The organism is Billgrantia ethanolica (assembly GCF_021404305.1).
Taxonomy (GTDB): Bacteria; Pseudomonadota; Gammaproteobacteria; order Pseudomonadales; family Halomonadaceae; genus Halomonas; species Halomonas ethanolica.
In genome coordinates this window covers 847923-903060 of record NZ_JABFTX010000002.1, presented here as the reverse complement: position 1 = coordinate 903060, position 55138 = coordinate 847923, and the positions used below count along the sequence as shown (strand labels likewise).

56 protein-coding genes (2 of these 56 only partly in view) are annotated in these 55138 nt (G+C 64.8%); 23 read left to right on the top strand and 33 right to left on the bottom strand.

What is annotated here, in order from left to right; genetic code table 11:
• The 5 genes from prpF to HOP53_RS12945 form a co-directional block, all read right to left on the bottom strand.
• Nucleotides 1-180: the 5' end (the start) of a 2-methylaconitate cis-trans isomerase PrpF gene (prpF, locus tag HOP53_RS12965; RefSeq protein WP_234270413.1), read on the bottom strand. The gene continues 999 nt to the left of window position 1, outside the view; the window shows 180 of its 1179 coding nt (coding positions 1-180); its start codon is at nt 178-180; its stop codon lies beyond the left edge, outside the window.
• Nucleotides 181-248: 68 nt separating this feature from the next.
• A complete protein-coding gene (gene acnD, locus HOP53_RS12960) occupies nt 249-2858 on the bottom strand; it encodes a Fe/S-dependent 2-methylisocitrate dehydratase AcnD (RefSeq protein WP_234270412.1) in 2610 nt (869 codons plus the stop codon).
• Nucleotides 2859-2936: 78 nt separating this feature from the next.
• Entirely contained in the window at nt 2937-4064 is a 1128-nt protein-coding gene (gene prpC, locus HOP53_RS12955) for a bifunctional 2-methylcitrate synthase/citrate synthase (RefSeq protein WP_234270411.1), read from the bottom strand.
• Nucleotides 4065-4112: 48 nt separating this feature from the next.
• On the bottom strand, nt 4113-5003 hold the full coding sequence (gene prpB, locus HOP53_RS12950; protein WP_234270410.1) for a methylisocitrate lyase: 891 nt from the start codon (nt 5001-5003) through the stop codon (nt 4113-4115).
• 32 nt (nt 5004-5035) lie between these two features.
• A complete protein-coding gene (locus HOP53_RS12945) occupies nt 5036-5749 on the bottom strand; it encodes a GntR family transcriptional regulator (protein WP_234270409.1) in 714 nt (237 codons plus the stop codon).
• Nucleotides 5750-5983: 234 nt separating this feature from the next.
• Between HOP53_RS12945 and pabB the strand changes: the two genes are divergently transcribed.
• Entirely contained in the window at nt 5984-7363 is a 1380-nt protein-coding gene (pabB, locus tag HOP53_RS12940) for an aminodeoxychorismate synthase component I (protein WP_234270408.1), read from the top strand.
• Nucleotides 7364-7478: 115 nt separating this feature from the next.
• A complete protein-coding gene (locus HOP53_RS12935; RefSeq protein WP_267955324.1) occupies nt 7479-8096 on the top strand; it encodes a phosphoadenosine phosphosulfate reductase domain-containing protein in 618 nt (205 codons plus the stop codon).
• Nucleotides 8097-8151: 55 nt separating this feature from the next.
• Here the strand turns inward: HOP53_RS12935 and cysB are convergent, their stop codons facing one another.
• The 3 genes from cysB to HOP53_RS12920 all read right to left on the bottom strand — a co-directional run bounded on the left by cysB (nt 8152) and on the right by HOP53_RS12920 (nt 10216).
• Nucleotides 8152-9120: an HTH-type transcriptional regulator CysB gene (gene cysB, locus HOP53_RS12930; RefSeq protein WP_234270407.1), complete on the bottom strand. Its 969-nt coding sequence runs from the start codon at nt 9118-9120 to the stop codon at nt 8152-8154.
• 127 nt (nt 9121-9247) lie between these two features.
• A complete protein-coding gene (locus HOP53_RS12925) occupies nt 9248-9724 on the bottom strand; it encodes a helical membrane plugin domain-containing protein (protein WP_234270406.1) in 477 nt (158 codons plus the stop codon).
• A 39-nt stretch (nt 9725-9763) separates the two neighbouring features.
• Nucleotides 9764-10216, bottom strand: coding sequence for a 2Fe-2S iron-sulfur cluster-binding protein (locus HOP53_RS12920; protein ID WP_234270405.1), 453 nt, complete (start codon nt 10214-10216; stop codon nt 9764-9766).
• 447 nt (nt 10217-10663) lie between these two features.
• On the opposite strand from HOP53_RS12920, the gene trxA reads away from it, so the two are divergent.
• Complete coding sequence (trxA, locus tag HOP53_RS12915) at nt 10664-10987, top strand: thioredoxin (protein WP_010627408.1); 324 nt, start codon at nt 10664-10666, stop codon at nt 10985-10987.
• Between the two features lie 26 nt (nt 10988-11013).
• Here the strand turns inward: trxA and HOP53_RS12910 are convergent, their stop codons facing one another.
• The gene (locus HOP53_RS12910; RefSeq protein ID WP_234270404.1) at nt 11014-12180 is read right to left on the bottom strand and encodes an AI-2E family transporter; all 1167 of its coding nucleotides are present in this window, start codon (nt 12178-12180) and stop codon (nt 11014-11016) included.
• A 136-nt stretch (nt 12181-12316) separates the two neighbouring features.
• Between HOP53_RS12910 and HOP53_RS12905 the strand changes: the two genes are divergently transcribed.
• Entirely contained in the window at nt 12317-13081 is a 765-nt protein-coding gene (locus HOP53_RS12905) for an SIMPL domain-containing protein (protein WP_234270403.1), read from the top strand.
• Here HOP53_RS12905 and serS read toward each other — a convergent pair.
• Nucleotides 13059-14348 carry a serine--tRNA ligase gene (serS, locus tag HOP53_RS12900; protein ID WP_234270402.1) on the bottom strand — a complete coding sequence of 430 codons (1290 nt, stop codon included), beginning with the start codon at nt 14346-14348 and terminating at the stop codon, nt 13059-13061. The genes HOP53_RS12905 and serS overlap by 23 nt on opposite strands.
• A gap of 181 nt (nt 14349-14529) precedes the next feature.
• Between serS and HOP53_RS12895 the strand changes: the two genes are divergently transcribed.
• From HOP53_RS12895 to HOP53_RS12875, 5 genes are all read left to right on the top strand, one after another.
• Nucleotides 14530-17775, top strand: coding sequence for an FAD-binding and (Fe-S)-binding domain-containing protein (locus HOP53_RS12895; RefSeq protein ID WP_234270401.1), 3246 nt, complete (start codon nt 14530-14532; stop codon nt 17773-17775).
• Between the two features lie 54 nt (nt 17776-17829).
• Nucleotides 17830-18402 carry a phosphoribosyl-AMP cyclohydrolase gene (locus tag HOP53_RS12890; RefSeq protein ID WP_234270400.1) on the top strand — a complete coding sequence of 191 codons (573 nt, stop codon included), beginning with the start codon at nt 17830-17832 and terminating at the stop codon, nt 18400-18402.
• Between the two features lie 72 nt (nt 18403-18474).
• Nucleotides 18475-18675 (top strand): DUF2905 domain-containing protein, encoded by a 201-nt coding sequence (locus HOP53_RS12885; RefSeq protein ID WP_234270399.1) that lies wholly within the window; start codon nt 18475-18477, stop codon nt 18673-18675.
• A 94-nt stretch (nt 18676-18769) separates the two neighbouring features.
• The gene (locus HOP53_RS12880; RefSeq protein ID WP_234270398.1) at nt 18770-20017 is read left to right on the top strand and encodes a PQQ-dependent sugar dehydrogenase; all 1248 of its coding nucleotides are present in this window, start codon (nt 18770-18772) and stop codon (nt 20015-20017) included.
• A gap of 4 nt (nt 20018-20021) precedes the next feature.
• Nucleotides 20022-20648 carry a c-type cytochrome gene (locus tag HOP53_RS12875; protein WP_234270397.1) on the top strand — a complete coding sequence of 209 codons (627 nt, stop codon included), beginning with the start codon at nt 20022-20024 and terminating at the stop codon, nt 20646-20648.
• 167 nt (nt 20649-20815) lie between these two features.
• On the opposite strand, the gene HOP53_RS12870 is transcribed toward HOP53_RS12875, so the two are convergent.
• From HOP53_RS12870 to trpC, 4 genes are all read right to left on the bottom strand, one after another.
• Nucleotides 20816-21571, bottom strand: coding sequence for a class I SAM-dependent methyltransferase (locus HOP53_RS12870; protein WP_234270396.1), 756 nt, complete (start codon nt 21569-21571; stop codon nt 20816-20818).
• 51 nt (nt 21572-21622) lie between these two features.
• Entirely contained in the window at nt 21623-22033 is a 411-nt protein-coding gene (locus HOP53_RS12865; protein ID WP_234270395.1) for a hypothetical protein, read from the bottom strand.
• Nucleotides 22034-22224: 191 nt separating this feature from the next.
• Nucleotides 22225-23613, bottom strand: coding sequence for a group II intron reverse transcriptase/maturase (ltrA, locus tag HOP53_RS12860; protein ID WP_234270394.1), 1389 nt, complete (start codon nt 23611-23613; stop codon nt 22225-22227).
• A 516-nt stretch (nt 23614-24129) separates the two neighbouring features.
• Complete coding sequence (gene trpC, locus HOP53_RS12855) at nt 24130-24936, bottom strand: indole-3-glycerol phosphate synthase TrpC (protein ID WP_234270393.1); 807 nt, start codon at nt 24934-24936, stop codon at nt 24130-24132.
• Nucleotides 24937-25117: 181 nt separating this feature from the next.
• Between trpC and HOP53_RS12850 the strand changes: the two genes are divergently transcribed.
• Nucleotides 25118-25879, top strand: coding sequence for a 4'-phosphopantetheinyl transferase family protein (locus tag HOP53_RS12850; RefSeq protein WP_234270392.1), 762 nt, complete (start codon nt 25118-25120; stop codon nt 25877-25879).
• A gap of 3 nt (nt 25880-25882) precedes the next feature.
• Here the strand turns inward: HOP53_RS12850 and trpD are convergent, their stop codons facing one another.
• Nucleotides 25883-26905: an anthranilate phosphoribosyltransferase gene (gene trpD, locus HOP53_RS12845; protein WP_234270391.1), complete on the bottom strand. Its 1023-nt coding sequence runs from the start codon at nt 26903-26905 to the stop codon at nt 25883-25885.
• Between the two features lie 26 nt (nt 26906-26931).
• The gene (locus tag HOP53_RS12840; RefSeq protein ID WP_086511633.1) at nt 26932-27516 is read right to left on the bottom strand and encodes an anthranilate synthase component II; all 585 of its coding nucleotides are present in this window, start codon (nt 27514-27516) and stop codon (nt 26932-26934) included.
• Nucleotides 27517-27851: 335 nt separating this feature from the next.
• On the opposite strand from HOP53_RS12840, the gene HOP53_RS12835 reads away from it, so the two are divergent.
• On the top strand, nt 27852-28871 hold the full coding sequence (locus HOP53_RS12835) for a metal ABC transporter solute-binding protein, Zn/Mn family (protein ID WP_234270390.1): 1020 nt from the start codon (nt 27852-27854) through the stop codon (nt 28869-28871).
• 106 nt (nt 28872-28977) lie between these two features.
• On the opposite strand, the gene trpE is transcribed toward HOP53_RS12835, so the two are convergent.
• From trpE to rpe, 4 genes are all read right to left on the bottom strand, one after another.
• Nucleotides 28978-30462, bottom strand: a complete 1485-nt coding sequence (gene trpE / locus HOP53_RS12830; protein ID WP_234270440.1) for an anthranilate synthase component I — start codon at nt 30460-30462, stop codon at nt 28978-28980.
• Nucleotides 30463-30703: 241 nt separating this feature from the next.
• Complete coding sequence (locus HOP53_RS12825) at nt 30704-31369, bottom strand: phosphoglycolate phosphatase (protein ID WP_234270389.1); 666 nt, start codon at nt 31367-31369, stop codon at nt 30704-30706.
• Nucleotides 31339-31626: a GIY-YIG nuclease family protein gene (locus tag HOP53_RS12820; RefSeq protein WP_234270388.1), complete on the bottom strand. Its 288-nt coding sequence runs from the start codon at nt 31624-31626 to the stop codon at nt 31339-31341. Before HOP53_RS12820 ends, HOP53_RS12825 begins: the two co-directional genes overlap by 31 nt.
• 47 nt (nt 31627-31673) lie before the next feature.
• Entirely contained in the window at nt 31674-32372 is a 699-nt protein-coding gene (gene rpe, locus HOP53_RS12815) for a ribulose-phosphate 3-epimerase (protein WP_234270387.1), read from the bottom strand.
• Nucleotides 32373-32550: 178 nt separating this feature from the next.
• On the opposite strand from rpe, the gene cysP reads away from it, so the two are divergent.
• The 4 genes from cysP to HOP53_RS12795 are packed head-to-tail and all read left to right on the top strand — an operon-like array spanning nt 32551 to nt 36386.
• Nucleotides 32551-33561: a thiosulfate ABC transporter substrate-binding protein CysP gene (gene cysP, locus HOP53_RS12810; protein ID WP_234253899.1), complete on the top strand. Its 1011-nt coding sequence runs from the start codon at nt 32551-32553 to the stop codon at nt 33559-33561.
• A 40-nt stretch (nt 33562-33601) separates the two neighbouring features.
• Nucleotides 33602-34465 carry a sulfate ABC transporter permease subunit CysT gene (cysT, locus tag HOP53_RS12805; RefSeq protein ID WP_234253898.1) on the top strand — a complete coding sequence of 288 codons (864 nt, stop codon included), beginning with the start codon at nt 33602-33604 and terminating at the stop codon, nt 34463-34465.
• Nucleotides 34465-35292 (top strand): sulfate ABC transporter permease subunit CysW, encoded by an 828-nt coding sequence (gene cysW / locus HOP53_RS12800; protein WP_234253897.1) that lies wholly within the window; start codon nt 34465-34467, stop codon nt 35290-35292. The genes cysT and cysW overlap by 1 nt, the downstream gene beginning before the upstream one ends.
• Nucleotides 35289-36386, top strand: a complete 1098-nt coding sequence (locus HOP53_RS12795; RefSeq protein WP_234270386.1) for a sulfate/molybdate ABC transporter ATP-binding protein — start codon at nt 35289-35291, stop codon at nt 36384-36386. Before cysW ends, HOP53_RS12795 begins: the two co-directional genes overlap by 4 nt.
• An 11-nt stretch (nt 36387-36397) precedes the next feature.
• Here the strand turns inward: HOP53_RS12795 and HOP53_RS12790 are convergent, their stop codons facing one another.
• On the bottom strand, nt 36398-36841 hold the full coding sequence (locus tag HOP53_RS12790) for a GNAT family N-acetyltransferase (RefSeq protein WP_234270385.1): 444 nt from the start codon (nt 36839-36841) through the stop codon (nt 36398-36400).
• 214 nt (nt 36842-37055) lie between these two features.
• Here HOP53_RS12790 and HOP53_RS12785 point away from each other — a divergent pair, with 214 nt between their 5' ends.
• Nucleotides 37056-37646, top strand: coding sequence for a YajG family lipoprotein (locus HOP53_RS12785; protein ID WP_234270384.1), 591 nt, complete (start codon nt 37056-37058; stop codon nt 37644-37646).
• A 106-nt stretch (nt 37647-37752) separates the two neighbouring features.
• Here the strand turns inward: HOP53_RS12785 and HOP53_RS12780 are convergent, their stop codons facing one another.
• From HOP53_RS12780 to HOP53_RS12770, 3 genes are all read right to left on the bottom strand, one after another.
• A complete protein-coding gene (locus HOP53_RS12780) occupies nt 37753-38394 on the bottom strand; it encodes a thiopurine S-methyltransferase (RefSeq protein ID WP_234270383.1) in 642 nt (213 codons plus the stop codon).
• A gap of 16 nt (nt 38395-38410) precedes the next feature.
• Nucleotides 38411-39037, bottom strand: coding sequence for a TIGR04211 family SH3 domain-containing protein (locus HOP53_RS12775; protein ID WP_234270382.1), 627 nt, complete (start codon nt 39035-39037; stop codon nt 38411-38413).
• A 209-nt stretch (nt 39038-39246) separates the two neighbouring features.
• On the bottom strand, nt 39247-39576 hold the full coding sequence (locus tag HOP53_RS12770) for a DUF1820 family protein (protein WP_010627368.1): 330 nt from the start codon (nt 39574-39576) through the stop codon (nt 39247-39249).
• A gap of 223 nt (nt 39577-39799) precedes the next feature.
• On the opposite strand from HOP53_RS12770, the gene miaB reads away from it, so the two are divergent.
• The 5 genes from miaB (at nt 39800) to lnt (ending at nt 45226) form a co-directional block, all read left to right on the top strand.
• Nucleotides 39800-41143: a tRNA (N6-isopentenyl adenosine(37)-C2)-methylthiotransferase MiaB gene (gene miaB / locus HOP53_RS12765; RefSeq protein ID WP_234270381.1), complete on the top strand. Its 1344-nt coding sequence runs from the start codon at nt 39800-39802 to the stop codon at nt 41141-41143.
• Between the two features lie 119 nt (nt 41144-41262).
• Nucleotides 41263-42339 (top strand): PhoH family protein, encoded by a 1077-nt coding sequence (locus HOP53_RS12760; RefSeq protein ID WP_234270380.1) that lies wholly within the window; start codon nt 41263-41265, stop codon nt 42337-42339.
• The gene (gene ybeY, locus HOP53_RS12755; protein WP_234270379.1) at nt 42336-42842 is read left to right on the top strand and encodes an rRNA maturation RNase YbeY; all 507 of its coding nucleotides are present in this window, start codon (nt 42336-42338) and stop codon (nt 42840-42842) included. Before HOP53_RS12760 ends, ybeY begins: the two co-directional genes overlap by 4 nt.
• 2 nt (nt 42843-42844) lie before the next feature.
• Nucleotides 42845-43720, top strand: a complete 876-nt coding sequence (locus HOP53_RS12750; protein ID WP_035590543.1) for an HlyC/CorC family transporter — start codon at nt 42845-42847, stop codon at nt 43718-43720.
• A gap of 27 nt (nt 43721-43747) precedes the next feature.
• Nucleotides 43748-45226 carry an apolipoprotein N-acyltransferase gene (gene lnt, locus HOP53_RS12745; RefSeq protein WP_234270378.1) on the top strand — a complete coding sequence of 493 codons (1479 nt, stop codon included), beginning with the start codon at nt 43748-43750 and terminating at the stop codon, nt 45224-45226.
• 70 nt (nt 45227-45296) lie between these two features.
• Here lnt and phaC read toward each other — a convergent pair whose 3' ends face one another.
• The 5 genes from phaC to prmB form a co-directional block, all read right to left on the bottom strand.
• A complete protein-coding gene (gene phaC / locus HOP53_RS12740; RefSeq protein ID WP_234270377.1) occupies nt 45297-47135 on the bottom strand; it encodes a class I poly(R)-hydroxyalkanoic acid synthase in 1839 nt (612 codons plus the stop codon).
• 129 nt (nt 47136-47264) lie between these two features.
• Nucleotides 47265-47693, bottom strand: coding sequence for a phasin family protein (locus HOP53_RS12735; RefSeq protein WP_234270376.1), 429 nt, complete (start codon nt 47691-47693; stop codon nt 47265-47267).
• 202 nt (nt 47694-47895) lie between these two features.
• Nucleotides 47896-48279: a DUF6489 family protein gene (locus HOP53_RS12730; protein ID WP_234270375.1), complete on the bottom strand. Its 384-nt coding sequence runs from the start codon at nt 48277-48279 to the stop codon at nt 47896-47898.
• Nucleotides 48280-48354: 75 nt separating this feature from the next.
• Nucleotides 48355-49440: a chorismate synthase gene (gene aroC, locus HOP53_RS12725; protein ID WP_234270374.1), complete on the bottom strand. Its 1086-nt coding sequence runs from the start codon at nt 49438-49440 to the stop codon at nt 48355-48357.
• Nucleotides 49441-49470: 30 nt separating this feature from the next.
• A complete protein-coding gene (gene prmB, locus HOP53_RS12720; protein ID WP_234270373.1) occupies nt 49471-50421 on the bottom strand; it encodes a 50S ribosomal protein L3 N(5)-glutamine methyltransferase in 951 nt (316 codons plus the stop codon).
• 118 nt (nt 50422-50539) lie between these two features.
• On the opposite strand from prmB, the gene HOP53_RS12715 reads away from it, so the two are divergent.
• Nucleotides 50540-51118: a Smr/MutS family protein gene (locus tag HOP53_RS12715; protein ID WP_234270372.1), complete on the top strand. Its 579-nt coding sequence runs from the start codon at nt 50540-50542 to the stop codon at nt 51116-51118.
• 9 nt (nt 51119-51127) lie between these two features.
• On the opposite strand, the gene HOP53_RS12710 is transcribed toward HOP53_RS12715, so the two are convergent.
• Genes HOP53_RS12710 through HOP53_RS12700 form a run of 3 tightly spaced genes read right to left on the bottom strand, consistent with a single transcriptional unit; the run spans nt 51128 to nt 53876 of the window.
• Complete coding sequence (locus HOP53_RS12710; RefSeq protein ID WP_234270371.1) at nt 51128-52180, bottom strand: patatin-like phospholipase family protein; 1053 nt, start codon at nt 52178-52180, stop codon at nt 51128-51130.
• A gap of 17 nt (nt 52181-52197) precedes the next feature.
• Nucleotides 52198-53064: an alpha/beta fold hydrolase gene (locus HOP53_RS12705; protein WP_234270370.1), complete on the bottom strand. Its 867-nt coding sequence runs from the start codon at nt 53062-53064 to the stop codon at nt 52198-52200.
• Nucleotides 53061-53876 carry an alpha/beta fold hydrolase gene (locus HOP53_RS12700; protein ID WP_234270369.1) on the bottom strand — a complete coding sequence of 272 codons (816 nt, stop codon included), beginning with the start codon at nt 53874-53876 and terminating at the stop codon, nt 53061-53063. Before HOP53_RS12700 ends, HOP53_RS12705 begins: the two co-directional genes overlap by 4 nt.
• A gap of 213 nt (nt 53877-54089) precedes the next feature.
• Here HOP53_RS12700 and HOP53_RS12695 point away from each other — a divergent pair, with 213 nt between their 5' ends.
• On the top strand, nt 54090-55037 hold the full coding sequence (locus HOP53_RS12695) for an AEC family transporter (protein WP_086511608.1): 948 nt from the start codon (nt 54090-54092) through the stop codon (nt 55035-55037).
• Nucleotides 55038-55059: 22 nt separating this feature from the next.
• Here HOP53_RS12695 and sixA read toward each other — a convergent pair whose 3' ends face one another.
• Nucleotides 55060-55138: the final stretch of a phosphohistidine phosphatase SixA gene (sixA, locus tag HOP53_RS12690; RefSeq protein ID WP_234270368.1), read on the bottom strand. 395 nt of this gene lie beyond the right edge of the window; the window shows 79 of its 474 coding nt (coding positions 396-474); the start codon falls outside the window, past its right edge — the gene reads right to left on this strand; its stop codon occupies nt 55060-55062.

Here is a 55138-nt window from a genome sequence, read left to right as displayed (position 1 = left end):
GCCGTCGATCTGCTTCTGGTACGGGTCGGGGCTGCCGATGACGCGCAGCAGCAAGGCATCACGGGCCGGGCCGGGTCGGCGTGCCGCCTCGGGCAGATCCTCCAGACGAAAGAAGACGCCCTTGCTGGTACCGCCACGCATGTAGGTGGCGGGAATCTTGATTTGAGGAACGTGGGCCATGGCACTCGCTTCCTGAAATGACGGAGAGCCCCGGCGATGGCCGCCGGGGCGTTCACGCGATGTGTGGATCAAGCCACCGCTTCGGACTCGAGGAAGTCCTGGGCGAAGCGCTGTAGCACACCACCGGCGGAGTAGACCGTGACCTCTTCCGCAGTATCCAGGCGGCAGATCACCGGCACCCGCTCGACTTCACCAGACGTGCGGTGAATGACCAGCTCGAGCGTTGCTCGGGGAGCCGGCTTGCCTTCCACGTCGTAGGTCTCGGTGCCGTCGAGCTGCAGGGTGTGGCGCGTGGTGCCCTCCTCGAACTGCAGCGGCATCACGCCCATGCCTACCAGGTTGGTACGATGAATGCGCTCGAAGCCCTCGGCGACGATCGCCTCGACGCCCGCCAGTGCCACGCCCTTGGCTGCCCAGTCGCGTGAGCTGCCCTGGCCGTAGTCGGCCCCGGCAATGACGATCAGCGGCTGGCCGCGCTCCATGTAGGTCTCGATGGCTTCCCACATGCGCGTCACCTTGCCTTCCGGCTCGATGCGCGCCAGCGAACCCTGAATCACTTCGCCCTTGTCGTCCCGCACCATCTCGTTGAACAGCTTGGGGTTGGCCAGGGTCGCCCGCTGGGCGGTGAGGTGGTCGCCGCGGTGGGTGGCGTAAGAGTTGAAGTCCTCCTCCGGCAGCCCCATCTTGGCCAGGTACTCACCCGCCGCGCTGTCCAGCAGGATGGCGTTGGAGGGCGACAGGTGGTCGGTGGTGATGTTGTCCGGCAGGATCGCCAGCGGACGCATGCCCTTCAGGCCGCGCTCACGCGCCATGTTGCCCTCCCAGTAGGGCGGACGGCGAATGTAGGTGCTCTGTGGGCGCCAGTCGTAGAGCGGGCTCTTGGCCTGCTCCACTTCGTCCAGATTGAACATCGGGATGTAGACCTGCTTGAACTGCTCGGGCTTGACGTGCTCGCCGACGATGGCGTCGATCTCCTCGTCGCTGGGCCACAGGTCCTTGAGCGTGACCGGCTTGCCGTCCTTGTCGTAGCCTAGCGCGTCCTTCTCGATATCGAAGCGTACGGTGCCGGCAATGGCGTAGGCCACCACCAGCGGCGGCGAGGCCAGGAAGGCCTGCTTGGCATAGGGGTGGATGCGCCCGTCGAAGTTGCGGTTGCCGGACAGCACCGCGGTGGCATACAGATCGCGGTCAATGATCTCCTGCTGGATCTCCGGACGCAGCGCACCGGACATGCCGTTACAGGTGGTGCAGGCGTAGGCAACGATGCCGAAGCCGAGCTTTTCGAGTTCCGGCAGCAGGCCGGCCTCTTCCAGATAGAGCCGCGCGACCTTGGACCCCGGGGCGAAGGACGATTTCACCCACGGCTTGCGTACGAGCCCCAGCTCATTGGCCTTCTTGGCCAGCAGCCCCGCGGCCACGACGTTGCGCGGGTTGGAGGTGTTGGTACAGCTGGTGATGGCGGCGATGATCACAGCGCCGTCCGGCATCCGGCCTGCCTTCTCCTCGGCCAGCGCCTGCTCCAGGTTCACGGCGATGCCGCGCTCGGCCAGGGCCGAAGTCGGCAGGCGACGATGGGGGTTGGAAGGCCCAGCCAGGTTGCGCTCGACGCTGGAGAGGTCGAAGGTGAGCACGCGCTCGTACTCGGCATTCTTCAGACTGTCGCCCCACAGCCCCACGGTCTTGGCGTAGTTCTCGACCAGCGCCACCTGCTCCGGCTCGCGGCCGGTGATGGTCAGATAATCGAGGGTCTGCTGGTCGATGTAGAACATCGCCGCGGTGGCGCCGTACTCCGGCGTCATGTTGGAGATGGTGGCGCGGTCGCCGATGGTCAGGCTGTCTGCGCCTTCACCGAAGAACTCCAGGTAGGCACCCACCACCCGCTCCTGACGCAGGAACTCGGTGATCGCCAGCACGATGTCGGTGGCGGTGATGCCGGGCCGGCGCTTGCCGGTCAGCTCCACGCCGACGATGTCGGGCAGGCGCATCATCGAGGGGCGACCGAGCATCACGGTTTCGGCCTCCAGGCCGCCCACGCCGATGGCGATGACGCCCAGGCAGTCGATGTGCGGGGTATGGCTGTCGGTGCCCACACAAGTGTCGGGGTAGGCGACACCATCGCGAGCCTGGATCACCGGCGACATCTTCTCCAGGTTGATCTGGTGCATGATGCCGTTGCCGGCAGGGATCACGTCGACGTTCTTGAACGCAGTGCGCGTCCAGTCGATGAAGTGGAAGCGGTCCTCGTTGCGGCGATCCTCGATGGCGCGGTTCTTGTCGAAGGCATCGGGATCGTCGCCGCCGCACTCCACGGCCAGGGAGTGGTCGACGATCAGCTGAGTCGGTACCACCGGATTGACCTTGGCCGGGTCGCCGCCCTTCTCGGCGATGGCATCGCGCAGGCCGGCCAGGTCGACTAGCGCCGTCTGGCCGAGGATGTCATGGCACACTACTCGCGCCGGATACCAGGGGAAGTCCAGGTCGCGCTTGCGTTCGATCAGCTGCTTGAGCGCGTCGGTTAGCAGCTCCGGCTCGCAGCGGCGCACCAGTTGCTCGGCCAGTACGCGAGAAGTATAAGGAAGGGTGTCATAGGCACCGGACTGAATCTCCTCGACGGCCTCACGCACGTCGAAGTAGTCCAGCTCGGTACCGGGAAGCGATTTACGATATTGAGTGTTCATGAGTCGACGGTCTTCGCGTGGTATTGAATCGGGCGAGGGAGAGAGGCGACCCGCAGGCCGCCTCGTGCGGACACTGGCTCAGTCACGCTCCTCGATCGGCACCCACTGGCTCTTTTCCGGACCGATGTAGTCGGCGCTGGGGCGAATGATGCGGTTGTTGGCACGCTGCTCGAAGACATGGGCACACCAGCCGGTGACGCGCGAACAGACGAAGATCGGCGTGAACAGCTTGGTGGGAATGTCCATGAAGTGATAGGCGCTGGCGTGGAAGAAGTCGGCGTTGCAGAACAGCTTCTTCTCGCGCCACATGACGTCCTCGACCCGCACGGAGACAGGATAGAGCACGGTGTCGCCGACGTCCTGGGCCAGCCGCTCGGACCACTCCTTGATGATGGCGTTGCGCGGGTCGGACTCGCGATAGATCGCATGGCCGAAGCCCATGATCTTCTCCTTGCGCTCGAGCATGCCCATGATCTCGCGCTCGGCCTCTTCCGGCGACTTCCAGTTCTCGATCATGTCCATCGCCGCCTCGTTGGCACCGCCGTGCAGCGGGCCGCGCAGCGAGCCGATGGCACCGGTCACGCAGGAGTGCATGTCGGAGAGCGTCGAGGCGCAGACGCGCGCCGTGAAGGTCGAGGCGTTGAACTCGTGCTCGGCGTAGAGAATGAGCGAGACGTTCATTACCCGGGCATGCAGCTCGGTGGGCGCTTCGTCACGCAACAGATGCAGGAAGTGAGCGCCTACGGAATCGTCGTCGGTCTCGGTCTCGATGCGCACGCCGTCATGGCTGAAGCGATACCAGTAGCAGATGATCGAAGGCAGCACCGCCAGCAGGCGGTCGGAAACGTCCTGCTGCTGATCGAAGCTCTCCTCGGTCTCCAGATTGCCGAGCATGGAGGTGCCGGTACGCATCACGTCCATGGGGTGAGCGCTGGCCGGGATCTGCTCGAGCACGGTCTTGAGTGCCTGGGGCAGGCCACGCAGCCCCTTGAGCTTGGTCACGTAGGCATCGAGTTCGGCCTGGTTGGGCAGCTTGCCCTTGAGCAGCAGATAGGCGACCTCTTCGAAGCGCGCCTTTTCGGCCAGCTCCTTGATGTCATAGCCGCGGTAGGTCAGGCCAGAGCCGGTCTTGCCGACGGTACACAGGGCCGTGCTGCCGGCGCTCTGGCCGCGCAGGCCGGCACCGCCGATGGGTTTGTCTGCCATGGTCTCTCTCCTCTTGAAGTTATCCGAAACGACTCGAAGGGGCGTGCCTCAGGCGTCGTTGCCTTTCTCGGCAAACAGCGCATCGAGCTTCTGCTCGAAGGCGTGGTAGTTCAGGAAGTCGTAGAGCTCGTCGCGGGTCTGCATCAGCTCGACCACGTCACGCTGATGGCCCTTGTCATGAATGCTCTGATAGACCTTCAACGCCGCAGCGTTCATGGCGCGGAAGGCCGACAGCGGATAGAGCACCATGCGGCAGCCCACCTCGCCGAGCTCCTGCTGGGTGAACAGCGGCGTGGCGCCGAACTCGGTGATGTTGGCCAGGATCGGCGCATCGACCCGCTCGCAGAAGGCGCGGTAGTCGTCGAGGGTGTGCACCGCTTCGGCAAAGATGGCGTCGGCGCCGGCCTCGATACAGGCATTGGCGCGGTCGATGGCGGCATCGAGCCCCTCCTTCTGGAAGGCATCGGTACGCGCGATCAGATAGAAGTCCGGGTCGATGCGGGCATCGGCGGCGGCCTTGATGCGATCGACCATCTCCTGCTTGGAGACGATCTCCTTGTTGGGGCGGTGGCCGCAGCGCTTCTGCGCCACCTGGTCCTCGAGGTGCACGGCGGCCACGCCGGCGCGCTGCATCTCCTTGACGGTACGAGAGATATTGAAGGCTCCACCCCAGCCGGTGTCGATGTCCACCAGCAGCGGCAGATCGGTGGCGCCGCAGATCCGGTGTGCGTCCTGCACCACGTCATTCATGCTGGTCATGCCCAGATCAGGCAGCCCGAAGGAGGCATTGGCCACCCCACCGCCGGAAAGATAGATAGCCTGATGCCCCACTCGCTCGGCCATCATCGCGGTATAGGCATTGATGGTACCGACGATGGGCAGCGGGCGGTTGGCCTCGAGGGCGGCACGGAAACGAGCGCCGGGGCTGGGTTGTGTCATGACGGAATTCCTCTTGGTATTCGAACGGGCTTCTAAATGGTTTCTTCGGCCTGCTGCTGCTTGAGAGTGGCGGCGTAACGGTCGGCCACGTTGGCCCGCGAGGCGCTGACATGGCGCCGCATCAGCAGCTCGGCCAGCTCGGCATCGCCAGCTTCGATGGCATCGACGATGCGATGGTGCTCGACGAAGGCCCGCTGTGGCCGGGTACCGCTGGCACTGAACTGGGTACGGTAGAGCCGCACCAGGTAATAGAGGTCGTCGCACAGCAGGGTCATCAGCATGCGGTTGTGGCTGCCCTGGACGATGCGAAAATGGAAGTCGAGGTCACCTTCACGCTGGTAGTAGGCTTCGCCACTCTTGAGATCGGCCTGACGTTCATGCAGCGCCAGCACCTCGCGCAGCCCGGCGATCTCCTCGCGGGTCATGTGTTCGGCGGCCAGGCGGGCGGCCATGCTCTCCAACGCCTCGCGCACGTCGAACAGCTCGAGCAGTTCCTTCATCGAGAGCTTGACCACCCGGGCGCCGACATGGGGCACTCGTTCGATCAGGCGATGGGCCTCGAGGCGGCGCATCGCTTCGCGCAGCGGGCCGCGGGAGATACCATAGGCCTTCGACAGTCCCGGCTCGGTGATCTTGCTGCCCGGCGCCAACTCACCGCGGACAATGGCATCCTGCAGCTGATGGAAGACCCGTTCGGCCAGGGTTCGGACTTCAGGGGATGTCTGTTCTGGAGCGACTGAGTTCATGGCAATTGTCGACAATTAAGGAATGAAGAAACTTTAGACACTGCTCTGGTACGGGTCAACCTCTCTCCAGCCGCCATTTCGTACGCCTTTGGTTGTAGACAATGAGAAGCCGTGCAGCTACGGTGTCGACAATCGTCGCAGCGTTGACGGCAAGTCGTTAACGGGCCAACGACTTTCACGACAAAAGGCTCGCCACCCCCTAGAATGAGTCGCCTGTTTCGAAAGGCCCCCCTGATGAATGCAAGACTCGAGATAACACCGCTGCCCTATGGCGAGGATCCGCTTGCCTATTTCCAGGCGCTGCGCCAGCGCCCCGGGGCCGTCCTGCTCGACAGCGGCAAACCTGCCGCACCGGGCGGCCGCTACGACATCATCAGCAGCGACCCCGTGTCGGTGCTCACCGTCGATGGCAAGGGGGTCATCCGCATCGACGATCAGGTGCAGCACGGCCGTGACCCTTTCATGGCCCAGCAAACCCTGCTCGAGAGCCTGGCTCTCGACGTACCTCCTAGCGACCTGCCCTTCCTCGGCGGCCTGATTGGCTACTGGGGCTACGACCTGGGCCGCGCTCTCGAGCCAGTGGGCAACTCGGCCCAGGAAAGTGTCTGCCTGCCAGCCAGCCGCGCGGGACTCTACGACTGGGCGCTGATACAGGATCATCAGCGGCAAGAAAGCTGGCTGGTGGCAACGGCCGAGAGGCGCCTGCAGGTCACGGAGTGGCTACGCCGCAGCGCCGACCCCACCTCAGCCTTCGGGCTGCTCGCCCCTTTCGAAGCCGAGATGGATCGTGACGGTTATGCCAGACGGTTTGCTGCCGTGCAGGACTACATTCGGGCCGGTGACTGCTACCAGATCAACCTGGCGCAGCGCTTCAGCGCACCGTACAGCGGCGACCTGTGGGACGCCTTCCTGCGCCTGCGCCTGGCCACGCCCACCCCCTTTGCCGGCTTCATGGCCTGGCCTTCAGAGCGAGGAGAGCAGGCCATTCTGTCTCTCTCTCCCGAGCGCTTCCTGTTGTGCGAGCCGGATGGCCACGTAGAGACACGTCCGATCAAGGGCACTCGCCCCCGAGGCAGCACGCCCGAGGCGGATGGGGAGCTGGCCATGGAGCTGATCTCGAGTCTCAAGGACCGCGCCGAGAACGTGATGATCGTCGATCTGCTGCGCAACGATCTGGGGCGTGTTTGTCAGCCGGGCAGCGTGCGGGTACCTCAACTCTGCGGACTGGAGAGCTACGCCAACGTACACCATCTGGTCAGCGTCGTGTGCGGCAGACTGGCGACGGGAAAGCGCCCGCTGGACCTGCTGGCGGCCGCCTTTCCCGGTGGTTCGATCACCGGTGCGCCGAAGGTTCGCGCCATGCAGATCATCGACGAACTGGAGCCGAGCCGCAGAAGCGTGTACTGCGGCAGCCTGGGCTTCGTCGACGTGCGCGGCAATATGGACACCTCCGTTGCCATCCGCACCGCCGTGGCCGACGGGGAGCGCATCCACCTATGGGGCGGCGGCGGACTGGTGGCCGACTCCAACGTCGAGGCCGAATACGCCGAGACGCTGGACAAGATTCGCCATCTGATGCAGGCACTGGCCGAGCCAAAGCACCAGCAGGAATAAGAAGAGTCCTTTTACCATTCATTTGGCTATATTTATCCAATGAAACGATATTGGGGCCCTGTCAGCCGCCTTTGATAGGGTATGGCCCAACATGGTCAACGACTCTGGAGCCATCATGGCAACACTCGATGCGATCAATCAGGAACTGGGCAGCGACCCCGATGGGCTGATTCGCTGGGCTCTGACGCAGGGCCAGCGCCCCATCGTCACCACCAATTTCCGCCCCTTCGAAGCGGTCATCCTGCATATGGTGACGCAACAGCGGCCCGATATCCCGGTGGTCTGGATGGATCACGGCTACAACACGGAGGCGACCTATCGCTTCGCCGACGCGCTGGTCAAGCGGCTCAATCTCAACCTGATCAGCTATATACCGCAGCGCACCCGCGCTCACCGCGAAGCGGTGGATGGCCCCATGCCGGGCATCGACGATCCGCGCCACGAGGCATTCACGCGAGAGGTCAAGCTGGAGCCGTTCGAGCGGGCGCTACGGGAAATGGCCCCGGACGTGTGGTTCACAGCGCTGCGTGCCGAGGACACCCCCGAACGCGCCCGCATGCAGCCTGTCAGCAAGAACGCCGATGGGCTGCTCAAGGTCTCCCCTCTGCTGCACTGGAGCGCCAAGGAGCTCTACCAGTATCTGCAGCAGCACGACCTGCCCAACGAGTTCGATTATTTCGATCCCACCAAGGTGGAAGCGAAGCGGGAGTGCGGGCTGCACCTGCAGCACTGACTTTCAGCCGCACCCAGTAAAAGGCGGGCCGCGCGATGCGCGGCTCGCCTCTTTTCTAGCGCATCGGCAGCTCGATGTTGTCGAACAGCTCCGCCTCATGGCGCGGCCCCGCAGCAAGCGCCGCATCGACCAGATCGCGGTCGAGATGGCCGGCAAAGCCCTTGACGAAATCGTACATGTAGCCGCGCATGAAGGTGCCGCGGCGAATGCCGATCTTGGTCACCGAACTTTCGAACAGGTGGCCCGCCTCGAGGGCAACGAGATCCTCGTCGAGGGTTTCGTCATACGCCATGTGCGCGACGATGCCGACCCCCAGGCCGAGCCGCACGTAGGTCTTGATCACATCGGCATCGGCGGCGGTGAGCACCACGTTGGGGGTGAGCCCTCTGGCACGGAAGGCATCGTCGAGCTGGGAGCGCCCGGTGAAGCCGAACACGTAGGTCACGAGGGCCTGCTCGGCCAGACGCTCGAGGGTCAGCTCGCCCTCGGCCAGCGGATGCCCACGCGGCACCAGGACGCAGCGGTTCCAGCGATAACAGGGCAGCAGCACGAGATCAGCGAACAGCTCCAGTGACTCGGTGCAGATGGCGAAGTCGGCCATGCCATCGCTGACCATCTGGGCGATCTGCTTGGGCGTGCCCTGCTGCATGTGCAGGGCGACGTCGGGGTATTTGCGGGTGAACTCACCGATCACCGGCGGCAAGGCGTAGCGGGCCTGTGTGTGCGTGGTGGCGATCGAAAGGCTGCCACGCCGCTCGTCGCTATGTTCCTGGGCCACCTGCTTGATGTTGTCGGTCAGGCGCAGCACTTGCCCGGCCAACTCGACGATGGATTCCCCCGCCGGCGTGACGCGGGTGAGATGCTTGCCGCTGCGGGCGAAGATCTCGACCCCCAGCTCGTCTTCCAGCAGCCGTATCTGCTTGGAGATACCGGGCTGGGACGTGTACAAACTCTGAGCCGTTGCCGACACGTTGAGGTTGTGCCGGGTAACTTCCCACACATAGCGAAGCTGTTGCAGTTTCATGGTCGACACGACTCCCTGACGCCCGGCAAGAGATGCATTGGTGATTAGACATTACTCTCTAATCACCAAATAGCATAACGTCAAAAGCGCCTTCCGACCATGATGTCGCCGCGGCTTGCAGCGAAGGTCAAGGGCCGCTGGTCGGCTTGCCGAAAAAGTCACTTACCGGCTTGTCGAGGCGCTCGGAGAACGCCTTGAGGCCATCCACCAGCGGCGCCACGCCTCGCCACAGCTCATCGTCGTTGAGCATGCGGTAGGCTCCGCTGACACCGGGTGCATCACCGCCCTCCTGCATCGGCCGATGCTGGCCAACGCGGTCGAGCGCCTCCTTGACGGCAAAGGTGACCCGGTAGAAACGCTCCGGGGGAACCTCCGACAGCATCATGCCGAGAATCGCCAGGTTCTGAATGGCATTGAGAGTGGACGCCTTGCTCAGCCCATCCACCACCACGCTGGCGTTCTTGGTGTTGGCGCCAACCACGTCGTTGGCCAGACGCAGCACCGGCACCGCCCCGGTGGTCGTCTCGAGCTTCTTGATGATCTCGATCATCGGCCGCTTGAGCGACCAGGGCATGGCGGTGAACGGCCCCGCCTTGCCGTCCATGCTGTTCTCCATCAGCGCATTGCACGGGCAGACGGTGACTCAGTGGCCGCAGTGCACGCAGCTGGAGTCGTTAATCTGCTCGCCGCCATCCCACAGCACACGCGGGTTCTCGCTGGCAAAGTCGATGGAGAGCGTCTCGTTGACCTCGACGTTCTGGCACGCCTCCACGCAGCGCCCGCAGAGAATGCACTGATCGGGATCGTAGGTGTAGAAAGGGCTCGAGGTGTCCTTCTCGTGGGGCTTGCGCTGAAACTCGTAGCGCTGAATGGGGATCTGCATGTCCACCATGGTGTTGTGCAGCGTGCAGCCGCGCTTTAGTTCGTCGCCGACCTCGACCCAGCAGGCGTCGCAGGTTTCCAGTGCGCCCAGCGAGGGGTGGTAGCAGAGGTGCGGTAGATCGACGCCTCGCTCCTTGAGAAAGTCGATCAGCGGCTGATCGGCTCGACCGCTGAGTGACAGCCCCTCCAACACGACCATACAGCGTGTCGTCATGTCCCGGCATCTCCCTGTCGAGGCCCGACGACGAGCTGCCATTGCTTCACGATGCGACGAGATCGGACATCCACATGGCGCTCGGAGCCAAGCCATGTCCATATACCTTCTGCTCCGTGCTATGCACGTTAGTCAATGGCACCTGGCTTGTCTAAACTGTCGAAAGGTAGCTCAACGAAAAACGCTTCCCGATCAGAGAGCTATCGAACAGGCAGACAACAATCGGCACACAGCGGCAACGAGACCTCACTAAAACGAGTTGTTCCGCAACAACGACCCGCCGGGCTGTGAAGGAAGGTGAGTCAGCGGCAGCGATGGGAGCTCAGGAAGAGCGCTTGCATGGGCATTTGCCAGAGACACGACTGCCCGCTACCATCTGCCGACCGGACGTGCCCAATGCATGTCTCTCGATTCGCTCGATGTAGCGCAACGTAACTGGAGAATCACATGGCCAATAACGTCGATGTCACCAATGCCAACTTCGAGCAGGAAGTCCTGAAGGCTGAGCAAACCGTACTGCTGAAGTTCTGGGCCCCCTGGTGCGGCCCGTGCAAGGTCATGGCTCCGGTGATCGACGAGGTTGCCGAAGAGCGAGTCGACAACCTCAAGGTGGTCAGCATCAACGTCGACGACGCCCCGGAGATCGCCGCCGAGCAGGGCGTGCGCGGCGTTCCCACCGTGATGCTGTTCAAATCGGGCTCCAAGGTCGCCTCGCTGGTCGGCGCTCAGTCCAAGTCTCAGTTGGTGCAGTTCATCGACCAGAACGCCTGATCCCAATAGATTTCCCCCTGTAGGTATCACCGATCATCTCGCCCCGGCTCCTGCCGGGGCGACTTCGTCATGAGAGAGGATTGGCTCGTCTCGTCCTCGCCGCCGGGTCTGCTTACTACTTCCTCCGCTGCGATACGCTCGGTCATGGGCCGCTTGCCCGGCCCCAGCATGTAGGCCATCCAGCGGGTCTGGGGATGGCTGTCCAGGGCGATCTTGAGCGTCATGGTCAGCACCACCGAGAGCAGCATGCCGACCACCCCCAGCATCCAGCCCCACACCACCAGCGAGAGAAAGGCGACGAAGGTCGACAGCCCCAAAGCACGTCCCATCAGCCGCGGTTCGACAAGGTTGCCCAGCACGAAGTTGATGCCCAAGTAGGCCATGGCCAGGCCGAAAGCCTCGGCCAGGCCGCCATCCTGAGACAGCAGCAACAGCAGGACCGGTGGGACCGCGGCAATGGCGGAACCGATATTGGGGATGTAGTTGAGGGCGAAGGCCAGCACGCCCCACAGCAGCGGGAAGTCCACACCGGCCAGCAGGCAGGCCAACCAAGCCATCACTCCCGTGAGCAGACTGACGAAGGTCTTGACCGCCAGATAGCGCTTGAGGGTTTCGCTGAACTCCTGAAAGCGGCGCAGGCTGGCTTCCGGATCGTCAAGGGCGAAAGCCACCTTGCGGCGAAAATTGAGGGTCTCGAACATCATGAAGATCACCAGAAGCGCCACCACCATGCTCTGCATCAACAGGTTGCCGAGCCCACCCAGTAGGAACGACAGCCAGCCCCCCTCGTCTTCTCCTTCGACTAGGCCGGCGAGCGTATCCGGATTTATCGCCAGGCCCATGGCCGCGAGGCTGTCGAGCACGTTGAGGTAGTGTTCGTAAAGCCGCCTCTCGATGCCCGGCAGCGCCTCGATGAAGGTGCCGAAGGCGTTAACCACCAGCAGCCCCACCAGCGACAGAAAGCCGCCGATCACCAGCAGCGTGACCAGTACCGCCAGGCGCGGGCCCAGGCCAAGCCGCCGCAGCCAGTTCACCGGCGAGGTACAGATCACCGCAATGAACAGACCCAGCAGGATCGGAATGATCAGATCGGCACCGGCGCGAATGCCAGCCACGATGATCACCAGCGCTGCCAGCGCCAGCGTGAGATTGAGCGGAAGCCCATAGCGTACATTGTCGTCGCGGTGAAGCATGCCATCTATCCATGTGTGGCGTGTCCTGCTTATCATGACCCGTACCGGTCGGGTGCACAAACACACTCGACCGGCGGCGCCGGCAGAGCCCTCGCCGGCCAGCCCCCCCTGATGATTGCCGCATGGAGGCCTACCGATGTTTCCGATTCGTTTTCGCTGCCTGGTGCTGGGCAGTCTGCTCGCTGCCGTCTCGCTGGCGGGCGTCAGCGCTAACGCTGACGAGCCACGGGCACGACTGGACGTGCAGGCAGAAGCTCAGCTCGAGGTAGTACCGGACCGTGCCACACTCAGTGCCCGGCTGTGGGAGCGCACTCCCGCCGTCGCCCCTCAGGAAGAGGAGACTGACAGCAACGCCCTGCGCGAGGCCCGGGACCGCTTGGAAGAACGTGCCACAGTCTTGATACGGGCTCTCGAGGAAGCCGGCGTGGAGCGCGACGACATCAGCGCCGGCTCGCTCGCGGTCCAGCCGGAGTACGTGCCCACTCCGCGGCGCAGCGACGGTGACCAGGAGATGTTGATGCGCACCCGTCTGGAGCGTCCCTTCCAGGTCCGCATCGACGACCTGGAGCGCCTGCCGCGGCTGCTCGACGCTCTCACCGAGGCAGGTGTCAATGCCATGGACGGTATCAGCTACGACCTGACCGACCGTGACGCTGCCACCGATGAGGCCCTGGTCAAGGCATTGGAAAAAGCGCGCCACAAGGCCGAGTTGATGGCACGCACCATGGGCGTTTCTCTCGGGACCGTCACGTCGATCAGCGAGACGCGCTCGCCGATCTATGCGCCGCGCATGATGGCGATGAGCGCCGATGCCCGCGAGAGTGCGGTGCAGGCCGAATACCGCCCCGGGACGATCGTCATCGAGGCGGGTGTCAGCGTCAGTTGGGAGATCGAGAATTGAGGGTGGCAAGCCCGCCCAGATAGGGGCGCAGCGCCTCGGGCACGGTGATGGAGCCATCGGCATTCTGATGGTTTTCCATCACCGCGATGAGGCAGCGTCCCACCGCCAGGCCAGAGCCGTTGAGGGTATGCAGCAACTGCGGCTTCTTCTGCTCGGGATGACGGAAACGCGCCTGCATGCGCCGCGCCTGGAAATCCTCGCAGTTGGAGACCGAGGAGATCTCGCGGTAGGTCTGCTGGCTCGGCAGCCACACCTCCAGGTCGTAGGTCTTGGCCGCACCGAAGCCCATGTCACCGGTACACAGCGTGACGACCCGGTAGGGCAGCTCCAGCGCCTGCAGGATCGCCTCGGCGTGGCCGCGCATCTCTTCGAGCGCCGCGTAGCTCGTCTCCGGCTCCACCAGTTGCACCATCTCGACCTTGTCGAACTGATGCTGGCGAATCATGCCGCGGGTGTCGCGGCCATGGGAGCCCGCCTCGCTGCGAAAGCACGGCGTGTGGGCGGTGAGCTTGAGCGGCAGCACCTTATGATCGAGGATCTCGTCGCGGGCAAAGTTGGTCAGCGGCACCTCGGCAGTGGGAATCAGGTGATAGCTGCGCTCGTCGTCCAGCCGGAACAGATCCTCGCCGAACTTGGGCAGTTGCCCGGTGCCGAACAGCGAGGCCTCGTTGACCATGTAGGGAACGTAGCACTCCTCGTAGCCGTGCTCGAGGGTCTGCTTGTCGAGCATGAACTGGGTCAGCGCCCGATGCAGGCGAGCGATCTGCCCGCGCATCACGGCGAAGCGTGAGCCGGTCAGCTTGGCCGCCAGCTCGAAGTCCAGCTCGCCCTTGAGCCCGCCCAGATCGACGTGGTCGCGCACGTCGAAGTCGAACTCGCGCGGCGTGCCCCAGCGGTGCAGCTCGAGGTTGTCCTCCTCGCTCTCGCCTGCCGGCACGCTGTCGTGGGGCAGATTGGGAATGCCGCTGACCAGGGCATCCCACTCCTCCTGAACTTCCGCCAGCTGTCGCTTGGCGGCATCGAGGCGGTCGCCGAGATCGCTCACCTCGTCGAGCAGCGGCTGGATGTCCTCGCCGGATGCCTTGGCCTTGCCGATCGCCTTGGAGCGGGTGTTGCGCTCGTTCTGCAGGGACTCGGTCTCGGTCTGCAAGTCACGACGCCGGGACTCCAGCGCCTCGAGCCGCTCGGTATCGAGGGTAAAGCCACGTTTGGCCAGTCGTTGGGCAACCGTATCGAGGTCGCTGCGCAGCAGTTTGGGATCGAGCATGGAATCCGGTCCGTAACAGTCGGTGAATCGGAAAATCGAGCCGTCCATTGTAGGCAAAAGGCCGAGAGGGCGCCACGCGCTCACTAAGGCCGGGATGCGTCCCCCGCCCGCTCGCGGTAAAGTAGCGTCATTCCCTGCCGTCCCGCCCCCGGGTGGCATCAAACGACCGATACGACTAGCCATGATCGCAAGACTGGACACCGCCGACGCTCCCGTCATCGAGGGGCTGAGCGCGCATTACCTGCGTTTTCTCGAAGCGCTGAAGGCCTCCGGCTTCGAGGGCGAGATCGCCCCGGACTACGCCAGCCGCACCGTGCTGGCCACCGACAACTCGATCTACCAGCGCCTGCCCCAGGCGGCACTGTTCCCGCGCCACGCCGAGGATCTCGAACGCATCGCCCGGCTCGCCGCCGAGCCCAAGCACCGTCAGGTGGTGCTCACGCCCCGCGGCGGCGGCACCGGCACCAACGGCCAGTCGCTCACCGACGGCCTGGTGGTGGACGTCTCCCGTCACATGAACCGGATACTCGAGATCGACGTCGAGAACCGCCGTGTGCGGGTGCAGGCCGGCGTGGTCAAGGATCAGCTCAATGCGGCGTTGAAACCTCATGGGCTGTTCTTCGCCCCGGACCTCTCCACCTCCAACCGCGCCACCATCGCCGGCATGATCTCCACCGACGCCAGCGGCCAGGGCAGCTGCGAGTACGGCAAGACCCGCGATCACGTGCTCGAACTCGACAGCGTGCTGCTCGGCGGCGAGCGGCTGGTGAGCCGCCCGGTGGAAGACGCCGAGCTGGAGACGCTGTGCCATCACAGCGGCGCGATCGGCAACGCCTACCGCACCGCGCGGGAAATCATCGACACTCAGCGCGAGCTGATCGCGGCCAAGTTTCCGCCGCTCAACCGCTGCCTGACCGGCTACGACCTGGCGCATCTCAGGGACGCGCAAGGCCGCCTCGACATGAACAGCCTGCTGTGCGGCTCCGAGGGCTCGCTGGGTTTCCTCAACGAGGCGGTACTCAACGTGCTGCCGATCCCCAAGCACTCGACCCTGGTCAACGTGCGCTATACAGGCTTCATGGATGCCCTGCGCGACGCCAAGGCCTTGATGGCTTCTGCGGCGAAACCCACTTCCATCGAGACGGTGGACGACAAGGTGCTGCTGCTGGCCATGGAGGACTTCGTCTGGGACAGCGTGGCGGAGTTCTTTCCCAGCGAGGCGCCCCAGGGTTCTGCCGAGGGCGATACCGTCACGGCCGAGCGCCAGGCGGTGGCCATCCGCGGCATCAACCTGATCGAATTCAACGGCGACGACCCCGAGCGGCTTGCCGAACGGGTGTCCGCCTTCTGTCGTCACCTGGAAGCGGATGAGAGCGTACCGCGCCTCGGCTACACCCTGGCCCAGGGGCGCGCCCAGATCCAGCAGGTCTACGGCATGCGCAAGCGCGCCGTGGGTTTGCTGGGCAATGCCAGGGTCGACGAGAAGGGCGAGAAGCGGCCGATCCCCTTCGTCGAGGACACCGCGGTGCCGCCGGAGCATCTGGCCGACTTCATCGCTGAGTTCCGCGCCGCGCTGGACGCCCGCGGGCTCAGCTACGGCATGTTCGGCCACGTCGATGCCGGCGTGCTGCACGTGCGCCCCGCCATCGACATGAAGGACCCCGCACAGGAGCGGCTGATCCGCGAAGTCTCCGACGAGGTGGCGGAGCTGACCCACAAGTACGGCGGCCTGCTGTGGGGCGAGCACGGCAAGGGCGTGCGCTCCGAATACGCGCCCAAGTTCTTCGGCGAGCTCTACCCCAGCCTGCAGCGGGTCAAGGCCGCCTTCGACCCGCACAATCAGCTGAACCCGGGCAAGATCGCGACTCCCTCCATCCCGCCCGAAGCCGCGGAGCCCTCCATCCCGCCCGAAGCCGCGGGCACAGCGTCGACAACTAGCGTCAGCGAGGATGCGGTGAAGTGGGTCGACCCGGGCCTGCTGACCATCGACGGCGTGCCCACCCGCGGCCAGCTCGACCGCCAGATCGACGAGCGCGTGTGGCAGGCCCACGCTGCCACGGTGTACTGCAACGGCAACGGCGCCTGCTACAACTACGACCCCGACGACGCCATGTGCCCCTCGTGGAAGGCGACCCGCGACCGTATCCACTCGCCCAAGGGACGCGCCAGCCTCCTCCGCGAGTGGCTGCGCCTGCAGGGCAATGCCGGGATCGACCTGGTCGAAGAGGCAAAAGAGAAGCGCCGCGAGGGGGTATGGGGCTTCATAACCTCGTTCCCTGCGCGGGCGCGCAACACCTGGCGCCGCCGCGACGAGGCCGACTTCTCACATGAGGTCTACGACGCCATGGCGGGCTGCCTGGCCTGCAAGTCCTGCGCCGGCCAGTGCCCGATCAAGGTCAACGTGCCGGACTCGCGCTCGCAGTTCCTCGAGGTCTACCACGGCCGCTACCTGCGCCCGCTGCGGGATTACCTGATCGGCGGCATGGAGTTCTTCGTGCCCTATCTCGCCCATGCCGCGCCGCTGTACAACACCGCGCTGAATCAGCGCCTGGTGGACCGCCTGCTGTCCCAGCACGTCGGCCTGGTCGACAGCCCGCGCCTCTCTCGCGCACGACTGACCAAGCAACTGCGTGCCTGGGGTGTCGCCGAGGCGACGCCGATCTCGCTGGGCCTGCTCAGCGAGGCGCAGAAGGCCAGAAGCGTAGTGATCGTGCAGGACGCCTTCACCAGCCACTTCGAAGCTGAACTGGTGCTGGACATCGTCGAGCTGCTCTCGCGCCTGGATATCAAGGTGTTCGTCGCCCCCTACACAGCCAACGGCAAGCCGCTGCACGTGCAGGGCTTCCTTGGCGCATTCGAGCGCACCGCGGAGAAGCAGGCGCGACGGCTGCGCGCCCTGGCCGAGTTCGGCGTGCCGTTGGTGGGCATCGACCCGGCCATGACCCTCACCTACCGCCAGGAGTACGTGAAGGCGCTGGGCCCCGCTGCCGTGCCCGAGGTGCTGATGCTGCAGGAGTGGCTGGTGGCTCAGGGCCAGCGCCTGGTGCCGCCGGCCCTGGCCCGGGAGCTCGAGAAACTCGACGACCCGAGCTTCCGGCTGCTCTCCCACTGCACCGAGAAGACCAACGCCCCGGGCAGCCCCAAGGCGTGGCAGCAGGTATTCGCCGCCTTCGGCTTCGAGCTCGAACTCGTCGCCAGCGGCTGCTGCGGCATGTCCGGCACCTACGGTCACGAAGCGCGCAACCTGGAAACCTCGAAGACCATCTACGCCCAATCGTGGCAGCCGGTGGTCGAGAACGAGGCCAACCGGGACCGCCTGCTGGCCACCGGTTACTCCTGCCGCAGCCAGGCCAGCCGCCTCTCCAGCCAGGCCCTGCCACACCCGCTGCAGGGCCTGTTGTGCCACCTGCGCCGGCTGAGCTGGTAAACTTGCAGGCTCGATCACTAGACCTTACATGGACTTATCGACAGGAGACGGATGATGAAACTCAAGACGCTAGTGACTGCCACGGCTCTCGGGCTCGGCCTTGGCACTGCTGGCCTGGCCAGTGCCGCACAGGTCACTCACCTGGGTGGCGACATCACCGAAGAGCAGGTGCTGGCGGCACAGCAAGCCTGGGGCGACGCCCTGGTTGCCATTTCCAATACCTATGAAGCGGAGGGCATCGACGCCGCCCGCGAACTGGCACAGGAAGTGATCGACAGCGCCTACGGCTACGATATGGGTGCGGTACTCTTCAAACCCACCCTGGCCGCCGCGCCGCAAACTTTCCGTACAACGCCCGAAGGCGCACTGGCCTACTTCGTCGGCCACAGCGATGAGTACAGTGAAGACAGCGGCTTTGCCCTGAAGGGCTGGCAGGAAGTCACCATCGAAAATGCCGCCATCCTGATCAGCGGCGACGTCGCCCTGACCATGGGCAACGTGTCCATCCTCGATGCCGAAGGCAACACCACCACCGTGGACAAGACCTGGGGTTATCACCTGGATGACGAAGGTGAGCTGCGCATCGTGCTGCACCACTCATCCCTGCCCTTCAGCGCCGAGCAGTAAGCGCAAGCCAGTCTCAACCGTACCGGCACTCGCCGGTACGGTCAGCGCTAGTCAAACGGAACAGGAGGCAGGATGTCCCGCACCCTGATCGTCATTGGCCTGTGTATCGTGCTCATCGGCCTGCTCTGGCCATGGCTCTCCAAGCTACCGTTTGGCCAGCTGCCGGGAGATATCGCCATACGCCGCGAGAACTTCTCGTTCTACTTCCCCGTCACCACCATGATCCTGCTGAGCGTGCTCCTCTCGGCGCTTCTGTGGCTATTCAGTCGATAGATAAAAGCAATCGATTTCCCGCGAACCGACTCCTAGGCTTGTTGAAGTATGTGCGGTCCATTCGGGATCCGCCGAATAACAACAAGGAACCTACATGATCCCCCCACGCCAGTTTCCCTTTGCCCTGAGTGCGGCGGGCGCTATCGCACTCGGTCTAGCCACTCCCCTGCAGGCCGATGAACACGAGCCCGCCTGGGCCCAGGGTCGCTCCGCTGAGATGTCTGACTCACCGCTCGCCCCGCACGCCACACCACTGACAGTGACCGAGAAAGAAGACATACCGCTCGACCACCTACGCATGCCCGACGGCTTCAGCGCCGAGATCTGGGCCCACGGTATGCCCGGCGCCCGCATGATGGCACGCGGCGACGATGGCACACTGTTCGTGGGCACCCGGAGTATCGGCCGTGTCTACGCGGTGCGTGACAACGGCGACGAGCGTGAGCATGTGATCATCGCCGAAGGCTTGACCCAGCCCAACGGCGTGGCCTTCAAGGATGGCAGCCTTTACGTCGCAGCCATCAACCGCATATTCCGTTACGACGATATCGAGTCGCAGTTGGCCGACGGCGACGACGTCGCCGAGCCCGAGGAGCTGACCGAGGCCTTCGGCTTACCGGACGACGAGCACCACGGCTGGAAGTTCCTCGCCTTCGGTCCCGATGGCCGGCTCTACATTCCAGTGGGCGCCCCTTGTAATGGCTGCGAAGTCGACGAGGATACCCACGCCACCATTCACAGCTTCAAGCCTGATGGCTCCGACATGCGGGTGGAGGCACGCGGTGTGCGTAACAGCGTGGGCTTCGACTTCCATCCGGAAACGGGCGAACTCTGGTTCACCGACAACGGGCAGGATTGGTTGGGCGAACACGGTCCGCAGGATGAACTGAATCGTCTCAGTGAACCCGGAGAACACTTCGGCTTCCCTTATTGCCATGCGCACGGCGTAATCGATCCAGAGCTCGGCTCGGAAGGGGCCTGTGACGGCGTTACCATGCCCGCTGCACTGATGGGTGGCCATGCCGCCGCCTTGGGAATGCGCTTCTACACCGGCGACATGTTCCCCGAGGAGTACCGAAACGCCATCTTCATCGCTCGCCGCGGCTCTTGGAACCGCACATTGAGTGACGGTTACGACGTGCAGGTGGCCCATCTCTCCGAGGATGGTGAGCGTGCTGCCATCTCACCCTTCATGGTGGGTCTGCTTGATCCACGTGAGAATGCCTTCTCTGGCCGTCCAGTAGACGTGCTGCAAATGCCGGACGGCTCCCTGCTGGTTTCCGACGAGCAAAACGGTGCGATCTATCGCATCAGTTATGAAACCCCTGAGTACATGGAGTGAGGCCATGCGCCGTGATGGACGCACGTTGCCCTGGCAGCGCCTTCCCATCGTGTCGACGGGCTTGGCGGGGCTGCTGCTGGCCCTGCCGGTCTGGTCGGAGAGCGGCCCGGCAGCAGGCCTGCCCCTGGAAGCACAGGTGCAGGTCTGCGCCGCCTGCCACGGCGAGGATGGCAACTCGACGCGGGAGAACACGCCTTCGCTGGCCGGACAGCCGGCCCTGGCCATCACCAACCAGATGATCTACTTCCGCGAGCGGCTACGTCGCTCGGATGAGATGACACCTCAGGCCCGGGGGCTCAGCGACGCCGAGATTCAAGCACTTGCCGCCTACTACGCCGAGCAGCCCGTCGCCACGCCGGAAGGCGAGCGCGACGAAGCACTGGCGGACAAAGGGCGAGCGCTCTCCCGCCAGCAGCGTTGTGCCAGCTGTCATGGCTCTGGCTATCAGGGTCGCGAGCAGATGCCGCGCCTGGCAGGCCAGCGTGAGGACTATCTCGCTTACGCGATGAAGGCCTATCGTGAGCGTACCCGCGGTGGCCCGGACACCACCATGATCGATATCATGCGCGGCGTCGACAATGAGGCAATAGAAGCCATGGCGCACTTCTTCGCTAATCTCGATAGGGAGTGAGCAGCCGCCAGGGTTGGCAGCCTAGTAAATCAGTCGCCACGGCGCCTAGTCCGATTCTTGCTAAGCATGAAGACCCCGCGTATGCAGAAACCTACGACAGTCAGCCTTGCAGCCGCTTGCAAGGGCACCGCCATGCCCCCTTTAATCATCGACTTTCTTCAGGTTCTCTAACGGCACCCAGCCCAGTTCCGCATCATTAGCTTTCCATTACGATTTCCAGCACTGCTTGCGGTGCGCTTAGACAGCCAGGCGTGAATCAAGCCGGCCTGGAAGAACTGCACGGGTGGCTCGAAGCCTCCGGCCTCGATGATGGCGGCCACCCTGCTCGGCGGAAGTACGCCAACGTCGTTGGCATAGGCCTTACGCATGCGCGCCATTCCCTCGGGCGTGATATCGGCCTGCGTCATCATGTTCATCCAGGCCCGCAGCAACACCTCATACTCGGGCGATGCCACATCCGAGGCCAAGTCAGAGCTCGCGAGAAGCCCACCCGGCTTGAGCCTGCGGGCTATTTCGTGAAAGAAGTCGGAACGAGCCTGCCGGTCGAGAATGAATTGCGACACCAGCAAGCAGGTCGCAGCATCGAATATCTGGGCGCCAGGAAGTGATTCCAGATAGCCCTCGTGAAATTGACAGCGCCCTGCGAAACCCTCCGTTTCCGCCTGCTTCCGGCAGATGTCCAGCATTGCGCCAGAGGGCTCTACGGCAGTGAACTTCCAAGTCGGATTGTTACGAGCAAGGTGAGACAGCTCCGCCCCCGTTCCTACTCCCACGCAGAGCACGTGTGCCTCTTCGGGTAGCTCGGCAAAGGCCGCATCCAGCAGCAAGTGCAGGCAACTCCGAATCGGCAACGTCTTCGCCCACTGCGCGTCGTAGCTGGAAGCCTGCTGATCGAACAATGCCTTGATTTCGTCTTGATTCATCGCTTTCCCTGCTTTTTCCTTTCTGAGGTGGCCACACACTGCTGCCCAGCGTCAGTTGGCCACTGCGATATACCACTTGGGCTTCATACGTCCGAAGTCCCTGCGAACATTGGATTTCAAGCCTTTCTTGGAATCAAGCACGACCGCATTGCCCCCATCCCTGACGAAAACGACCCAATGCCAGAATGGCTTTCCCCGCTCCACCCTCCATTTAATCGCCAGGAGCGCCTTGTCTGGAAGCCGCTCCCATGCCTCAAAAGGTATTGTCTTTGGGCCGACTGAAACATTGAGTTCGCGCAGAAGCCTGCGAACATGCTCGGTACTCGACCATAGTGTCGGGTCCTCGGCATAAATACCCAGAGAGTTAGCCTTCTTCTTAGTCTCGGCGTAGGTAATGCCGGCGATCGCAGCGCTCGCGGCAATACCGCAGCCGGATATCTCTTCTTGAATGACCGGTTTCATGCACTCGTCCATCGCGCTTTGGATATCTCCATTGCTGTCATTGCCATCTCATCGCACACTCTGTAGCGGCAATGTTCCCTACGCTTCTCGAACGAGCATAGGCGAACTCGGCACATGCCGATCGGGTAGGGGCCGGGGTCACCCCCGGCGCCCTCCCACACCACCGTACGTACCGTTCGGTATACGGCGGTTCATGAAGAACGGCTTAGCCCTCTTACCGTATCAAGTACCGAGATCAAGCCCAGTCCATCAAACCACTTCCTTGGCAGGGCCTGATTCATGTGCGAGGCCCCGGCGTTCCACCAGGCGCCTCGCCCATTCCCCGCTGATTTCCACGCTCGATAGTCGTCCAGCCCCAGTGCCAGAAGCTTGCGGCACCGGGTCCGCGGGCGCTTCCACTGCCGCCAGATCACGCAGCGCAGTCGGCGACGTATCCAACCATCCAGCGTTTCCAGCGGACGCTTCACATCAACAAGGGAGAAGTAGTTGGCCCAGCCCCGCAGGACCGGTGTCAGCTCCTCGGTGACTCGTTGGATGTTGCGCCCCCTGCCGCGCTTGAGGATCTCGCGGACACGTTGCATCAGGCGCTGCAAGCTGGCCTTGGCCAGCGTCAGCTTCGGCAGCTTGTGTCGGGTCAGCGTGTAGCCCAGATACTCCCGGTTCCAGGGGCGGTCCACTGCGCTCTTGTCGCGATTGACCGTGAGCCTGAGCGAGCTCTCGAGATAATCACTCAGGCTGGCCATGACGCGCTCGCCCGCCCGCCGACTCCTGACGTACACCTGCATGTCGTCGGCGTAGCGGCAAAAGCAGTGGCCGCGGCGCTCCAGTTCCTTGTCCACGTCGTCCAGCAGGATGTTCGCCAGCAGCGGACTCAGCGGTCCACCTTGGGGCGTTCCCTGCCGGCGTGGCGCGGCCAGGCCGTCCTGGAACATCCCGGCTTCCAGATAGCGTCGGATCAGGCGCAACACTCGCTTGTCGCGGACGCGGCGCGCGACCCGTGCCATCAGCAGGTCGTGATTCACCCGGTCGAAGAAGGCTTCCAGATCGAGGTCGACCACCCAGCGGTGGCCGGCGGTGACATGGGCCTTCATCGCCGAGACGGCCTGCTGGGCACTGCGCCCTGGCCGATAGCCGTAACTCGATGCGGAGAATCCCGGATCGAAGATCGGCGTCAGCACCTGAAGCAGCGCCTGCTGGATCAGCCGGTCGGTAACCGTGGGGATGCCGAGCTGTCGCGTTCCACCCTTGGGCTTGGGAATCTCGACGGCTCGGATCGGGCTGGGGTGGTACTCACCGGTCAGTAGCCGTTCGCACAGCGTTGGCCAGCACTCCTTCAGATGGTCGGCCAACTGGTGGACCGTCATGCCGTCGGCACCCGGCGCCCCCTTGTTGGCGATCACCCTTCGGTAAGCCCGCGCCATGTTGGCCTTCTCTACCACGGCCTCCATGAGCGGGGCGGGCTCCGCTTTCGTCCACGATGACGACGCCGGGACCGTCTCGACGCCCACCGGCCGGGACGCGGGGTTCCGCCCCTGCCCCTCTGGGTGGGTGGCGGTATCAGCGCCACTTTCTGTCTTCATGATCGATCCTCGAGACGTCATCGCCTACTCGCGGTTCTTCATGTTCGGCCCTTGGTGCCGGGGTGAATCGGCACTTACTATGGCCTCTGCTGACGTCTGATGGCCCATCCCGTCGCCTCTCGACGCCGGTAGCACCGTGGCAGACCACCAGACCTCCCAGGGTAAGACGCGCGACCTTCCCGCTTATGCCTGTCGGATCTACGTCATGGGGTTCTGTGCAAGTATCGGGCTTTGGTGATTCGTGCCACCTCACCCCACCATGACGCCTCGTATCCGCTTCCTGTTCGTCAGGCCAGCGTTTTGCCTCGGGCTTCCTTCAGATTCCCCCTCGTGGGGGACACCCTTGCCGTCGGCTAGCACTTCCCCTTGCCGGGCGTGCAGGGGACTTTCACCCCCGAGTCATCCCGAGGCACCACCCCCAGGAACAGCGCCAGTCAGGCGCTGCGCGCCATGCCTGGCGCACACGAAAAAGGGCAGCCAACGCGGCTGCCCTTTTGGTCCCTGATTACAATCCGCTCAGTAGAACAGGCGCCGCAGCGCTTCACCCGGTTCCTGCTCGCGCATGAAGGCCTCGCCGACCAGAAAGCCATGTACGTCGTGCTCGCGCATGCGAAGCACGTCGGCCTGGGTGTGAATGCCGGACTCCGTGACCACGGTGACCCCGGCAGGAATCCGCGGCAACAGCTCCAGCGTGGTTTCCAGGCGGGTCTCGAAGGTGTGCAGGTTGCGGTTGTTGATGCCCACCAGGCCGATGCCGAGCTTGAGCGCACGCTCGAGTTCCAGGGCGTCGTGCACCTCGACCAGAACGTCCATGCCCAGCGCCGTTGCCTGCTGGTAGAGATCGGCCATCTGGGCATCTTCCAGCGCGGCGACGATCAGCAGGATGCAGTCGGCGCCAATGGCGCGCGCCTCACTGACCTGATAGCCATGGACGATGAAATCCTTGCGGATCACCGGCAGCTCGCACGCCTCACGCGCGGCAATGAGAAAGTCCTCGTGGCCCTGGAAGAAGTCGGCGTCGGTCAGCACCGAGAGGCAGGCGGCACCGCCGGCAGCATAGCTCGCCGCAATCTCGGCCGGCTGGAAGTCTTCGCGGATCACGCCCTTGGAGGGCGAGGCCTTCTTGATCTCGGCGATCACCGCCGGATCGCCCTCGGCGATGCGCCGGTCGAGTGCCGCGATGAAACCGCGGGGGGCGCTCTGCCGTTCGGCCAAGGTCAGCAGCTCGGCTTCGGACACGGCGCGGCTGCGCTCTGCCACTTCCACGTCCTTGCGGGCCAGGATGCGGGTGAGAATGGTCGGGGCGTCCTTGGTTGGGCTCATGGTGCTGTCTCGGTACGGGCGGCTCTGGCCGCGGTTGAAGCCGGTAAGCGCCCCATATTACCTATCTGCGGTTCGACATGGAACGCGATGGCTACCAAAGGGGGCGTATCGCTCGTCTCTTCTCCGGCTAGGAGCGTCAGGATACATGACGTCAGTCGCTAGCCCATGCCAGAATTCGCTCATGGACAGCTCCTCTTCTCTTGTCGACTCTTTTGTCGGGCCTTTCAGCAGCGCCTGGCCCTGGGCCTCGCCCCTGCCTGGCGCCTGTCTGGTGGCGGCGCGCTTCGACCCTGCCCGCCTCGACGAGCCGACCGCTGGCCATGCACCCGGTGAACGCCATGGCGTCGTTCTGCCGCCCCGCTTGCATGGCGCCGTTGCCAAACGGCGGGCGGAATACGTTGCCGGGCGGCTGTGCGCACGCCGAGCCCTGCAGCTGCTGGATGGCAGGGACGCAATCCCGAGCATGAACGAGGATCGCTCGCCATGCTGGCCCGAGGGCTGCGTGGGCGCCATCACCCACAGCGACGGCTGGGCCGCGGCACTCGTCGCCCACCGCCAGGTCTACCGGGGTGTCGGCCTCGATGCCGAGCGGTTGCTGAGCGAGGAGCAGGCCCGCCGATTGGCAACAAGGGTACTGACCGCCGAAGAGCTCGTTCGCATGGAAACGCTGCCGCCTTCGAGCGTGGGGCTGATGGTAAGCGCCACCTTCTCCCTCAAGGAGAGCCTGTTCAAGGCGCTCTACCCACTGGTGGGCCGCATGTTCCACTTTTCCGCCGCCGAACTCATGGCCTGGCCTGGCATCGGCCCCGTTCGCCTGCGCCTGTTGGAAGACCTGGGCAACGGCTGGACAACCGGCTGTGAGGTCACCGGCATGGTCTGCCTGCATGAAGACAGAGTCCTGAGCCTGGTGTCTCTGCCGGCAGCCGGTCCAGAAGAGTCGTGACCCTCAGGAAACCAGCACGCGGGTGAAGTCGGCCAGCTCCTTCATCTTTTCCAGCGGCAGCTTGGAGGCCTGGGCATCCTGGGCCATCATCACGCCTTCCTTCAACGTATCGGCGATACCGGCACAGTAGAGCGCCGCTCCGGCGTTGAGAGAGACGATGTCGGCCGCCGGCCCCTCGCCCACCAGCGCCTCGCGCACCAGCCGCAGGCTGTCTTCGGCGCTAACGACCTTCAAGGGGCTCAGTGCCTGCCGCTCGATGCCGAAGTCTTCGGGTACGATGGAGTAACGACGAATCTCGCCATCCTTGAGCTCGGCGACCTGGGTCGGCGCGGCCAGGGAGATCTCGTCGAGGCCATCCTCGGCGTGAACCACCATGACGTGGCGGCTGCCGAGCTGACGCAGCACCTCGGCCATCAGCGGTACCAACTCGGCCGAATAGACCCCCAGCACCTGGTTCGGCGCCCCGGCGGGGTTGGTCAACGGCCCGAGAATGTTGAACAGGGTGCGCACGCCCATCTCGCGCCGCGGTCCGATGGCAAAACGCATGGCAGGGTGATGATTGGGGGCGAACATGAAGCCAACCCCGACGTGCTCGATGCAGCGCGCCACCTGCTCCGGCCGGAGGTCGAGGTGAATGCCCGCCATGTCGAACAGATCGGCGCTACCCGAAGAGGATGAAACGCTGCGATTGCCGTGCTTGGCCACTTGGGCGCCAGCAGCCGCGGCAACGAAGCTGGAAGCGGTCGAGACGTTGAACAGGTTGGCGCCGTCGCCGCCGGTACCGACGATGTCCACCACGTTCTCGCTGCGCTGAAGACGAACTCGCTTCATCAGCTCACGCATCACCTGGGCGGCGGCCCCGATCTCTTCAGCAGTCTCCCCCTTCATCGCCAGACCTACCAGAAAGCCGCCGATCTGCGCATCACTGGCCTCGCCGGTCATGATCTGCTGCATGACGGCATGGGTCTGGTCGAAGCTAAGGTTTTCACGGCGCATCACCGCGGCAATGGCATCTCGCATCTGCATGGCAGGCACTCCTCTTTACGGGCGGCTCAGCGGCGCTTGAGAAAATTGGCCAGCAGCTCATGCCCCTGACGCGTCAGAATCGACTCCGGGTGGAACTGCACGCCTTCGATATCCAGCTCACGGTGACGCAGCCCCATGATCAGGCCGGGGGTCACGTCGTCATCGTCGGTCCAGGAGGTCACCTCGAGGCACTCGGGCAGCGTGTCGGCTTCCACGACCAGTGAATGGTAGCGCGTGACCTCCAGCGGATCCTCGAGGCCGGCGAAGACACCAAGACCATTATGGCGGATGCGCGAGGTCTTGCCGTGCATCACCTGCGGGGCACGTACCACCTTGCCACCGTAGACCTGACCGATCGCCTGATGGCCAAGGCAGATGCCGAGGATCGGCAGACGACCGGCAAAGTGCCGAATGGCGGCCAGCGAGATGCCCGCCTCGTTGGGGGTGCAAGGGCCGGGCGAGATCACCAGATGGCTCGGCGCCAGCGCTTCCATCTGCTCCAGGGTGATGGCGTCGTTGCGATAGGTGGCCACCTCGGCGCCAAGCTCGCCAAGGTACTGCACCACGTTGAAGGTGAAGCTGTCATAGTTGTCGATCATCAGCACGGACATGGCGAGAAGGTCCTGTTCCAGCGAATCTTTTCAATGTTTCGTCGTGCGCGGCCGGCCGTGCAGGTTCTGCTTCGGACACAAAAAAGCCGCCCGACGGCGGCATTTCGTTCAGTCGTCAGCGCGCCGCCCCTCGCTCAGGAGCGCCACCACTGGATCGAATTCGGCATATAGGCGTTTGCGTTCATGACGCAATAGTGCCGCCCAGGCAGCCGAGCTGTCAACGCAAGATGCCTGCGGCCGGTGCGTTCGTCGGCGGCCGGGACAGTCGCGGCTGGCCAGCGTACCTCCCAGTCTCTATCATCGGGCAGTGCGCTACCGCGAAAAGGAGATTGACGATGCGCTTTACCCGCCGTGCCTGTATCTGGCTGACCCTGCCTCTAGCCGCCATGGTCGGCAGCGTGACGGCAGCGGCAGCCAATCCCAAAGTGGTCGCCAGCTTCTCGATTCTTGGCGATCTGGTCAACAAAGTCGGCGGTAACGATATCGAACTGGTGGTGCTGACCCCGGTGGGGGCTGAAGTCCATGAGTGGGAGCTGACACCCAACAATTTCATCGCCCTCGAGGATGCCGACCTCGTCTTCTACAACGGCTACCAACTCGAGCAGTGGATGCGCCAGGTTTATGCCACGGTGGGCAACCGGGCACCGCTGGTACCAGTGGCGGAAGCCACGGAATACCCGACTCAACCCATCGTCACGGGTGAATACACCGGCGAGCCCGACCCGCACCTGTGGATGGACCCGCGCGCCGTGGCAGCCTACATGAAGGTGATCGCCGACCAGCTCAGCGAACTCCACCCCGAGGCCGCCGATAATTTCCAGGCACGCGCCGCCGCCGCCACGGAAACCCTCGCCCGACTGCACGAAGAGATCGGCGAAATACTCGCTCCGATTTCCGAGGAGCAACGCTTGCTGATCACCACGGAAGCAGCATTCGCCTATTTCGCCGAGGCCTACGGCTTTCGCCATGACGGCGTGTGGGGCAGCAATGCCGAAACCGAGGGCTCGCCCCAGCAGGTCATGCGCATCGTCGACTTGATCGAGCAGGCCCAGCCAGGCGCCCTGTTCTGGGAAAGCACCCTCTCGGACCGCTACATTCGCAGCATTGCCGCCGACACGGAGCTGCCGATCGCCGGCCCGCTGTATGTCGACTCCCTCAGCGAACCCGATGGCGATGCCACCAACTACGTGGCCATGATGCGTCACAACGCCAAGCTGATCCGCACCGCCCTGACGCTGGGCGAAGAGGAAGAGAGCAACGCCGAAGCCGACGCAGCAGAGAGTGAAGCGTCGGCAGAAGGAGAAGACGCAGAAGAGAACGAAGCGCCAGAGCAGGACGAGGCCGAGGAAGCATAAAACGTCTCTCGTTTCAGTTCGCAAACGGCGCCCTGCTCGTCACGGCAGGGGCGCCTAACGCCGTATGACCAAGCGCAGAGAGTTCTAGCCTTTAGAAAGTCTTGGACTAGAGATTATCCAAGCCCTTCTCGGCCATGGCCACCGCGCGGAAGATGGCGCGCCCCTTGTTGAGCGTCTCCTGCCACTCCAGCTCGGGCACGGAATCGGCCACCACGCCTGCCCCGGCCTGCACGTGCAGCTCACCATCCTTGATCACCGCGGTACGAATGGCGATGGCGGTATCCATGTTGCCGTGCCAGGAGAGATACCCCACCGCACCGGAATAGATGCCGCGCTTGACCGGCTCCAACTCGACGATGATCTCCATGGCGCGGATCTTGGGCGCCCCAGAAAGAGTGCCCGCCGGGAAGGTGGCGCGCAGCACGTCCATGGCACTGAGGCCCGGCTTCAGACGTCCGGTGACGTTGGAAACGATGTGCATCACGTGGGAGTAGCGCTCCACGGCCATCTGGTCGGTCACCTGCACCGACCCCGTCTCGCTGATGCGCCCTACGTCGTTGCGCCCCAGGTCGATCAGCATGAGATGCTCGGCGATCTCCTTGGGATCGGCCAGCAGCTCGGCCTCGAGCGCCCGGTCCTCCTCCTCGGTCTTGCCGCGCACCCGGGTGCCGGCGATGGGTCGCACGGTGACCTCGCCATCCTCCAGCCGGGTGAGAATCTCCGGAGAGGAGCCCACCACATGGTGGTCATCCAGGTTGAAGAAGAACATGTAGGGCGACGGGTTGAGACTGCGCAGCGCGCGGTAGAGGTCCAGCGGCGAGGCACGATAGGGAATCGACATGCGCTGCGAAGGGACGCACTGCATGACGTCGCCGGCCAGCACGTATTCCTTGATCTTCTCCACCGCCGCCTTGAAACCGGCCTCGGTGAAGCCCGAGGTGAAGTGCCCCTCCTCCACCGCGCTGCGCCCGGTACCGGGGCTTGCGGCCTGAACACCCGCGCTGCGCAGGCGTCGCTCCAGGCGCTCGAGGCGCGCCACCGCCGTGGCAAAGGCATCCGCAGCGGCGGGGTCGGCATGGGTCCACAGCGTCAGCCGACCCGAGAGATTGTCGAACACCACCAGCTCGTCGCACACCATCAGCAGGATATCGGGCACGCCCAGCGGATCGGGTTTCTCCACACCCCTGAGACGCGGTTCGATGTAGCGGATGGTGTCATAGCCGAAGTAGCCCACCAGACCGCCGTCGAAGCGCGGCTGGCCGTCGAGGTCGGGCACGCGAAAACGCCCCTGGAACGCCTCGATCCAGGCCAGCGGATCCTCCACCTCCACACGTTCGATGCATTTGCCCTGGAGAACGTGACTGACAGTGAAGCCGCGCACTTCTATACGCTCGTGAGAAGGCAGGCCAATGATCGAGTAGCGCCCCCACTTTTCGCCGCCCTGCACCGATTCGAGCAGGAAGGTCCAAGGCTCGTCGGCCAGCTTGAGATAGGTCGACAGCGGGGTGTCGAGATCGGCCAGCACCTCACGGGTGACCGGAATGCGGTTGAAGCCGGCCTCGGCCAGCGCACGGAAACGTTCAGGAGTCATCATGACGGGGCCCTCGAGATATGACGGTGACGAATGGTGAATCAGGGTGATGCTTGAGCGAGCTTCACCATCGCCAAGCGGCGTGCTGGGCAGAAAAGGGCACCGTCGTGTCAGCTGCCCGACGCAGGCAACCACGGGTCAAGGAGTCGTCATGCAGCATCATGCTGTCCATCGAAGCGTTTCCCGCAGGAATAGGCAAACGGAAGGATTCCGAGGTCATTGATAAGGATCGAAAATCACCCTAAACGAGTTCCGCCAGTGAATCAACCAGCGCATCCGGGCGGCTGTCGCGCACCGGTTCGCCATGGTTGTAGCCGTAGGGTACGGCCAGGGTGCGGAAGCCGGCGGCCCGTCCGGCGGCAACGTCGTGACGGGAGTCGCCTACCATCAGACAGACCGAGGGCGGCAGGCCGAATTGCGCTGCCACGTACAGCAGCGGCGCCGGGGCAGGCTTCTTCTGCGGCAGGCTGTCGCCCCCCAGGCACAGCGCGAAGTGCGCTTCGAGCCCGAACTGCGTCAGGATCGGGCGGATGAACGCGAACGGCTTGTTGGTGACCAGCGTCAGGACCCTGTCGTCACTCCGCAGGGCATCCAGCGCTTCGCGCACGCCGGGATAGAGCCGCGTGCGTGAGCCGGGGTCGCGCCCGTAGTGTGCGAGAAAGGCCTCGTGAGCCCGCGCCAGCAGCACCTCGTCGGGGGACGCGTGCCGGGCGAAGGTCAGTGCCCTCTCCATCAACTTCAGCGAGCCGTTGCCCACCCAGTCGCGCACCCGCGCCTCGCCGGCGACGGGCAGCCCCAGCTCGACCAGGCTGGCATCCACGGCCACCGCCAAGTCGGGCACGGAATCTATCAGGGTGCCGTCCAGGTCGAAGCTGATCAGGCGGATGTCGTCGAGGATGGCGTGCATGCTGTTTCCTTATGTTCCTGGGCCGTTTCCCGCCGAGACTGAAGCCAGGCCCGCTTGCGTGCTGCCGAGAGACGCTTGACCTCGGCTTCAAGGCGCAGCGCTTCGCCGTGGCTGCCCACCGGCTCATGATGCACCAGTGCCAGCGGCCCGCGCCCGCGCAGGGCCTTGGCGCCCCGCCCAGCCTCATGCTGTGCCAGGCGCCGCTCGACGTCGGTGGTGATGCCGGTGTAGATCATCCCCTGCCGGGTTTCGACCATGTAGAGGTACCACGTAACGGGCGACGGACCGTTCATCGCGCGCTTGGCTATACCGTCGCCAACTGCTCGCGGAAGGCGCGGATGACGCTGTCGTAACGGTTGGGGTCGCTGTCGCGGCCGGCACTGAAGACCGCCGAACCGGCAACGAAGGTATCGGCCCCGGCCCGGGCGATCTCGGCGATGTTGTCGACCTTCACCCCGCCGTCGATCTCGAGCCGAATGTCGCGGCCCGAGGCGTCGATGCGACGGCGCGCCTCGCGCAGCTTGTCCAGCGTGCCCGGGATGAAGGCCTGCCCGCCGAAGCCGGGGTTGACGCTCATCAGCAGGATCATGTCGACCTTGTCCATCACGTAATCGAGGTAGGACAGGGGCGTTGCCGGGTTGAACACCAGGCCGGCCTTGCAGCCGCCGCTGCGGATCAGCTGCAGCGAGCGGTCGATATGCTCGGATGCCTCCGGGTGGAAGGTAATGTAGCTTGCCCCGGCATCGATGAAGTCGCCGATCAGGCGATCCACCGGCTTGACCATCAGGTGGGCATCGATGGGCGCGGTGACGCCGTGCTTGCGCAGCGCCTCGCAGACCATGGGACCGATGGTCAGATTGGGCACGTAATGGTTGTCCATGACGTCGAAGTGGACGATATCCGCCCCGGCGGCCAGGACCCGGTCGACTTCCTCGCCCAGCCGGGCGAAATCGGCAGAGAGGATGGAGGGGGCAATCAGGAAGTCGCGGTTCATGTCGCTCATGGGAATAACAGCCATCGCACGGGGAAAGAGGCGTCATATTAACAGACTGCCCCGACCGCCGGGCACCCGACAGGCACCGCCAATGAAGCTTATAGGAAAATAGAATAAAAACACGGATTGTAATTCCACTTGCTCGGCCATACTCTTGCTACCAAGTTCCCTTTGCCGGAGACGTCCCATGCGACTTCCCTCTCTTCGCCGCACCCTCATCGCCGCTGCCCTGGGTCTTGGCCTGGCAGCACCTGCGGTGGCCGCCGAGCGCGAGATCCTCAACTCCTCCTACGACATCGCCCGCGAGCTGTTCGCCGCGATCAACCCCGAGTTCCGCAACCACTGGCAGGCGGAGCACGGTGAAGAGATCGGCATTCAGCAGTCCCACGGCGGCTCCTCGGCCCAGGCCCGCGCCATTCTGCAGGGCCTGCGCGCCGACGTGGTGACCTACAACCAGGTGACCGACGTGCAGGTGCTGGCCGATGCCGGCCTGGTGGCCGAGGACTGGCAAGAGCAGTTGCCCAACAACGCCTCGCCCTACTACTCCACCACTGCCTTCCTGGTGCGCAAGGACAACCCCAAGGGCATCGAGAGCTGGGACGATCTGGTGCGTGAAGACGTTAGAATGGTCTTCCCCAATCCCAAGACCTCCGGTAACGGCCGCTACACCTACCTGGCCGCCTGGGGCTTCGCTCAGCAGCAGTTCGACGGTGACGAGGAGCAGATCCACGACTTCATGCGCACCTTCCTGCGCAACGTGGCAGTGTTCGACACCGGCGGTCGCGGCGCCACCACCAGCTTCATCGAGCGTGGTCTGGGCGACGTGCTGATCAGCTTCGAGTCCGAGGTCAACAACATTCGCCAGGAGTACGGCGAGGAAGACTACGAAGTGATCGTGCCGCCGGTCAGCATCCTGGCCGAGTTCCCGGTGGCGGTGGTCGAGCCCAACGCCGAGCGTAACGGCAATCTCGACCTGGCCAAAGCCTATGTGGAGTACCTCTACAGCGAAGAGGCCCAGCGTCAGTTGGCCGGCTTCAACTATCGCGTGCATCACGAGACGGTCGTCGAAGAGTTCGCCGATCACTTCCCCGAGACCGAGCTACTGCTGGTAGAAGACATTGCCGGCAGCTGGGAAGAAGCGATGGAAACCCATTTCGGTAGCGGCGGGTTGCTCGACCAGCTGCAACGCCGCCGCTGATAGCGACGGCGCCTGACATGCGCGACGCAAGCGAGACACGATGAGTAGTCGTTCCTTCGCCATCGGCCTCGGCAGCACCCCCAAGCGGGTGCTGCCGGGCTTCGGTTTGTCGCTCGGCATCAGCCTGACCTTCGTCTCGCTGATGCTGCTGCTGCCCATGACCGGCCTGTTCGGCCAGTTGGCGGGGCTCAGCCTGGCCGAGTACTGGGCCATCATCACCAACGAGCGGGTGGTGGCAAGCTACGTGGTGACCATTGGCGCCGCCGCCGTGGCAGCCATCGTCAACGCCGCCTTCGGCCTGCTGCTGGCCTGGGTACTGGTGCGCTACACCTTCCCCGGCAAGCGCCTGCTCGATGCGCTGATGGACCTGCCCTTCGCCCTGCCCACCGCCGTGGCCGGCATCACCCTGGCCACGCTCTACTCCAGCAACGGCTGGATGGGGCAACTGCTCGAACCGCTCGGGCTGCAGGTGGCCTACACCTGGGTGGGCATCGCCCTGGCCATGTCCTTCACCAGCATTCCCTTCGTGGTGCGCACGGTGCAGCCGGTGCTGGAGGACATGCCCAATGAAATGGACGAGGCCGCGCTGACCCTCGGCGCCTCGGACTTCACCGGCTTTCGCCGCGTGATCCTGCCGCACCTGTGGCCGGCCCTGGTGACCGGCACCGGGCTTGCCTTCGTGCGCTCGCTGGGTGAATTCGGCGCGATCATCTTCATCGCCGGCAACATGCCCTACGAGACCGAGATCACCGCGTTGATGATCTTCGTGCGCCTGCAGGAGTACGACTACGCCGGCGCCTCGGCCATCGCCTCGGTGGTGCTGTTCGTTTCGCTGGCCCTGCTGCTCGCCATCAACATCTGGCAGGGCCGCTTCATCAAGCGCCTGCACGGAGGACACGGCTGATGCAACGAATCGGAGATGGCGTCGCCGTTCGGCGCCTGCTGATCGGCGCCGCCGTGGTGCTGGCGGCCCTGTTCCTGCTGCTGCCGCTGGTGGCGATCTTCGCCCAGGCCTTCGCCCGGGGCATCGACGTGTTCTGGGCCAACGTCACCAATCACTACACCCTGGCAGCGATCCAGCTGACCCTGTTCATCGCCGTGCTGACGATTCCAGTGTGCCTGGTGTTCGGCGTGGCGCTGGCCTGGCTGGTGACCCGCTTCCGCTTCCCGGGACGGCGCATCCTGCAGACCCTGATCGACATCCCCTTCGCCGTCTCTCCGGTGGTGGCGGGGCTGGTCTATCTGCTGCTCTACGGCCGCACCGGCTGGCTGGGCAGCTGGCTCGATGGCCACGACATCCAGTTGATGTTCGCCTGGCCCGGCATCCTGCTGGTGACCATCTTCGTCACCTGCCCGTTCGTTGCCCGCGAGCTGATTCCGCTGATGCAGGCCCAGGGCTCCCGCGAGGAAGAGGCTGCCGTGACCCTGGGCGCCCCGGGCTGGACTATCTTCCGCCGGGTCACGCTGCCCAACATCCGCTGGGCGCTGCTCTACGGCGTGATCCTGACCAACGCCCGGGCGGTCGGCGAGTTCGGCGCCGTCTCCGTGGTTTCCGGCGCCATCCGTGGCCAGACCAATACCCTGCCGCTGCATCTCGAGCAGCTCTATCAGGACTACAATACCGTGGGCGCCTTCGCCAGCGCATCGCTGCTGGCACTGATCGCCCTGCTCACGCTGGTCGCCAAGGCCGGCCTGGAATGGCGCGCTGCGCGCCGGGAGGTTCACCCATGAGCATCCGCCTTCATGAGATCGGCAAGCACTTCGGCAGGACCCAGGCGCTGGAGCCGATCGATCTGGACATCACCGAAGGCGAGCTGGTCGGCCTGCTGGGTCCGTCCGGCTCCGGCAAGACCACGCTGTTGCGCATCATTGCCGGACTGGAGACGGCAGACAACGTCGCCGGCGCCCGCATTCTGTTCGGCGAGCGCGACGTGACCCACCTGCACGTGCGCGACCGGCGCATCGGCTTCGTGTTCCAGCACTACGCGCTGTTCCGGCACATGACGGTGTTCGACAACGTGGCCTTCGGTCTCACGGTGATGCCGCGCAAGAGCCGTCCCTCGAGCGGCGAGATTCGCAGCCGGGTGCATCGTCTGCTGGAGATGGTCAAGCTCGAGCACATGGCTCACCGCTACCCCGCCCAGCTCTCCGGCGGCCAGCAGCAGCGGGTCTCGCTGGCGCGCGCCCTGGCCCTGCGCCCCGACGTGCTGCTGCTCGACGAACCCTTCGGCGCGCTGGATGCCAAGGTACGCCAGGAGCTGCGCCGCTGGCTGCGCCATCTGCACGACGAGCTCAACTTCACCAGCCTGTTCGTCACCCATGATCAGGAAGAAGCGCTTGAGCTCTCCGACCGCGTGGTGGTGATGAGCAACGGCCGCATCGAGCAGATCGACACCCCCGACGAACTCTATCGTCATCCGGCCAATCGCTTCGTGTTCGAGTTCCTGGGCGACGTCAATCACCTCGAAGGCACGGTGCGCAACGGTGTACTGACCTGCGGTGACGCCCGTCTGGCCGTGGACCTGGCCGACGGCCCGGAAGAACTGCTGCTGCGCCCCCACGAGCTGGAGCTCGCACCCAGCGCCACGCAGCACGCCCACCTGCCGGTGTGCGTGACCGCCATTTCACCGGTGGGAGCCGAAGTACGTGTGGAGCTGGAGGCGGACTGGCTGGGCGAGCCCTGGCTGGCCACGGTGAGCCACGCCGATTACGAAAGACTTCACCTCACCCGGGGCACGCGCCTGTACGCCGCTCCCCGGCGCTGGCATCGATTTCCCGATGAGCGGAGCAAACAGGCTGCTTCCACGCTCGAAGCGGTGAGCTGAGCGGTTCGGCGTCAGCCTGCCTCGCCCGGCGTACGCGACCAGACCATGAGCGTCTCCTGCTCGCCGCTGAGCGGCTCCGTGCGCTCCTCGAGCACCCGGAAGCCCAGGCGGCGATAGAAGGAGACGGCATGCACGTTGCGTGAGTAGACGCACAGGGTAATTCGCTCCCGCTTGCTCATGGCATGCGCCATCAGATGGGTGCCGTGGCCGAAGCTCTGCAGCTCGGGGTCGATGAACAGCGCCTCGAGGTGATCGTCGTTGAGCGCGGCAAACCCCACGGCGCGCCCAGCGGCCTCGAGCACGTAGGTTTCCGCACCGGGCAGATAGCGGCTCGCCATGTCCTCGGCGCGATCACGCCAGAACCCGGCGGGAATGAAGTCATGAGCCAGCAGCGAGGCACGCAGCCAGATGTCGACGAGCTGCGGAATGTCCTCGGTCGTGGCAGGACGTATCATGCGGTATCTTCCTCTCCTGGAAGGCGAAAGGCTCGATCTTCGTCGAGTGAAAAACAGAGTGTAACCGTAATGCCTACGCCCGGCGCAACGCTGTTGCCGACAGCGAGCTGACGATATACTGCACAAGTGACTGAGGCGAGTATCTTTCTGCTGCCTCACGCACGGCCAAGCTCGGGCCGCCCCCTGGCCCCGCAAGACGAATCCGGGAGCGAGAATGAATCGACGTCATGCCTTGTGTGCCGCAGCCGTTCTGTTGGCCACCGCCCTGCTGGCCGGCTGCGCCAGCCCCCATTACCTCCAGCTCAACCCGCAGCGCAGTGCCGCCGTTCCCCAGACGGGCAGCGGTCAGGCCGTGACGGTAGCCGCCGTGGACGAGCGCGACAGCGAGGTGATCGGTACGCGCACCGGCAGCGCCATGTCTACGGCAGTGATTACCGTGAGCGCCCACGAGCTGATACCGAACCTGCAGCGCGAGGCGGAACGGGCCGTTCGCGACATGGGCTTTTCACCGACCAGCGAGCCGGCCAGCGGTCGCCCGGGCCTGACGGTCACGATGCTGCACCTCGGCTACGAGCGTGGCGAGAACCGCCCGGTCATCGATGAAGCACGGATGGAAGCGGTACTCGAGGTCAAGGTGACCAACCAGGGCACCACCTACACCGGCACCTACACTGCCCGCCGCACCCAGAGCTACGCGGTGCGCCCGGGGCGTGACGCCAACCGCCGCATGCTCAATGACCTGATCGGCGACGCCCTGGATCGCGCCTTCAGCGACCCGGAGCTGGCCCAGCTGCTGGCCCGCTGAGCCTCTCGGCCTCGAGCCACGCCATGCCCAGCCACACCATGCGAAAGGGCCGCCCCCCACCGGGCGGCCCTTTGCCGTTGCGCCACATCCAGACTTTCGCTACCGCTCAAGTCAGCGGGCCGCGCCGGGTGAGCGCCCACACACTTTCACGAAACCCGCTACCCGCTTCCGGTTCGCCATCCTCCAGGTGAGTGACCTGGAAATTGGGCTCGAACAGCTCGCGCACCTCATCGGCCGGCACGTGATAGGGCGGGCCGGCGCTTTCGTCTCCCGTCGCACGTGAAAGCGAGATCAGCAGCCCGCGCATGCCGGGGGGGATCAGCTGCGCGAGATGAAAGGCATAACGCTGGCGAGTCGCGGGCGGCAGAGCGATCAGCGCGGCGCGATCGTAGAAGGCACCGATCTCGGCCGCCTGATCGATATGGAAGTGGAAGAAGTCACCGCACCACAGCTCCACGCTGCCCTGACGGCAGATCGCAAACGGCTCCTGCTGGTAACGCGACACCTCGCCGGTGCCCTCGTCGACGAACTGCTCGATCGCCTCCCGCGACAGCTCGATGCCCAGCACAGGGTGGTCGCGATTGGCCAACCAGCGCATGTCCAGGCTCTTGCCGCACAGCGGTACCAGCACCTTGGTGCCCGCGCGTATCTTCAGCCTGGGCCAGTGGCGCACCAGTGCCGGATGCGTATCGTGGCGATGAAAACCGATACGCCCCTCGCGCCAGCGGTCGAGCCATTCACGCGTCATCGTCCATGCCTCGTCATCAGAACCAGCGGTCGCGCTTGCGCCGCTTGCGCGGCAGATGGGGAACGATCAGCCCGACCAGGAGACCGGCGCCGGCTACGCCACCGCCGTACATGAAGTAACGCATCAGTAGATCTTCTTCCTGGGTATCCAGGCGGGCCTGGAGCTGGCGGATGGTACTGCGCGAGCGGTCGGCCTCGCTGTCGAGCTCGCGGTTGCGCGCTTCCAGCTCGGCGATGCGCTGCTCACGCACGTCGAGGGTTTCGGTCATGGCCGAGACCCGGTTCTCCCAGGTCTCGTTGATAGCGCCCAGCTCGGCCTCGAGCTCGGCCACTTGCTCCTCGAGGCGCGGCAGCTGGTAGCTCGCACTCGGCGACGACTGCAGCTCGTTGCTCAATATCCAGACACGATTGCCGTCACCGTTTTCGACCCGGCTGTAGTTGCCGCTGGTCTCGAGCAGGGTAACCGGCTCGCCGGCCGTCAGGGTACCGACAATGCGATAGCCGTCGGTCGGGCCGCTGCGCACGTAGGTGGTCAACTCATCGGAAACCCAACGCGCGTTGTCGTCCGCCTGCTGGGCATGCAGCGGAAGCGCCGCCAAGCCAAGCGCGACGCCTGCGAGAAAAAACCTGAATCGATGCTTCATGCCGGTGTCCTGGCTATCAAAGCCGCGGGCCTGCCATCGACAAGCCCTTGGCAAATCTCTCTTTCACTGGCCTATCCACAGTATCTGTGGATAAACCCCGGGAAAACCGCTGGAAAGGCGGCTGTCTGGCACCCCGGCACTGGGCTGCGACAGGATGATCATTTCCTGAGCAGACCGCGGGCATGCCCTTTCCCTGCGTTTCATTGTTGTCAGCGCTCGCTCTTCGGCGGCAGCATAGGACCACGCGGAAACTCCGCGATGCGCCCCTCGCTCTTCACGGCCCTGGCCGGCCCCTCACGCTCCACCTCGTCGATACGCACGATGGCGTTCAGCGGCAGATAGCTGCGCTTGACGCCATCGAAGGTGTGACGCAGGCGATCGGCAGAGGGATCGACGACCAGCTTCGAGCCGTCCTCGAAGACAAATTCCTCGACCTCGATGAAACCCCAAAGTTCGCTCTGGTAGATCTCCCTGGCATAGAGCTCCCAGACTTCACCCTGCTGGTGGAAAACCACCCGATAGATCGGCTTGGCCGCCATAAGGCCGTCTGTCCTCAACGTTCGGTTGTGCTAATGAGATGTCCCGCTGGGGGACTGCCAAGGGGCTAGCGTATCACAGGCGTCCCTGGCCGCGGTGCCCCTACTGGCTCCTTCAGGCTGCCTTCCGTATAATACCGCCACCTTCGAGGACGGCCACAAGGCCTATTCCCGCGACACTCCACTCACCGGTGACGCACGCGTCGGACGACTGACCCTCTATCCTATGGCGAAGAAACTCTTCATCAAGACCCACGGCTGCCAGATGAACGAGTACGACTCCGCACGCATGGCGGATCTGCTCGGCGAATCTCACCAGCTCGAATTGACCGACGACGAAGGCGAAGCCGACGTCATCCTGCTCAATACCTGCTCGATTCGTGAGAAGGCCCAGGAAAAGGTCTTCCACCAGCTCGGCCGCTGGAAGAAACTCAAGGAGGCCAACCCCGATCTGGTGATCGGCGTGGGCGGCTGCGTGGCCAGCCAGGAAGGCGAGGCGCTGCGCAAGCGTGCGCCTTACGTCGACATGGTGTTCGGCCCCCAGACCCTGCACCGGGTGCCGTCGATGCTCGATGCCAGGCGCAACGACCAGATCTCCGTCGTCGACGTGACGTTCCCCGAGATCGAGAAGTTCGACCACCTGCCGAAGCCCAGCTCCGACGGTGCGACCGCCTTCGTCTCGGTGATGGAAGGCTGCTCCAAATACTGCACCTTCTGCGTGGTGCCCTATACCCGCGGCGAAGAGGTGTCGCGCCCCTTCGAGGCAGTGATGGACGAGGTGATCCACCTGGCCGATCAGGGCGTGCGCGAGATCAACCTTCTGGGCCAGAACGTCAACGCCTACCGCGGAGAGAACCGGCTCGGCGACGAGATCGATCTGGCCGAGCTGATCGCCTGCGTGGCAGCTGTGGAGGGTATCGACCGCATTCGCTTCACCACCTCGCACCCGGTGGAGTTCAGCGACAGCCTGATCGAGGCCTATGGCGAGATTCCCGAGCTGGTCAGCCACCTGCACCTGCCGGTTCAGGCCGGCTCCGACCGTATCCTCGCCGCCATGAAGCGCGGCCACACCGTCGAGGAGTACGTGGAGAAGATGGAGCGCATTCGTGCACTGCGCCCCGACATCAGCTTTTCTTCCGACTTCATCATCGGCTTCCCCGGCGAGACCGAGGCGGACTTCGAGGCCACCATGGACCTGATCCATCGCATCGGCTTCGACCACTCCTTCAGCTTCGTCTATTCGGCGCGGCCCGGGACACCGGCCGCGGCACTGCCCGACGACACCCCGGAGAGCGTCAAGAAGCAGCGTCTGGCGATCCTGCAGGAGCGCATCAATCAGCAGGCAATGCAGATCTCGCGGCGCATGGTGGGCACTACGCAGCGCATCCTGGTCAGCGGCTTCTCGCCCAGGGATCCCGGCCAGCTGTCGGGGCGCACCGAGAACAACCGGGTGGTCAACTTCAGCGCCGCCAACCCCACCGAGCTGATCGGCCACTTCGTCGAGGTGACCATCACCGAGGCACTGCCCAATTCTCTGCGCGGCGAACTGGCTTCCCCGACGCTACAATGAGGGCAGACAGGCACTCTCTACGACCCCCCGACGGGCAACGTGAGTGGAAAGCATTGCCCTGCCGAAAGGCAGGGCATTAAGCTGGGAGCCAATACACGCAACGCATGGATTCCGACACCTTGAGTCAACACGCCGCACAGGCCAACCGCATCATCACCTTGAGCCTCGAGCCCAACGATCCACAGCGTCTCGCCAACCTTTGCGGCCAAAGGGACGAGCACCTCAAACAGGTCGAGTCACGCCTCGGCGTCACCCTGCGCAACCGCGGCAACGTCTTTCAACTGGCCGGTCCCGGCCATCGAGTCAAGGCCGCCGCCAACGTGCTGGAGCACCTCTATCGCGAGGCCGAAGCCAGCCCGCTGTCACCGGATACCGTGCATCTGTTCCTGCAGGAGTCGGGGCGTGAAGCGCTGGACGAAGAGGAAGGCCCCGTCGACGGCGAGGTGCTGCTGCGTACGCCCAAGGTACTGATCAAGCCCCGCGGGCAGAACCAGCAGAACTACGTCGCGAGCATTCGTCAGCACGACATCAACTTCGGCATCGGCCCGGCCGGCACCGGCAAGACCTACCTGGCAGTGGCCGCGGCGGTGGAAGCGCTCAACCAGCAGGAGGTGCGTCGCATTTTGCTGGTACGCCCCGCCGTGGAAGCGGGCGAAAAGCTCGGCTTTCTGCCGGGCGATCTGGCCCAGAAGATCGACCCCTACCTGCGCCCGCTCTACGATGCGCTCTACGAGATGCTCGGCTTCGAGCAGGTGGGCAAGCTGATCGAGCGCCAGGTGATCGAGATCGCTCCGCTGGCCTACATGCGCGGGCGCACCCTGAACAACGCCTTCATCATTCTCGACGAGAGCCAGAACACCACCCGCGAGCAGATGAAGATGTTCCTGACCCGCATCGGCTTCGGCTCCACCGCGGTGATCACCGGCGACGTGACTCAGGTCGACCTGCCCCGCGGCCAGAGCTCCGGGCTGATCCAGGTGCTCGAGGTGCTCAGGGGTACCGCCGGCATCGGGGTGACGCATTTCGCCGCCAAGGACGTGGTGCGACATCCGCTGGTGCAGCGCATCATCGAAGCCTACGAGAGCTTCGAGGCCGAGCAGGAAGTGCAGGAACGCGCCCGCCGCGAAGCCCGCGAACGGGAGCGCGAAGCCCTGCGTCAGGAGCGTGAGCGCAACAGGGACGGCGGCGAAAAATGATCCCGGCGCCCATCGTCGACCGCCAGATTGCACTAGCCGACCGGGAGTTGCCGGCGCAGGCTGCGCTGGAGGGCTGGATCGCCGCGGTGCTGGTGCGCTTCCCTGGGGAGACGCGCCACGAGGTCACCGTGCGCTTCGTCGACGCCGATGAAGGCCAGGCGCTGAATCGCGACTACCGCGGTCGCGACAAGCCGACCAACGTGCTCTCCTTTCCCTTCGATGGCCCGCCCGGCATCCCGCTGCCGCTGCTCGGCGATCTGGTACTGTGCCACCCGGTGGTGGTACGCGAAGCCGCCGAGCAGTCCAAGCATCTCGAACATCACTATGCCCATCTGGTGGTGCACGGCATGCTGCACCTGCTCGGTCACGATCACCTCGAGGTGGAGGAAGCCGAGGCGATGGAGCAGCTCGAGCGTGACATCCTGGCGGACTTCGGCATCGCCGACCCCTATACGGCGGATCACCCCGAACAACAAGACGACAGCATGGACGAGAGACTCTAGCGATGAGTGAAGACCGAACGAGCAGCCAAAGCGGAAGGTCGTGGCTCGACAAACTGCTCGGCGCCCTCTCGGGGGATAGCGAAGGCCCCAGCTCGCGGGAGGAGCTGATGGAGTTCCTGCGCGAGGCGGCCACCCGCCTCAAGCTGGACCAGGACGCCATGATGATCATCGAAGGCGCCCTGCAGATCAGCGACCAGCAGGTTCGTGAGGTGCTGATCCCGCGCTCCCAGGTGGCCGCCATCGCCGTGGATCAGCCCGCCGAGGAGTACCTGGCCCTGATCAACGAGACCGGTCATTCGCGCTACCCGGTCATCGGCGAAAACCTCGACGAGGTCAAGGGCCTGCTGCTGGTCAAGGATCTGCTGAAGCTGCTCAACCGCCCCGCCGAGGAGCGCGAGCGCTTCTCGCTCGAGGACGTGCTGCGCCCGGCCATGTTCGTGCCGGAGTCGAAGCGGCTCAACAGCCTGCTCAAGGAGTTTCGCGACACTCACAACCACATGGCGGTAGTGGTCGATGAGTACGGCGGCACCGCCGGTATCGTCACCATCGAAGACATTCTCGAACAGATCGTCGGCGACATCGAAGATGAACACGACACTGACGAGGATGACGACATCCGCACCCTCGGCGAGGGGCGCTACGCGATTCGTGCATTGACCCCGATCGAGGATTTCAACGAGCGCTTCGGCACGCGCTTCTCCGACGACGAGTTCGATACCGTCGGAGGACTGGTGATGCAGCGCTTCGGCCACCTACCCGGGCGCGGTGAGCACACCGAGCTCGGCGGCTGGCGCTTCACCGTGCTCAATGCAGACAATCGGCGAATACGCCTGCTGGAAGCCGTGCTGCAGGACGAAGCAACGCCACCCCAGGATTGATTCGGCTGTCTCAGGATGCCAACTCTCATGAAAAATACACGTCCGACGCCCGTCATCGGCTATCTGGCCGCGCTCGTTGCTGGCGTTCTGACCACGCTGACTGCCTCGCCCTATGAGCTGTGGTGGCTGGGACCGCTGGCCGCAGGGCTCGTCTACTGGGCGATTAGCCCCCTGGGGGCGCGCCAGGCCGCCTTCCTCGGCTGGTGCTACGGGGTCGGCCTGTTCGGCTCCGGCGCTTCCTGGGTTTACGTGTCGATCCACGACTACGGCTACACCGGGATGCCGCTGGCGCTCTTCCTCACCGTGCTGTTCGTCTGTGCCATGGCGCTGTTCGTTGCCGCGGCGCTATGGCTCTACCGCCTGGTGTGTGGCCCACGCCTGGCCTTCCTCACCTTCGCCGGCGCCTGGGTGCTGGGCGAGTGGCTGCGCACCTGGCTGTTCACCGGCTTTCCGTGGCTGCTGCTGGGCAGCTCTCAGGTCGATTCGCCGCTGGCGCCGTGGGCGCCCATTGGCGGTGTCTACCTGCTCTCGCTGATCGTTGCGCTCAGCGGTGCTCTGGGGGCGGAGTTCCTGCGTCGGCGCTGGTGGGCGGCCGCACCCATCGCCGCCATGTGGCTGGTCCCGCTGGTGCTGCCGATCCAGTGGACCGAGCCGGCAGGCGAGCCGCTTCGGGTCGCCCTGCTGCAGGGCAACCTCGACCAGTTGATCAAGTGGACCCCAGAGGGCCAGCGTATTGCCGCCAATACCTACCTGGAGATGACCCAGGCCTACGCCGACGATGCCGACCTGATCGTCTGGCCCGAGGCGGCTCTGCCGATGTTCGAAGACGAGGCCGAGCCGCTGCTGGCCAGGGCCCAGGCCCACCTGGCGCCAGGCAGCGCCCTGCTCACTGGCATCCTCCAGCGTGAAGGACGCGGGCTCTACTACAACAGCGTGATCGGGCTGGGCAATGCCGAGGGTGAGTACCGCAAGGCTCATCTCGTGCCGTTCGGTGAGTACCTGCCATTGGAGCGCTGGCTGCGCGGCACCATCGCCTTCTTCGACCTGCCGATGCCGGCAATGACCCCCGGCCCCTCGGGGCAGGGACCGATCCGTGCTGCCGGTACGGTGATCGGCAACGCCATCTGCTACGAGATCATCTACGCCGATCTGGTGGCACAACAGGCCCGCGACAGCGAATTGCTGCTGACGGTATCCAACGATACCTGGTTCGGCGAGTCGATCGGCCCGCTGCAGCACTTGCAGATGGCCCGCCTGCGGGCGCTTGAGAACGGCCGCTACGTGGTGCGCGCCACCAGCAACGGGGTCACCGCCGTGATCGACCAGTACGGTCAGGTAGTGGCCAGAGCACCTCAGTTCGAGACCGTGGCGCTGCTCGCCGAAGCCGTACCGATGCAGGGTCTGACGCCCTTCACCCGCACTGGCAGTTGGCCGGTGTGGCTGCTCAGCGCACTGCTGGTGCTGCCGGGACTGAGGTTGCCAGAGCGCCGCCGACGGCGGCTCTAGGCTCTATCAGAAAACCCAATCAACGACGAGGCCCGCATCAGCGGGCCTCGTTGCGTTGGGCAGTGGTGGATCACTCCGGCTTGGCCGGCACCTCGCCCAGCACCTCGGGAATGGTCATGCGCACGTAGCGCCCCGGCGCCTCTTCCAGCAGCTTGAGCTCGCCCTCGCCCGGCTGGCGTGCCGGCACCATCTTGTCGGCATCGGCGTAACCGCCTGCGGTCATCCACTGCTGCCAGTGAGGCCACCAGGAGCCCTCGTGGAACTCGGCACCGGCAAGCCAGGTTTCGTGATCGTCGGGCAGCTCGCCGTTGGTCCAGTAGCCGTACTTGTTGCGCGCAGGCGGGTTGACGATACCGGCGATGTGGCCGGAACCGCCCAGCACGAAGGTGACCGGCCCCTTGGGCAGCAGCGCACCGTAATAGGTGCTGTTCCACTTGGCGATGTGGTCCTCGCGGGTGGAGACGAAGTAGCTCGGCGTGGAGATCTTGCGCAGGTCGATCTTGACCCCATCCAGCTCGATGCCGCCGGGTTCCACCAGACGATTCTCCAGGTACATGTGGCGCAGGTACCAGCCATGGGTGCCGGCCGGCAGGTTGGTGCCGTCGGTATTCCAGTAGAGCAGGTCGAACGGCGCCGGATTCTCGCCCTTCAGGTAGTTACTGACATAGAAGGACCAGAACAGGTCGTTCTCGCGCAGCAGGTTGAAGGTATAGGCCATGGAGCGGCCATCGAGGTAGCCGTCCTGCTCCATGCGTGCCTCGATCCCCTGCAGGATCGGCTCGCTGAGCAGTACGCCGAGCTCGCCGGGATCGCGGAAGTCCTGCAGCGTGGCCATGTAGGTGACCGACTTGACCTTGCGCCCGCGCCGGGTGCTGGTCAGATAGGCCACGGTAGAAGCGGTCAGGGTGCCACCGATGCAGTAGCTGAGCAGGTTGACCGACTTCTCGCCGCAGGCCTGCTCGATGGCCTCCATGGCGGCGATCGGTCCCATCTGCATGTAGTCGGCCCAGCTCAGGTCGCGCTGCGCCGGGCCCGGGTTGCGCCAGGAGATCAGGAACACGGTATGACCCTGATCCACCAGCCACTTCACCAGCGAGTTGTCCTGACGCAGGTCGAGGATGTAGTACTTGTTGATCCAGGGCGGCACGATCAGCAGCGGAGTCTTGAACACCGTATCGGTGGTCGGTGTGTACTGGATCAGCTGGATCAGCTCGTTCTCGTAGACCACGTAGCCGGGCGTCACGGCGATGTTGCGCCCGATTTCGAAGGCGCTGCGGTCGGTCATGGCCACGTTGAGCCCATCGGCGGAGTTGGCCAGGTCACGGCGCAGCTGGGCCAGACCCTCTATCAGGTTCTGGCCCTTGGTCTCCAGGGTACGGCGCATCACCTCGGGGTTGGTGGTGACGAAGTTGGTCGGCGCCATGGCATTGACCATCTGGCGGGCATAGAACGCCAGATTGCGCTTCTGCTTCTCGGGCAGGCCGTCGAGCTGCTCGACGAGCTCTTCCACGGCACCGGAGAACAGCAGGTACTGCTGCAGGATGGCACGATAGAAAGGCTCCTGCTGCCAGGCCTCGTCCTTGAAGCGTCGGTCGTTCTTGGGTGGTGCCACCAGCGGCTCGCCCAGATTCCCGTTCAGCGCCTGCAGGCCATGCTGCCACAGCTGGTACTGGTCCTGGATGAGGCGCGCCTGGGTCTGCCACAGCAGTTGAGGATTGCGCATCAGCGACTCGGCGCCGGCCTGGAAGGCCTCGCGCATGTCGGCCTGAATGGAGTCGGCGGCTGCATCGGGCGCCATGCGCTCGAGCAGTTCCTGCATCAGGGCCTGATAATGTTGCCCCATCTCCTTGAGCTGCTCGTTCCACTCTTCCAGTTCGGCCTGGGAGAACACCTCGTCCCCTGACTGCATCGCCCTCTCCTATATGAGAACCTTCTTCTTCGATTCGATGCGTGCGCCCAACCGAGCGCCTCCACGGAGCGCGACATCAGCCCCGTGGAGAGGTCGGCGACTACCGACCCCGAAGCGGTCGAATGACTTTCAGCTCTTGCGCGACGTGGCCTTGGCCGGAGCGTCGGTCTTGGTCGATGCAGCCGGCTTGGCACTCGCTTCCGCCTGCTTGGCCGTATCGCTCAGCTCCTGACTGACCTCACCGAAGAGCTGCTCCAGCTCGGCGCGGAACTGCTGGCTCATTTCGCCCAGCGCCTGTGCATCTTCCATCATCTGCTGCGAGAGTTCGTTCATCATCTCGGCCTGCTGGGCGCCGAACGCCTGCAGGTCCTGGGCATCGCGAATCTCGGAAGCGCTGCGCATGCGCTCGGTGCCCATCTGGCTGTAGCGCTTCATCGCCTCGAGCTGGTACTCGGTCATCTTCTCCATATTGCCGAGCATCAGCGAGTTGAGCTTGCGCATGGGTTCGAAGAACCGCCGCGTCTGCTGATTGAATTCATCGAGCATCTTGTCCTGCATGGGGGCAACCTCCTGTGGACCGTGAACATGCGGGTAGCAGCGCGCACCGGGATCGGTCAATCTTCAGCCGCCTGCGATACCCGACGCGAAGCCGGGCGCGGTATGAGGCGGCGCTCATGCTGCACCGCACAAATCGTAGCCTGACCAGGCTCTCGCTGCAATACCCTTCCACTGCCGCAGAACGAAGAGCGCCGTTGTGGCATCAGCTACGCCGAGAACGCGAACTCGCTTTGGCCGTTCCCGTCTTGCCGGCCGACTTCTCCGCGCGCTTGGGTTCAGCCTCCGCCGCCGGCTCCTGCGTCGCCTTGCCCATCGAGCTACCGGCCTGGCGCAGCATGTCGAGCATCATCTGCTGATAGGTGCCGAAGCTGGCCAGCCCCTGGGAAAGCCCCTGGCTCATGTCCTGGGAGAACCCCTGCTGCAGGAATGGCTTCATCAGACTCATGGGGTCGTACCCCTCGACACCGGACTCCATCTGCTTCTGGATCCGGTTGAGCAGCTCCTGCTGAAAGGCTTCCACATCGGGCAGGCCCAGGGCACGACGAAACTCCTCGGGCGTCAGGTCGAACTCGACGTTTATCTTCATGGCTCATCTCTGCTTCAGTGTGCTTTCAGTGTAGCAACTCGGCTCAATACGCAACGCACCCGCTGCCGATGCTCCTCAACGCAAGACCGGCGTCTCGACTCTTACGTCACCATTCTGCGCCCGGTGACGCAGCAGATGATCCATCAGCGTCAGCGCCATCATCGCCTCGGCGATGGGGGTGGCGCGGATGCCCACACAGGGATCGTGGCGCCCCTTGGTCACCACCTCGACCGGGTTGCCGTTCACGTCGATGCTACGCCCAGGCAGGGTGATGCTGGAAGTGGGCTTGAGCGCCAGATGCGCAATCAACGGTTGCCCCGAGGAGATACCGCCGAGTACGCCGCCGGCATGGTTGGAGAGAAACCCCTCGGGCGTCATCTCGTCTCGGTGCTCGCTGCCACGCTGCACCACCGCGGCGAAGCCGTCGCCGATCTCTACCCCCTTCACCGCATTGATGCTCATCAGGGCGTGGGCCAGATCGGCGTCCAGGCGATCGAACACCGGCTCGCCCAGCCCCGGCGGCAGCCCGTCGGCCACCACGGTGATCTTGGCGCCCACCGAATCCTGATCGCGACGCAGTTGGTCCATGAAGGCCTCGAGCTCGGGTACGCGCTCGGGGTCGGGGCAGAAAAAGGGATTGTCGTTGACCGACTCCCACTGCTTGAAGGCGATCTCCAGCGGGCCGAGCTGACTCATGTAGCCGCGCACGCTGATGCCCTGGCTGGCCAGGTACTTCTTGGCGATGGCGCCGGCGGCCACGCGCATGGCGGTTTCCCGGGCGCTGGAACGACCGCCGCCGCGATAGTCGCGAATGCCGTACTTGTGGTGATAGGTGTAGTCGGCGTGGGCGGGACGGAACTGATCCTTGATATTGCCGTAATCCTTGGAGCGCTGATCGGTGTTCTCGATCAACAGGCCGATGGCGGTGCCGGTGGTCACACCCTCGAACACTCCGGAGAGAATGCGCACCTGATCGGGCTCGCGACGCTGGGTGGTATGCCGCGAAGTGCCGGGACGACGACGGTCGAGGTCGTGCTGCAGATCGGCTTCGCTAAGCGGCAGCCCCGGCGGGCAGCCGTCGACGATGGCGCCTAGCGCCGGGCCGTGGCTCTCGCCGAAGGTGGTGAGGGTGAACAGCTTGCCGAAGGTGTTGCCGGACATGGGCGTGCCTCCCGATATCGTAGGGTTGGATCAGGCGAAGGACGCCGCATGGGCGTCGAGTTCCGCAGCGGTGAGGGCGAACACGCCCTGCCCGCCGCGCTCGAAGTCGAGCCACAGGAAAGGCACCTCGGGGAAGGCCGCTTCCAGATGACTATCGGAGTTGCCGACCTCGACGATCAACACGCCGTGATCGGTCAGGTAGCGCCGCGCTTCGCGCAGGATACGGCGCACGATGTCGAGGCCGTCGGCCCCGGCGCCGAGTGCCAGCGCCGGCTCGTGACGATACTCGACGGGCATGGTGGCAAGGTCGCGGGCATCGACGTAGGGCGGGTTGGAAACGATCAGATCGTAGCTCTGGCCGGCCAGCCCCTCGAACAGGTCGGAGAGCACCGCCCGCGCCCGAACGCCCAGGTCGTGGCGCTGGATGTTCTGTCTGGCCACGGCCAGGGCGTCGGTGCTGATGTCGGAAAGGTCCACCTCGCAGGTGGGCAGGTGCAGCGCCGTGGCGATGCCGATGCAGCCCGAGCCGGTGCATAGATCCAGCACCCGCGCCGGCGGCTCCTCGGGGAACCAGGCGGCGAAGCCGCTCTCGATCAGCTCGGCGATGGGCGAACGTGGTATCAGCACCCGCTCGTCGACGTCGAAGGCAAAACCGGCGAAGAATGCCTCACCCAGCAGATAAGGCAGCGGCCGGCGCGAGGTGATGCGCTCACGCACCAGCGCGACGATACGCGCTCGCTCCACGGGCAGCAGGCGTGCCTCGAGCACCGCCGGGTCGACGTTCCAGGGCAAGTGCAAGGCGCCCAGCGTCAGCGCCACGGCTTCGTCCCAGGGGGAGTCGGTGCCGTGGCCATGATGCAGGCCGGCCAGGTGAAATTCGCTGGCGGCCCAGCGCAGGTAATCGCGCAGCGTGAGGAGGTCGCGACACAGCGCCTCGTCGTCCAGGGTCAGGGTCGAGCGGGAATCGGTGGAGTTGGCCACGAAAGGTCCTGCACAGTCGGTTGGGTTCGATGCCCCGATTGTACCCGCGGCGACTGGCGGTTCACAGCCACGCTCAGGCCGTTATACTGGCCGCTCGACGACACCACCCGAGCCCCGCATGAGCCAACGCCGCCCCCCCGACGACGATGACGACGACAGCAACGCCTTTCGCCAGGCACTGCGTGAGGCCGGCGTGCGCCGCATTGCCGTCAATCGTGCCGACCCGGGGCGGCCCAAGCGTCGCGACCCGGCGGCGGCAGAACGTCGCGCTGCGGCGGTGGCCGCCGACACAACGGAGAGCGCCAGTCGCACCAGCGATGGCCGCGTGGAGCCGGTGCGCCCTTCGGAATTCCTCGACTTCGCCCTGCCCGACCTGCCCTACCGCACCCGCAGTCAGCTGAAGCGCGGCCAGATCGCCTGGGAGGCAGGGCTGGACCTGCACGGCTACAGCCTCGACGAGGCGCGCCTGGAGCTGGAAAGCTTTCTCAAGGAGGCGGTGGGTAGTCGCATGCGCTGCGTGCTGGTGGTTCACGGCAAGGCGTGGGGCAGCACGGCGGATTACCCGGTGATCAAGAGCCACGTCAACGCCTGGCTGCGCGAGTGGCCGACGGTGCTGGCGTTCTGCTCGGCCCGGGACAGCGATGGCGGCACCGGCGCCGTCTATGTCCTGCTGCGTCGCAGAGGCGTCGATGCCTGAGCGCTACCGCTAACCGCCACCCGACTCGCGTTCGGTCGGCATCTGCGGCGGCTCGACGATGATGCCCCCCGCGCCGCCATGGCCGCTTTGCGTGCGCCCCTCGTAACGATCCAGCGCTTCCATGGCCAGATGACGCCCCAGGCGGATCAGCGCCTCGGCGCGATGGAACTCGAAGGCCCCGCACACCGTCTTGGGCACCTCGATCAGCACGTCGGGGGGGTAGCCCGCAATCTTGTACTTGGCCAGCGACGCCTGGGTGATGTCGAATGAGGCCAGGATCATGTCGAGCCGCCCCCAGGCCCGACGCCCATTGGATGTGCGCTCGCTCTTGCCGTCCGCCGAATCGGCCTCCTGCTCCGCGGTACCGAACCCTTCGAACAGCCAACGCGTGGCGCCGCGCACGTCCATCCAGCCCTTGGCCACGGCCTGCGCTTCTGCGGCTTCCTGCTCTTCTGTGGGCATCAGGTCGTTCAGCGTCACCGGGCGGGCACTATGGGCGGTCACGTTGACGGCCAGCATCATGTCGGCATGCGACGATACCGTCGGCGTGATCGGCAGGGGGTTGAGCAAGCCTCCGTCCACCAGGGTGCTGTCGCCGATGTGCACCGGCGTGATGACCCCCGGTATGGCAATGGAGGCACGGATCGCACGCAGCAGCGGACCCGACTGGAACCACACCTCGCGCTGGCGCGCCAAATCGGTGGCGACGGTGGTCAGTGGGATGGGCAGATCCTCGATCTGGATATCGCCGATGAGCTCTTCGAGCTTGCTCATCACCTTGCTGGCCCGCATCGCCCCCATCGGGCTCCAGGTGACGTCGACCAGCTTGAGCACGTCGAAGTAATCGAGCCGGCACACCCAGTCGCGATAGGCCTCGAGCTGGCCCGCGGCATGCACACCAGCGATGACCGCTCCCATGGAGCAGCCGGAGATGGCGGTGATCTCGTAGCCTCGTGCCTCGAGCACCTCGATCACGCCGATATGGGCATAGCCGCGCGCCCCGCCGCTGCCCAGCGTCAGCGCCACGCGCTTGCCCTGTTCCATCGCCAGACTGCTGCTCATCTCACCTCTCCCCGAGATCAAGTTCGACGCGGTTCCAGCCACGTCTCGATGGCTCGCGCCACCGCGGCCACACTGTCAGGCTCCAGATGCAGATGGTGCCCGCCCGGCAATACCTGTCGCATCAGATGAGGGACTGCCGCACGCGCCGCCTGGGCGTTCTCGCGTTCGGCCAATATGCCCCTCTCGCCCTCGATCAATAGCACCGGCGCCTGGATCGCACCGAGCAGGGCCAGTACCTGCTCCGGACTCAGGCGCAGCGGTGAAGGCCAAAGCAGCCTGCCATCGGTACGCAAACGCACGTGGCCATCGGCCTCCCGCACAAGATTGCGCTCCACCAGCGGCGTCGCGGTTTCGGCATCGATCGGTGTCACGCCACCGGCCACACGTGCCGCCACGGCGGTACTGCTATCAGGATAGCGCGGCGCCGCCGACCTCGTGCGCCTGGCGGCACGCAACCCCTTGCGCAGTTGAGCGGCGCTATCCCCGGCAGGCGTGGTCACGGCGCCCAGGCCATCGACCAGCACCAGCCGCTCGATGCGCTCCGGCAGCGCCGCCGCGGTGAGGCAGGCCACCCCCGCCCCCATGGAGTGGGCCAGCACGCTCACGCGCTCTAGGCCCAGCTCGTCGGCAGCATCCAGCAAGTCATGGCAGTAGTCCCACAGAGCGTAGTCGCCCTCGCTATGCTGCGAGTGGCCGTGACCGGCGAAGTCCAGCGCCACGATGCGCACGTCGAGCCGTGCGCACAACAACGGCGCCAGGCGGGAGAAGCTCGCGGCGTTGTCCAGCCAGCCGTGCAGTGCCAGCCAGGTGGGGGCGCTCGGCTCGCCCCAGGCGAGTGCTGCCAGGCGACCGCCGGCCAGGATCAGGGGTTGCGCCTCGCTCATGCCTCGCCCTCCAGCAGTCGGTCGAGCATCGCCAGCAGCGCCTGCCGCGTCTCTTCGGGGTGCTCCATGGGGAACATGTGGGTACCCGGCACCGGCGCCAGCGGAATGCCGTGGGCAGCCAGCCGGCGGCGGCGCCTGGGCGTGATCAGATCGGAGTCGCTGCCGACCAGCACGCCGAAAGGAATCCTGAGCCGGCGCGGCAAACGCGTCAGGTGATCGGGCAGATTGCGGAAGATCTCGGTCTCGATCGCCGGGTCGTAGATCAGTTCGGCGCCGCCGTCGTCACGCAGCCGAGTGCCGCCTTCCACATAGTCGTACAGGGCTTCAGGGGTGAAGCGGCGGAACAGACCGCGACGGCGCAAGTGATTGGCCATCGCCTCACGGTCGGGCCAGCAGGCCCGGCGACCGTGACTCTTGCCCGCCGGGGTGACCCGGTCGACGAAGCCGAAGCGCTTGGCGACCTTCATGCTCCAGGCATCGAGCCCCAGCATCAGCGGCGGGTCGAGCATCACCACGCAGCGAAAGCGCTGCGGCGCATGCTCCGCCGCCATGGCCATCAGCACGCCGCCCATGGAGTGCCCCACGCCGATCACAGGACTCTCATCGTCGAGCACGTGCTCGAGCAGCTCGTCGCGCAGCGCCAGCCAGTTGGCACCGACCGGGTAGTCGGGATGATGGCCCAGGCGGTCGACGGGGTGAATGTCGAAGCGCTCATGCAGGGGAGCCAGCAGGCTACGGTAGCTCATGCCGGGAAAGCCATTGGCGTGAGCGAAGACCAGGCGAGGTCGCGAAGCGGTGGAACGTTCAGTCATGAGGAGAATCCGGAGTCGGAGCTGGCCGGCAGTGGCGATAGCAGGCTAACGGGTTTACTCTATTCCGCCAAGTCGACCTCCGCTTCATACCGTTCGCCCTGTTCTGGAGTCCCGTCATGCCTCGCCCCCCGCGCGATACTCGCACGCGTAACCTTGTGTTCTTCGTCACCGTGACCGTTGCCATCTTCGTCGGCCTGTGGCTCACACGCTGACATGGGCCTATACGAACTCTTTTTCGCCACCCTGGAGATCACCCTGCCGGTCTTCGCCATGGTCTTCATCGGCCTGGGCCTGAAGCGCCTGGGCTGGATCGATCAGGCCTTCATCTCCACCGCCTCGAGCCTGGTGTTCAAAGCCACCATGCCGACGCTGATCTTCCTCAGCATCATTCGCGCCGACCTGGATACCACGCTCAATCCCGCCATGCTGGCCTTCTTCGCCCTGGCCACGCTGGGCAGCTTCCTGCTCTCCTGGGGCTGGGCCATTCTGCGCGTGCCCTATGCCGACCGCGGCGTCTACGTGCAGGGCGCTTTTCGCGGCAACTGCGGCATCGTCGGCCTGGCGCTGGCGGCCGGCATGTACGGCGACTACGGACTTTCCGCCGGCGGCCTGCTGCTCGGCGTGGTGATCCTGACCTACAACGCCTTCTCGGTCATCGTGCTGGCCACCTATCAGGAAGGCAAGAGCGCCGACTGGCGCAGCATCGCCAGCCATATCGCCCGCAATCCGCTGATCCTTGCCGTGGTCGCCGCCATCCCAGTGGCAGCGCTGGAGCTGCGCCTGCCCGGCTGGGCGATGACATCGGGACAGTACTTCGCCTCGCTGACGCTGCCCCTGGCGCTGATCTGCATCGGCGCCACCCTGTCGCTGGGTTCGATCAGGGCCTCGGGCAGCCTGGCCATGGGCGCCAGTCTGATGAAGATGATCACCCTGCCCGTGATCGCGATTCTCGCCGCCTGGCTGGTCGGCTTCGAGGGGCGTGAACTGGGCGTACTGTTCCTGTTCTTCGCCAGCCCGACGGCAGCCGCGGCCTTCGTCATGACCAAGGCGATGGGCGGCAATGCGGCCCTCTCGGCCAACATCATCGCCCTGACCACGCTGATGGCCAGCGTGACCATTACCTTGGGGGTATTTGCCCTGAAAGTAATCGGCTGGATCTAGCTATGTCTGAAAACTACCTGACTCAGAAGACGTCGTGAGGTGCCATGAAGCGCAGCAGCCGGGCACACCCCGCCGCCCACACCTCGCTCTCGAGCTCGGCC

Excerpts from the sequence above, each read along its gene's own strand:
- HOP53_RS12905 (WP_234270403.1), top strand. The coding sequence starts at position 12,317 with ATGTTTCCGATTCGTTTTCGCTGCCTGGTGCTGGGCAGTCTGCTCGCT.
- HOP53_RS12945 (WP_234270409.1), bottom strand. The coding sequence starts at position 5,749 with ATGAACTCAGTCGCTCCAGAACAGACATCCCCTGAAGTCCGAACCCTG.
- HOP53_RS12925 (WP_234270406.1), bottom strand. The coding sequence starts at position 9,724 with ATGGACGGCAAGGCGGGGCCGTTCACCGCCATGCCCTGGTCGCTCAAG.
- HOP53_RS12910 (WP_234270404.1), bottom strand. The coding sequence starts at position 12,180 with ATGCTTCACCGCGACGACAATGTACGCTATGGGCTTCCGCTCAATCTC.
- HOP53_RS12890 (WP_234270400.1), top strand. The coding sequence starts at position 17,830 with ATGAAACTCAAGACGCTAGTGACTGCCACGGCTCTCGGGCTCGGCCTT.
- HOP53_RS12700 (WP_234270369.1), bottom strand. The coding sequence starts at position 53,876 with ATGACTGAACGTTCCACCGCTTCGCGACCTCGCCTGGTCTTCGCTCAC.
- HOP53_RS12705 (WP_234270370.1), bottom strand. The coding sequence starts at position 53,064 with ATGAGCGAGGCGCAACCCCTGATCCTGGCCGGCGGTCGCCTGGCAGCA.
- trpD (WP_234270391.1), bottom strand. The coding sequence starts at position 26,905 with ATGCAGATGCGAGATGCCATTGCCGCGGTGATGCGCCGTGAAAACCTT.
- rpe (WP_234270387.1), bottom strand. The coding sequence starts at position 32,372 with ATGAGCGACATGAACCGCGACTTCCTGATTGCCCCCTCCATCCTCTCT.
- HOP53_RS12770 (WP_010627368.1), bottom strand. The coding sequence starts at position 39,576 with ATGGCGGCCAAGCCGATCTATCGGGTGGTTTTCCACCAGCAGGGTGAA.
- HOP53_RS12885 (WP_234270399.1), top strand. The coding sequence starts at position 18,475 with ATGTCCCGCACCCTGATCGTCATTGGCCTGTGTATCGTGCTCATCGGC.
- trpE (WP_234270440.1), bottom strand. The coding sequence starts at position 30,462 with ATGACTCCTGAACGTTTCCGTGCGCTGGCCGAGGCCGGCTTCAACCGC.
- HOP53_RS12880 (WP_234270398.1), top strand. The coding sequence starts at position 18,770 with ATGATCCCCCCACGCCAGTTTCCCTTTGCCCTGAGTGCGGCGGGCGCT.
- prpC (WP_234270411.1), bottom strand. The coding sequence starts at position 4,064 with ATGGCAGACAAACCCATCGGCGGTGCCGGCCTGCGCGGCCAGAGCGCC.
- HOP53_RS12850 (WP_234270392.1), top strand. The coding sequence starts at position 25,118 with ATGGACAGCTCCTCTTCTCTTGTCGACTCTTTTGTCGGGCCTTTCAGC.
- trxA (WP_010627408.1), top strand. The coding sequence starts at position 10,664 with ATGGCCAATAACGTCGATGTCACCAATGCCAACTTCGAGCAGGAAGTC.
- cysT (WP_234253898.1), top strand. The coding sequence starts at position 33,602 with ATGAGTAGTCGTTCCTTCGCCATCGGCCTCGGCAGCACCCCCAAGCGG.
- HOP53_RS12895 (WP_234270401.1), top strand. The coding sequence starts at position 14,530 with ATGATCGCAAGACTGGACACCGCCGACGCTCCCGTCATCGAGGGGCTG.
- HOP53_RS12820 (WP_234270388.1), bottom strand. The coding sequence starts at position 31,626 with ATGGTCGAAACCCGGCAGGGGATGATCTACACCGGCATCACCACCGAC.
- cysW (WP_234253897.1), top strand. The coding sequence starts at position 34,465 with ATGCAACGAATCGGAGATGGCGTCGCCGTTCGGCGCCTGCTGATCGGC.
- HOP53_RS12875 (WP_234270397.1), top strand. The coding sequence starts at position 20,022 with ATGCGCCGTGATGGACGCACGTTGCCCTGGCAGCGCCTTCCCATCGTG.
- HOP53_RS12795 (WP_234270386.1), top strand. The coding sequence starts at position 35,289 with ATGAGCATCCGCCTTCATGAGATCGGCAAGCACTTCGGCAGGACCCAG.
- miaB (WP_234270381.1), top strand. The coding sequence starts at position 39,800 with ATGGCGAAGAAACTCTTCATCAAGACCCACGGCTGCCAGATGAACGAG.
- HOP53_RS12840 (WP_086511633.1), bottom strand. The coding sequence starts at position 27,516 with ATGTCCGTGCTGATGATCGACAACTATGACAGCTTCACCTTCAACGTG.
- HOP53_RS12710 (WP_234270371.1), bottom strand. The coding sequence starts at position 52,180 with ATGAGCAGCAGTCTGGCGATGGAACAGGGCAAGCGCGTGGCGCTGACG.
- HOP53_RS12790 (WP_234270385.1), bottom strand. The coding sequence starts at position 36,841 with ATGATACGTCCTGCCACGACCGAGGACATTCCGCAGCTCGTCGACATC.
- ltrA (WP_234270394.1), bottom strand. The coding sequence starts at position 23,613 with ATGAAGACAGAAAGTGGCGCTGATACCGCCACCCACCCAGAGGGGCAG.
- ybeY (WP_234270379.1), top strand. The coding sequence starts at position 42,336 with ATGATCCCGGCGCCCATCGTCGACCGCCAGATTGCACTAGCCGACCGG.
- HOP53_RS12780 (WP_234270383.1), bottom strand. The coding sequence starts at position 38,394 with ATGACGCGTGAATGGCTCGACCGCTGGCGCGAGGGGCGTATCGGTTTT.
- prpB (WP_234270410.1), bottom strand. The coding sequence starts at position 5,003 with ATGACACAACCCAGCCCCGGCGCTCGTTTCCGTGCCGCCCTCGAGGCC.
- HOP53_RS12730 (WP_234270375.1), bottom strand. The coding sequence starts at position 48,279 with ATGAAGATAAACGTCGAGTTCGACCTGACGCCCGAGGAGTTTCGTCGT.
- HOP53_RS12835 (WP_234270390.1), top strand. The coding sequence starts at position 27,852 with ATGCGCTTTACCCGCCGTGCCTGTATCTGGCTGACCCTGCCTCTAGCC.
- serS (WP_234270402.1), bottom strand. The coding sequence starts at position 14,348 with ATGCTCGATCCCAAACTGCTGCGCAGCGACCTCGATACGGTTGCCCAA.
- cysB (WP_234270407.1), bottom strand. The coding sequence starts at position 9,120 with ATGAAACTGCAACAGCTTCGCTATGTGTGGGAAGTTACCCGGCACAAC.
- cysP (WP_234253899.1), top strand. The coding sequence starts at position 32,551 with ATGCGACTTCCCTCTCTTCGCCGCACCCTCATCGCCGCTGCCCTGGGT.
- HOP53_RS12775 (WP_234270382.1), bottom strand. The coding sequence starts at position 39,037 with ATGAAGCATCGATTCAGGTTTTTTCTCGCAGGCGTCGCGCTTGGCTTG.
- HOP53_RS12785 (WP_234270384.1), top strand. The coding sequence starts at position 37,056 with ATGAATCGACGTCATGCCTTGTGTGCCGCAGCCGTTCTGTTGGCCACC.
- pabB (WP_234270408.1), top strand. The coding sequence starts at position 5,984 with ATGAATGCAAGACTCGAGATAACACCGCTGCCCTATGGCGAGGATCCG.
- phaC (WP_234270377.1), bottom strand. The coding sequence starts at position 47,135 with ATGCAGTCAGGGGACGAGGTGTTCTCCCAGGCCGAACTGGAAGAGTGG.
- HOP53_RS12715 (WP_234270372.1), top strand. The coding sequence starts at position 50,540 with ATGAGCCAACGCCGCCCCCCCGACGACGATGACGACGACAGCAACGCC.
- lnt (WP_234270378.1), top strand. The coding sequence starts at position 43,748 with ATGAAAAATACACGTCCGACGCCCGTCATCGGCTATCTGGCCGCGCTC.
- trpC (WP_234270393.1), bottom strand. The coding sequence starts at position 24,936 with ATGAGCCCAACCAAGGACGCCCCGACCATTCTCACCCGCATCCTGGCC.
- HOP53_RS12870 (WP_234270396.1), bottom strand. The coding sequence starts at position 21,571 with ATGAATCAAGACGAAATCAAGGCATTGTTCGATCAGCAGGCTTCCAGC.
- aroC (WP_234270374.1), bottom strand. The coding sequence starts at position 49,440 with ATGTCCGGCAACACCTTCGGCAAGCTGTTCACCCTCACCACCTTCGGC.
- HOP53_RS12735 (WP_234270376.1), bottom strand. The coding sequence starts at position 47,693 with ATGCAGGACAAGATGCTCGATGAATTCAATCAGCAGACGCGGCGGTTC.
- HOP53_RS12825 (WP_234270389.1), bottom strand. The coding sequence starts at position 31,369 with ATGCACGCCATCCTCGACGACATCCGCCTGATCAGCTTCGACCTGGAC.
- acnD (WP_234270412.1), bottom strand. The coding sequence starts at position 2,858 with ATGAACACTCAATATCGTAAATCGCTTCCCGGTACCGAGCTGGACTAC.
- HOP53_RS12920 (WP_234270405.1), bottom strand. The coding sequence starts at position 10,216 with ATGACGACACGCTGTATGGTCGTGTTGGAGGGGCTGTCACTCAGCGGT.
- HOP53_RS12750 (WP_035590543.1), top strand. The coding sequence starts at position 42,845 with ATGAGTGAAGACCGAACGAGCAGCCAAAGCGGAAGGTCGTGGCTCGAC.
- HOP53_RS12695 (WP_086511608.1), top strand. The coding sequence starts at position 54,090 with ATGGGCCTATACGAACTCTTTTTCGCCACCCTGGAGATCACCCTGCCG.
- HOP53_RS12935 (WP_267955324.1), top strand. The coding sequence starts at position 7,479 with ATGGCAACACTCGATGCGATCAATCAGGAACTGGGCAGCGACCCCGAT.
- HOP53_RS12865 (WP_234270395.1), bottom strand. The coding sequence starts at position 22,033 with ATGAAACCGGTCATTCAAGAAGAGATATCCGGCTGCGGTATTGCCGCG.